This window comes from Oryzomicrobium sp. (assembly GCF_036820405.1).
In the GTDB taxonomy this organism is placed as follows: domain Bacteria; phylum Pseudomonadota; class Gammaproteobacteria; order Burkholderiales; family Rhodocyclaceae; genus Oryzomicrobium.
In genome coordinates, this window is the sequence record NZ_DAISLS010000004.1 from 169,957 (window position 1) to 227,627 (window position 57,671).

The window sequence follows — 57,671 nt, forward strand, 5'->3', positions numbered from 1 at the left end:
AAAGGATAAGGGGCGGCCCGCCCTTGACAGGGGCGGCCTGGCCCCCTACCCTCCTGCCTTTGCGCCGATTTGAGCTCAGCTTGCGGGCGCGTTACAAATACCGCTAAAGCGACGTGCCAACCCGCTCGCCGCCACGCTGAGCGGGTTTTTGCTTTTGGAGCCTCCATGTCCGCGCCCCACGCCGCCTCCCTGTTCGCCCCCGCCCTCCAGCCCGACCGCACCGCCGAGCTGACCGCCCTGATGCAGCAGCGCATCCTGGTGCTCGACGGCGCCATGGGCACCATGATCCAGCGCCACAGCCTGGGCGAGGCCGACTACCGGGGCGAGCGCTTCCGCGACCATCCCAAGGACTTGAAGGGCAACAACGACCTGCTGCTCTTGACCAAGCCCGAGGTGATCCGCGGCATCCACGCCGAGTACCTGGCGGCCGGCGCCGACATCCTGGAAACCAACACCTTCAACGCCACGTCCCTGTCCCAGGCCGACTACGGTCTGGAAGCCATCGTCTACGAGCTGAACGTGGCCGGCGCCCGCCTGGCGCGCCAGGTGGCGGACGAATACACCGCCACCAATCCGGCCAAGCCGCGCTTCGTCGCCGGGGTGGTGGGCCCCACCTCGCGCACCGCCTCGATCTCGCCGGACGTGAACGACCCGGGCTACCGCAACGTCACCTTCGACGAACTGGTGGAAAGCTACACCGAGGCCGTGCGCGGCCTCACCGACGGCGGCGCCGACATCCTGCTGGTGGAGACGGTGTTCGACACCCTCAACGCCAAGGCCGCCCTGTTCGCCATCGAACAGTTCTTCGACAGCGTCGGCCGACGCTGGCCGGTGATGATTTCCGGCACCATCACCGACGCTTCCGGCCGCACCCTGTCGGGCCAGACCGCCGAGGCCTTCTGGAACTCCCTGTCCCATTCCCGGCCCTTGTCCTTCGGCCTCAACTGCGCCCTGGGGGCCAAGGAGCTGCGCCAGTACGTGGAAGAGCTGTCCCGGGTGTGCGACTGCTTCGTCTCGGCCCACCCCAACGCCGGCCTGCCCAACGCCTTCGGCGGCTACGACGAGACCCCGGAACAGCTGGCCGAGGAGATCGCCGACTGGGCCAGGCATGGCTTCGTGAACATCGTCGGCGGCTGCTGCGGCACCAGCCCGGACCACATCGCCGCCATCGCCAAGGCGGTGGGCAGCCTTGCCCCCCGCGCCGTCCCCGCCATCGCGCCCCAGTTGCGCCTGTCCGGTCTGGAGCCGTTCAACGTCGGCCCCGACAGCCTGTACGTGAACGTCGGCGAGCGCACCAACGTCACCGGCTCGAAAGCCTTCGCCCGCATGATCCTGGAAGGCCGTTTCGACGACGCCCTGGCGGTGGCCCGCCAGCAGGTGGAGAACGGCGCCCAGGTGATCGACATCAACATGGACGAGGCCATGCTGGACTCCGTGGCAGCCATGGAGAAATTCCTCAAGCTGATCGCCTCGGAGCCGGATATTTCCCGGGTGCCGATCATGCTCGACTCCTCCAAGTGGGAGGTGATCGAGGCCGGCCTCAAGTGCATCCAGGGCAAGGGCATCGTCAACTCCATCTCCATGAAGGAAGGGGTGGAGAAATTCCTGGAGCAGGCCAAGCTGGCCCGCCGCTACGGGGCCGCCGTCATCGTCATGGCCTTCGACGAGACGGGCCAGGCCGACACCTACGCCCGCAAGATCGAGATCTGCAAGCGGGCCTACGACCTGCTGGTGAGCATTGGCTTCCCGGCCCAGGACATCATCTTCGACCCGAACATCTTCGCCATCGCCACGGGCATCGAAGAACACGACAACTACGCGGTGGATTTCATCAACGCCACCCGCTGGATTCGCCAGAACCTGCCCTACGCGCAGATTTCCGGCGGTGTTTCCAACGTCTCGTTCAGCTTCCGCGGCAACGACCCGGTGCGCGAGGCGATCCACACCGTGTTCCTCTACCACGCCATCCAGGCCGGTATGACCATGGGCATCGTCAACGCCGGCATGCTCGGCGTGTACGACGACCTGGCGCCGGAACTGCGGCAGAAGGTGGAAGACGTGGTCTTGAACCGCCACCCGGGCGCTGGTGAGGCCCTGGTGGAGTTCGCCCAGACGGTGAAGGAAGGCAAGGCCAAGGACACCGGGCCGGACCTGACCTGGCGCACCCTGCCCGTGGAAAAGCGCCTGGAGCACGCCCTGATCAAGGGCATCACCGACTTCGTGGTGGCCGACACCGAGGAAGTGCGCGCCGCCCTGGCCGCTGCCGGCAAGCCGCCCCTGGCGGTGATCGAAGGGCCGCTGATGAACGGCATGAACACCGTGGGCGACTTGTTCGGCGCCGGCAAGATGTTCCTGCCCCAGGTGGTCAAATCCGCCCGGGTGATGAAGCAGGCCGTGGCCCACCTGATCCCCTACATCGAAGAAGAGAAGGCCCGCACCGGCGCCTCCTCCAAGGGCAAGATCGTCATCGCCACGGTCAAGGGCGACGTGCACGACATCGGCAAGAACATCGTCGGCGTGGTGCTCGGCTGCAACGGCTACGAGGTGGTGGACCTGGGCGTCATGGTGCCCGCCGACAAGATCCTGCACGCCGCCAAGGAGCACGGCGCCCAGGCCATCGGCCTGTCCGGCCTGATCACCCCGTCCCTCGAAGAAATGAGCCACGTCGCCGCCGAGATGGAGCGCCAGGGCTTCGCCGTGCCGCTGCTGATCGGCGGCGCCACCACCAGCCGGGCCCACACTGCCATCAAGATCGCCCCCAACTACAGCAAGCCGGTGGTGTACGTGCCGGACGCCTCCCGGGCCGTGGGCGTGGTCACCAGCCTGCTCTCGGAAACCCAGTCCGCCGACTACCAGGCCCAGGTGGCGGCCGAGTACGAAAAGCTGCGCGAACTGCACGGCAAGAAGAAGGGCATCCCCCTGGTGTCCCTGGAGGCCGCCCGGGCCAATCCGATCAAGCTCGACTACGCCCCGGTGGTGCCCAAGAAGCTCGGTGTCACCGCCCTGCGCGACGTGGACCTGGCCACCCTGGCCAAGTACATCGACTGGGGCCCCTTCTTCCAGACCTGGGACCTGGCCGGCGCCTTCCCCAAGATTCTCGACGACGCCGTGGTGGGCGAGACCGCCCGCCAGGTGTACGCCGACGGCCAGGCCATGCTGGAAAAGATCGTCGCCGAGAAGTGGCTCACCGCCCACGCCGTGTTCGGCCTGTTCCCGGCCAATGCGCTGGGGGACGACATCGCCTTCTACGCCGACGAAACCCGCGCAGCGCCGGTGTTTACCTGGCACGGCCTGCGCCAGCAGCAGGAGCGTCCGGACGGCAAGCCGCAGCAGTGTCTGTCCGACTTCGTCGCGCCTCAGGCGAGCGGCATCAAGGACTACGCCGGGGCCTTCGCCGTCACCGCCGGCCTGGGCATCGAGGCCAAGCTGGCCGAGTTCGAGGCCGCCCACGACGACTACCACGCCATCATGCTCAAGTCCCTGGCCGACCGCCTCGCCGAGGCCTGCGCCGAATGGCTGCACGAGCGGGTGCGCAAGGAGTACTGGGGCTACGCCAGCGACGAGGTCCTGTCCAACGAGCAGCTGGTGCGCGAGGAATACAAGGGCATCCGCCCGGCACCCGGCTACCCGGCCTGCCCGGACCACACCGCCAAGGGCGGCCTGTTCGCGCTGCTCGACGCTCCCCGCAATGCCGACATGGGCCTCACCGAGTCCTACGCCATGACCCCGGCAGCAGCCGTTTCCGGCTTCTACCTGGCCCATCCGGACGCCCACTACTTCGCCGTGAGCAAGATCGGCCGCGACCAGCTCGAAGACTGGGCCCGGCGTGCCGGTTTCAGCGTGGACGAAGCTGCCCGCTGGCTGGCCCCGCTCCTCTGAGCGCCGGCGCTCCTTCCCGGTCCTGGCGCGGCGGCCCATGCCGCGCCAGGACGGCCTCCCGTTTTTGCTGCACTGCCAGACAACCGCTTTTCCCCTGGTGACATAATGGTTTTGCCATGGCGCCACCCATGGGGTGCCGCCGGGCTAATTCCACCGGTGGGGGCCATTGCATCGACGCCTGCCGGGTCCAGAAGAACGAGGAGGCTGAAATGAGTCAAAAACTGGCATACGTCACGGGGGGAATGGGCGGCATCGGTACCGCCATCTGCCAGCGGCTGCACAAGGATGGGTTCAAGGTCATCGCCGGCTGCGGTCCGACCCGGGACCCCCGGCAGTGGCTGGAAGAACAGAAGGCTCTCGGCTTCACCTTTTACGCCAGCGCCGGCAACGTCGGCGACTGGGAGTCCACGGTGGAAGCCTTCGCCAAGGTCAAGGCCGAGCACGGGCCGGTGGCGGTGCTGGTGAACAATGCCGGCATCACCAAGGACGGCCAGTTCCGCAAGATGAGCAAGGCCGACTGGGACGCGGTGCTGTCCACCAACCTGGACAGCCTGTTCAACGTCACCAAGCAGGTCATCGACGACATGATCGAGGCCAACTACGGTCGCATCATCAACATCTCGTCGGTGAACGGCCAGAAGGGCCAGTTCGGCCAGGTGAACTACTCCACCGCCAAGGCCGGCATCCACGGCTTCACCATGGCCCTGGCCCAGGAAGTGGCGGGTAAGGGGGTGACGGTGAACACGGTCAGCCCCGGCTACATCGGCACCGACATGGTCCGCGCCATCCGCCCCGAGGTGCTGGAAAAGATCGTCGCCACGGTGCCGGTGAAGCGCCTGGGCGAGCCGACCGAGATCGCCTCCATGGTGGCCTGGCTGGCTTCGGCCGAGGGGGGCTACGCCACCGGTGCCGACTTCTCGGTCAATGGCGGCCTGCACATGGGTTAAGGCTCACCGGGACACGGCATCTTCACCGTTTGCCATCCACCACCGGGCCGGTGGCCGTCCCTTCCGGGGCGGGCCGGCCCGTTCTTTTTGCCCGGTTGCCGCAAAGCCGTCATCAAAATGGCGCGGGCCGCCTACAATAATGGTTTGACGATTCCACCCCACCCGCAGCACACGGACAGCCCATGACTTTCAAGGTATTCATCGACGGCCGCCACGGCACCACCGGTCTCAAGATCGACGAACGGCTGTCGATCCGCCCGGAAATCGAAATCCTCACCATCCCCGAGGCCCAGCGCAAGGACCCGGCGGTCAAGGCCGAGTACATCAACAGCGCCGACGTGGTGTTCCTCTGCCTGCCCGACGCGGCCTCCCGGGAATCCGTGGCCCTGCTCAAGCCGGGCAACACCAAGACCCGCTTCCTCGACGCCTCCACCGCCCACCGCACCCACCCGGACTGGGTGTACGGCCTGCCCGAACTCAACGGCGGCCAGCGCGAGCGCGTCAAGAACGCCCAGAAAGTGGCCGTGCCCGGCTGCCACGCCAGCGGCTTCATCATGCTCATGGCCCCCCTGGTGGCCGCCGGCATCGTGCCCAAGGACTACCCGGTCAGCACCTACTCCATCACCGGCTACAGCGGCGGCGGCAAGGAAATGATCGCCAGCTATGAAGAGCCGGCGACCCTGCCCGAAGCCATGAAGAGCCCGCGCTTCTACGCCCTGGGCCTCACCCACAAGCACCTGCCGGAAATGCAGATGCAGACCGGCCTGGCGCACCAGCCCTTGTTTACGCCCATCGTCGGCAACTTCGCCCAGGGCATGGTGGTGGCGGCGCCCCTGCTGCCGCGCATGCTGCCCAAGGCCGTCACCCCGGCCGACGTCCAGGCCTTCTACAGCGAGTTCTACGCCGGCGAGGTATTCGTCAAGGTGATGCCCCTGGATGCCGCACCGGTGCTCGACAACGGCTTCCTGCCGGCCACCGCCTGCAACGACACCAACCGGGCGGAAATCTTCGTCTTCGGCCACGGCGACCAGATCCTGCTTGCCTCCCGCTTCGACAACCTGGGCAAGGGCGCCTCCGGCGCCGCCATCCAGTGCATGAACATCATGCTCGGGGTGGATGAGACGACCGGGTTGGCGGCGTAAGCGCTCGATCCCGAGCGACAAAAGAAACGGCCGGACTGGCGAACCAGTCCGGCCGTTTCCATTTACGGGGCTGAGACCGTCAGAACTTGTACTGCACGCCGGCGCTGAGCATGCGGGCGTTGGTGTCGGTGGCCTCGTCGTTGCTCTTGGTGATCTTCGGGTACCAGTCGGCGTTCACGCGCAGGCTGACGGCCTGGGTGAGCTTGTACAAGGCGCCGATGCCGAAGGTGGGGTGGGTCTGGTTGTCCTTGCCCTGGTAGGCGTCGTCGGGAGAATCGCTGGTGCGGTTGAGCTTGGTGTGCACGAAGGCGACGCCGGCCTTGCCGGTCAGGGTGAAGGCGTCGTTGAGCGGCAGGTAGCCCTGGGCGGCCAGGACGAAGGCTTCGTTCTTGACGGTCAGCCGGCTGGTTTCGCCGGTGGTGCCGCGCACCAGGTTGTAGCTGGGCTTGCCGAAGTTGACGTAGGACGCTTCGACGCCGACGTAGGTGTTGAAGCGGTAGCCGACGCCCAGGCTGTAGCCGAGCTTGTCGGTGGAATCGCCGGTGATGATGGTGGCGTGCTCGGTGTTCTTGGTGTCCAGGGTGGTGTGCGCCTGGCCCAGGGAGGCGGTGAGGTACAGGCCGGTGCCCTCGGGGGCGGCCAGGGCGGCGGTGGCCATGGTCAGGAGGGCAGCGGCGCAGGCTGTCTTGATCGTATTGTTCATGGTGTCGATGCGTCGGGGTTGGAAAGCAGTGAAGGGGCGACACCGCCGCGCGCAGGGAACGGGCTTTCCCAGCGGCGGGCGTGGTCAGGCGGCGGATTCTCGCCGGCAGGGGCGGTGGCCCTCAACTGCAATAACTTACAACGGGGGCAAGGGGGAAAAGCGGGAGGGGAGGCGTGGGAGAGGCAGGAGGCCGCCTCACGGCGAGACCAGCCCCAGGGCGATGGCCCGGGCCACGGCCTGGCGCCGGTTGGTGACCTGGAGTTTTTCCACGGCGAGGCCGATGTGGTAGACCACGGTCCGTTCGGCGATCTTGAGAATCTGGGCGATTTCCCAGGAGGTCTTGCCCACGGCAGCCCAGTGCAGGCATTCCCGTTCCCGGGTCGTCAGGCTGACCGTGACGTAGGTGCCCTGGCTGTCGGTCAGCTTGCCCCAGGCTTCCTGGACGTAGCAGGCGAGCAACTGGGCAAAGCCCAGGGCGTTGAGGATGTCGCCCCGGCTGCGGGCCGGGGTGCGGTCGTTGGCCAGGCTCAACACGCCGATCTGACGCTGTCCCTGGGTGCTCACCGTCACCCCGCTGCGCAGGCCCGCGTCGGCCGCCTCGGCAAAGATGCGGCGCTGCATCGGATCGTCCAGGGCGTCCACCTCGGGCCACACGATGGGCACAGCCTTGCGCTGGCGGATGGTGTGGGTGATGACCGGATCGTAGGCCAGGTAGTTGTTGGCGTCGTAGCGAGCCTGCCACTCGGCCGGGTAGGCGTTGAGCATGCGGATGGCGGGTTCCGCCGGTTTGGGCGCCAGGTTGAGCACGCCGCAGGCGAAATGGTCGAAGCCTCGGCTTGCCACCAGGGTGCGCAGGCGGGTTTCCAGATCGCCCAGGGTCGGGACGGTCAGCAGCCCCTCCAGCTGCGCGAGCGCCGCAGTGTGATCGTCGTCCATGCTGGCGGGAGGGTCAGATGCAGGAAGCGTCGCCGTAGAGCAGGAAGGGCGCCCGTTCGACCTCCCAGGCCGCCTCGTCCGGCCGCACCAGGGCCTCGAAGTCGGCCGGGGTGGCGGCGGGGGCGTCCACCCATTCCCGCAGCAGCGGGCTGCCGTTGATCAGGTCGATGGCCAAGCGGTCCCGCTCGTATTCGTAGGGGAAATCGCGCCAGATCGGATACTCCGGCTGCAAGCGGCGCAGGGCCTTGAAGGCCAGGGTTTGCAGGCGCCAGGGCTTGAAGACGCCGTGGTCGTAATGGGCCGCGTCTTCGACGTGGATCTGCACGCCGTGGCAGAGCTTGCCGGCGTGCTTGTGGAAGGTGGGTTCGAACCAGCAGTCCCGCAACACGCAGCCCTGCAACCACTCCGGGGCCAGGGCGCGCATCTCGGCGATGATGGCCCGGGCGTCGATGTCCGGGGCGCCGAACAGTTCCAGGGGCCGCGTCGTGCCCCGGCCTTCGGACAGGGTGGTGCCTTCGAGCATGACGGTGCCGGCGTAGGCCCGGGCCATGGAGAGGTTGGGGGCGTTAGGGCTGGGGTTCACCCAACTGCGCTCCCCCAGGGGCCAGCCGTAACCGGGGGCGGCCTCGGGCTGCCAGCCGGCCATGGTGACCACCTGGCAATCCACGTCCAGCTTGAGGGTGGCGATGAACCAGCGGGCCAGCTCGCCCATGGTCAGGCCGTGGCGCATGGGCAGCGGCCCGGCGCCGACGAAGCTCTCCCAACCCTGGCGCAGCAGCAGGCCCTCCACTGGGCGGCCGGCGGGGTTGGGGCGGTCCAGTACCCAGACGCTCTTGCCGTGCTTGGCGGCGGCTTCCAGCACGTAGCGCAGGGTGGTGATGAAGGTGTAGATGCGGCAGCCCAGGTCCTGGAGATCGACCAGCAGCACGTCGAAGCTGTCCATCATGGCGTCCGTGGGCCGGCGCACCTCGTCGTAGAGGCTGAAGACGGGGATGCCGTGCAGGGGGTCCACGTAGTCCGGGGACTCCACCATGTTGTCCTGCTTGTCGCCGCGCAGGCCGTGCTGGGGGCCGAAGGCGGCGGTGATATTGAGATCGGGCAGGGCCGCCAGGGCGTCCAGGGAATGGGTCAGGTCCCGGGTGACGGAGGCCGGGTGGGCGAGGAGGGCGACCCGCTTGCCCGCCAGGGGGCGGCGCAGGGCGGGATCGGCAAGCAGGCGGTCGAGGCCAAACTGGATCATGGGGCTTCCTACAGGTCGGGCAGGGCCAGGACGAAACCGTCCCGGTGATGAAAGTCGGGCTTGCCGGCCGGGTGGGCCAAGGCCCAATAGGACAGGGTGCCGGGGGCACCGTCGGCCAGCTCCACCACGGTGGTCAGGGCTAGGCGCAGGGGGCCGTCGCCCGTGGGCAGGGCCTCGGCCGGCAGGGTCACGGTGAGCGCCAACTCACCGGGAAAGGCACGCCAGTCGCAGACCGGCGCCGGCAGGATGGCGGCGTTGCGCTGCCGGTAGGCGGCGAAGCCGTAGCCGGCCCACTGGCCCGAGGGCGAGAAGTTGTATTCCCGGTAGGCCAGCCCCTCGCCCCGGGTGAGAAAGACCTCGAAGCAGGTGTGGGCCCACAGTCGGTCCGGCTCCACCGGGGATGCGGCGGTGGGCACCCGCAACGCCGCCAGGTCGCCGGTCAGCCGGTAGTCCAGGCGCAGTCCGCCTGCCGGGGCGGCGGCCACGGTCACGGTAATGCCATCGACCGAAGGCGCGGGAAAGTCGGGATGGGGCGCCAGAACGGCGGTGCGGGGTTCGGCGGGCGTGGAGCAGGGGGGCGTGGCGGGAGTGGCGGTCATGGCTGAGGCGGATTCTAGCCCCGTTCCCCGGCCCGGACCCAGACCACCGGTGGTGAAAGCCGCCGGGATCGTCTATGCCTAGAAGAGATTTCCCCTGATCGTTCGAGAAAGGAGCGCGCGATGCGAATCCCGATCCTGATGGCTGCCGCCCTGCTCGGCCTGACCGCCCAGGCGGTACAGGTGACGCAGGCGGCCCCGGCCAAGGCACCGGAGGTGGCCCTGGTGTGCGGCGGCGTGGGCGCCGAGGAATCGGCCCCCATGCTGGCGGACGCCCACAACCACGCCCTGACCATCCTCTTCGCCGGGCCGGGCGGCGCCTACCTGTCCGGGGTCCAGATCCAGATCGGTGGCCCCAAGGGCGCCTTCGCCAGCGACCCCACCTGCGGCCCCATCGGCCAGGTGGACGTCACCCAGGCCGGTCGCTACACGGTCCAGGCCACCTACGCCGGCAAGCGCGAAACCCAGACCGTCAGCCTGACGCCCAAGGGTGGCGGTCGGCTGGTGCTGCGCTGGGCGAACTGAGGGCTGGCGCGGGGCGTCCCACGGCCTGTGCCGCCACCCCGTCCGGCCGGATTAGGCCCGGGGCGGCGCTTCCCCTAAAATCGACGTTTGTGCCGGGCCGGGCGCCCGCCCCGCCCGGCGTCGTCGCATCGTTGCCGCCGCCCCCATGTCCGCCGCCTTCCCCCTCCGTTACGTCGAGCCCGTGTTCCGTCCCCCCAGCGAGGCGGAATCCCTGATCCTGCCCGTCACCGACGGCTGCTCGTGGAACCAGTGCACCTACTGCGAGATGGTATGACGGAATTTGTGGTGTAAATGTAAATTAATCATCAATAGCGATACAAATAGGTTGTTTAGTTTGATGCAGGCATAAAATATTTGCATTTTTTTGAATCGAAAATAAAATGGTTTCGGAAATTGGTGAAATGGTAAAGAAATGGAACAGGTTTTTGCCAGAAGGAACTATGTCTTGCTGCACGACGACGGGTCGATTCACTACCCGTTCTCGAAATTCCTGACAAACGAGTTCACCAATCCGCACACCCGCGAGTTGGTGGCGCAATCTCTTCGAATTTTCTATCGATTCTGCGCTGCTCATCAGATCGAGTTGGTCTTTCGAGCCCAGGAGGGGCGCTGCCTCACCTATGACGAGGCTAAGAAGCTCGCTGAATTGTGCTACCGACCTTTGCCGGAAGTGGAGGCAATGGGAGACAAGAAAGTGCTCTTCCTGGCTAGTGCAAAAGCCGGCAAAGCCCCGAGCGAGTTACCTGGTGCCGTTGAGCCCAATACTGCCCGAAAGCGCCTGCATCACATTGCTAGCTACCTCGACATCTACCGTGAAGTCTTTCTTGAGCCAAACATTCGATCCTTCACTGCTCAGGAGCAACTTAAGCACGAATATGACAAGCTCGGGGAGCAATTGCGCCGAACCATTCGTGGCACGAAGCAGAGCCATCACCTCGCCATCAAGAGCTTGCCCACGGACAAATATCTTTCGATTATTGAGGCCGTTTTTGTACGCCCGCATGACCTGTTTCAAACTGCTGCCGGAAAATCCTCGCGCACTCTCTTGAGGGATCGAGCAATGGTTCTACTTGCTTGCGAAGGCTTGCGTCCCGGAACACTCGGCAACATCGCGGTTACCGACTTCCGGGCGAATGCAGAGATGCTCGCGATCAGGGACAACAGGGCAAAGCGGAGAGAGCGCATTTCCACCAAGACACCCAAACTCAAATTGGGGGCCAGCACGCAAATCAATAGCGCCAGCGAAACGATGATTACGCTCTGGCCGTTCACGGTGCGCGCCGTCAATGACTACATTGAGTCTGAGCGTGACGCAGTGCTCATGAAGCGGTTAACCAATCGCAGCAAAGGGTTTCTCTTTCTGTCTGACAAAGGCGAGCCGATCCAGCATCGCGGAACCATCACCGAAATGTTCAGTAAGCTCGGAAAGCGACTTGCGGCGCTCGGGTTGCTGGATATTGGGGACGATCCCTATTTCCAGAAGCAGGAGCAGTACGACTTTTACGGATATGTACTGCGACACAGCGCTGCAAGCTTCTTTCTGAGCCAGAAGTGCATCGAGTACGCCGAAAAAGCTGGTATCACGCGGCCACATGACTACAAGGACGTACCTGACACGGTCAAAGACCTGATGAAGCTTCGCTTCGGTTGGGTGCCAGGTTCCAACATGCCAGAGCTCTACGCTGCGCGAGCACTATCCGATAACGCCAGCGTGGTCCTGATGGACTTCAACCAACGCTTGGTCGATGAGGCGGCGGCGCTCAAACAACAAAGGGAGTCCGCACGTGTATAGAACAATCGGCAAGACGGTCGTCGAATGGGAGGGGGGCGAACCGTTCATCTTTACGATGACCCAGGAGGTCGGGGCTCGCGACCGTCGGGTGTCCAAAACCATCACGATTGACTTCACTGAACTGAAGAAAGGTTTTACCGAAGAATTTCTGTGCCATCTAAAGGAGCACCTGATGGAGCGATGCAATCGCGTGAAACTTGCTTCGATCCGGACTGAGCAGTTAAACCTACAAAATCTCCTTGCCAAGATTATTGCCCATAGACTCTTTGAAATGAAGGTCACGGTAATCGATGAAGGCTTTCTGTTGTGCCTCGCAGCCGAGAAAAACAACTTCACGGCGCTTCAATTGAAATACCTGAGGACGGCCTTCTCCAATAACCCGCATTCACTGCTTTTCGCGAAAGGATTGGAGGTTAGTGACTTCCCGACGCTCACAAACAAGAAAGGACTTCACGGTCAGACGATCGACAACATTCTCGGTAAGGCACTCACTCGCTCTGCAGCCACCTATATCCTCGATGTTTGTGACGCCGCCTATGCGGATGGGACGATGGAAATCGGCCATTACAGCTTTGTTCACCTCGCCTTTGCAGTGTTTGTTCGCCCCAACTCCTATCGACAAATCCGGGTGGGCGACCTGACCGTCACTACCTCCAGTCAATATTTCATCGATATTGTGACCTCCAAGACCGGTGAGGAGTATCCCAGCAAAGTCACCTTCGGCATCAATGAGCATTTGGGTGTCCTACTGACAAAACAGCGCCAGCATGTCATCGAAAACTACGGGCATCTTGTTGCACAAAAAGACATCAAGAAGCTAGCTCTTTTCCCAGCCAGGAGACTGGCGAAAGGTCATTTGCAATGGCAATCAGAATACGCCAATGAACACTTTGGGATGTTTGAATCAGGAGCCGCATTTGGAAACTCTTACCCCACGGCGATAAAAAAACGGCATTTCAATGGCGACAAATTCACGCTGGGGAGCAATGTTTTGCGCCACACGGTAGGCACGCTGCTTGCGCAGACCGGTGCATCAGCCAAGACCCTTCAAGCAGTCCTGAAACACGCCAGCGATATGGTGTGCAGAGCGTACGTGGATATAGCGTTCAACGGTCTGATGGAAGATTTCTCAGAGGTCATGCGCCCGGCCTTCGCCGAGCACCTTCCTGCCCTCATCAACTTCTGTTCCTGTGACGATCAGGCTCTCCCAGAAAAGCAGATTCAGTCATGGAATCAGGACACAAGAAAACTCGAAATCGCCGGGGAGTGCGGCAGAAGTATTGCTTGCGCCAACGCGCCCATCGTGTGTTACGGATGCGTTCGCTTTATCCCCTGCTGGGATGCCGACCATGGGATCAACCTCCGCGTCGTTGAGAAGGAAATTGAGGACATGAGCAAGCGTGGGAAGCCTTTCCAGCACATGGTGGATCGTGCAAGGAGCGCCAAGAACAAGATCATCCTCGTTATGAACGCCGCCGACCGATACCGCCAGGTCCTTCAGGCAGGAGTCAAGCATGAACAAGCGCCTTGAGCCAATTGCCCTCGATCCGATCCTCATGCGAACTGCGCTGGATAGGTGGCTTGCGGAGTGCGAACGTCGGATGAGCTTGCGCTTCCCAAAAATTGACTTCCTTGAGAACGCTTGGCCACTCCGAACGCTTTACCAGACAGAACAATTGGACTGGTACTTCACCGCACCGATGGCCGACTTCTCTGAAAAGGACATCTGTTACGGCGACGCCCTGCGCTGTCTCGTGGCGGAAATGGTCATTGCCGGAAAACCCAAACAACTTCATGAGCCGGTTGCCGCATTCCGCCAGTTATCCAAGGACTCGCCCCATCGATTCTTTGACCTCGCGCTTGACGACCTGCGCCGCTTGGAGGAGCGTCTGCTAGCGCATGGCAAAGCGAATCCTCAGTCTGCGAACGCTATGCGGGGCCAGTTGATTATGTTGTCGCAATTTATGACCCAACTCTCCCGCAACGGGGTGCTCCCCATGCTCGGATGGAGAGCATATGCTTCGACGATGGCCGAACTCTCCAAGGTCCGCGATGTCCATAGCGCAAAAAAATGCGAAGGCAAGGGTGAACGACTTGACCGTTGCATGGAGGCCTTCAACCAAGCTTTCAACAAAATGGTGGAAGGTGCGCCGGAACTGTCGGCACGGGATCGAGTGGCGCTCAGTGCAGGGGTGATTTTGCTGTGTGCTCCATCTCGTATGAATGAACCCCTTTGCATGAGCATCGACGACCACGTAGCGGTCGAAGACTATGCGCAAAATACAATCGGTGAACTAGATGGGACGCACCGCGCTCACCAGATGCTAATTATTACCATGAAGGGAAGCAAGGGGGCGCAGTGGAGTCCAAAGCCTGTCCTTTCCTTCATGATCGATGCGTTCTATTTCGCCACCGATATCATCAAGAGCCACGGAAAACGTTCGCGTATGCTCGTGGAGTGGTATCAGCAGCACCCAGATATCCTGTATCTGCCGCCAGAATTGGAACACCTGCGAGGCCAGGCCGTTAGCAGGAGAAATCTTGGGCGAATCATCAGACTCGATGCAAATCTGCCGGATGGTGGCTGCATCCAATCAGCGAATAACTACTTCAAGGAACTGCGAGATTGCCAGTTCAAGGCGCCCAACCCAGTCTTTGTGTCGGTGACAGAGGGGCGTGGAGTGGCGCGCTGGAAAAATATCGACTACCTTCCTTGGGTGGACGTTGAGGCCCTGCTCCTCAAGAAAGTTCGAGAGGCTCTGAATCGCTGTCGGCGCGTGACAAGTCGAAATCCCTATCAGGGCGACTTGGCGAAGATGCTGTTTTTATTTGACGATGACGAGTTGCCGGCCTTTTTGCCCAGTACCACGACTTACTATACGATCAAGTCCTGCTTCAAGGTAACTGAGAGCCAAAGAAGAGCACGCCAAAGACTCTCGCTCTTCGAGAAACTCAAGATCACCATGCCGGTCGATGGCGTGATCCGAATCGCTGAGATGGATACTCACGATCCGCGCCGCTGGCTCACGACCATGGCTCTCACTTATGGCGAAAAACTCTCCGACGTACTGATCAATAAGTGGGCCAATCGATCCAAGCTATCCCAACTCAAAGCTTATGACTTCCGATCTGCAGAGGCTATAGCGGCAGCGGCATCGATGCCCAAGGCCGAGAAGCTTACCGAACTCGCTGATTTGTCGAACGGACTGGCTGCCGTGGAGAAGCTGGAGGAACAGTTCAGCCTTCAGACCACTATCGTGACGGCGCACGATGCGGGTGTTGCTGTGACTTCGCTGGATGCTGTCATTCAGGCCGTTGAAGATCGGCCTGTCGCCAGAACCAGTCGCGGAATCATCATTATCTACCCGCAAAAGTACGGCATCTGCCTTCACCAGCACCACGAGAAGCCCTGCCGGAACTACAGCAACGAACTGTCGGCGTCATGTCTTACCTGCGACGAGGCAGTTCAGCAGAAAGGCCATATCCCGACCAACGAAGCTGTGCGGAACGACAACAAGAGGTTGTTCAGCATCATCGTTTACCATTTAGAAAATCTTGCCCTTACCTACAACCGGAACGTCGCAGACGATCCGGCTATGCTCGGTGAGCACATGCTGACGCTGGTGGAGAAAGGGCTAAGTCCCTTGGGGATTGAGCAGCTTGCTAACGAGTTGATCGACAACTTTCAAGAAGCTAATCGCCTACTCAAAGACCGGCGCTTGGCGAATTTGCTAGAGCAAGGCTTCGTCGCCCGTGAGAGCGTCAAGATACTCGACGACACGACCAAGTTGAGCGGTGCGCTCTTCAAGTATCACAACCCAACGCGCCATTCGGAACCACTGATGGAGGTGGCTCTTGGTGAGCACGGTGGGCGGGAGCAGGTGGCCCGCGACGAGCAGGCGCTGGTCAGCAAGTATCCACAGTTCGCACCTACGCCGGATAACATCACGGACGAGCGGCACCTAGTCGCTGCAGATAACGACGAGGAAGACTGACTATGGCAGGACGCCCGGAAATCCTTACAGAAGAACTCGCTCGCAAAATTGCAAAGATGATCGAACTGTTCCCGGACAGCGGGATTCCCGTCACCTGGGAAAGCGTCATCGCCCACTCAAAGAAGCGCTTTGGCCATGGCTTCAATCGGCAGATGCTCGGGCAGAAGGAATGGAATGGCCGCAAGATCATTGCGGAGACGTTTAGCGAGGCCAAGACTGTCCAGCGTCGAATGCAGAACGACGCACGGCCCAAGTATAGGAACGCACAGCGCTCGTTCCTGCTCAATCGAATCACAGAGCTTGAGGCGAAGCTCGTCGCCAAGAGCGATGAGCTGGAGAAGGTCAGGGCGCAGAAAATCGACGAGCTGGATGCCTTTTTGAATACGCCCCGTGACTTGCGCCAAATGATCGAGCGCTTTGCCACGAATATGGTGCAGGTTGATGAACTGACGCAAAAGCGGAATGCCCGGAAACAGGCTGCCAAGCCAACGCCTGCTAATGACGGTGATTGAGTAAATGAACTTAGGACCGTCAAGGAACCGAAGAGTGGTCTACTGAAAATTATTGTTAATTATTGATTGGCAATAATTATTGCCAATCAATAAATTTCTGTCTCCCCATCGAGATTTGCTCGGGCTCCTTGGTTGTTGATCGGAGTCCGATTGTTTAAGGAATAAAGCTATGACGGCTATCAGGCAAGGATGCAGTGAACCACATGTGTCGCCAGCTATCCGGCATATAATTGCGGTAATCCACACCCGAGTGATCCTACAAGCGTGCCGATTTCTATAGATGCCATTCGTTCCGCAACAGGTCTAGTAAAAAGGGCCGCGCCACGGACGTTACAAGAGGCAAAAGCGTCCAATCTGGCCACAGCCTTTCTCTGCCATAGTCATGAAGATGCAGACTTGGTAAAGGGCATTATTAATATGCTCGCCAACGAAGGATGGGATGTGTATGTCGATTGGGAAGATGCCTCCATGCCCGCTACGCCAGACCGCGAGACTGCGCTGCGTATCCAGCAGAAGGTTGTCGAGCTCAAATATTTCATTTTCTTGGCCACGCCTAATTCAGTAAGGTCGCGTTGGTGCCCCTGGGAAATTGGGTATGCGAATGGAAAGAAACATATCGACCAAATTTTGATCATCCCGACCACTGACCGCTCTGGGGTATGGTACGGCAGTGAATATTTACAGCTCTATCGGCGCATTGATCAAGCGGATCAGGGCGGTTTAGGCGTATGGAGCCCCGGCCAGAGCAGAGGTGGGGTCTGGGTCAGAAATCTTTGACGTGGAGACTATATGTCGACCGTGCTTTATGAATTGGCACTCATGGGGTTGCCCTCGGACGATCAAGTTCGAGAGGTGGAACAGCATCTCCTGAAGGGGATCGAACCTTTTGGATTGACCTTGGGTAAAGAGGTGGCTTGGTCCACCCGCGTCACCAGCTTTGAACCATCGCAACGAATTGCCGCAAGCGTTGTATTTTTTGGGGCCGAAGGCGTCTCGGATGAAGGGCTTAAGCCCATCTTGCGGCATGGGATTCCGATTGTGCCTGTCGCCTCAACCTATAGCCGGGTTCATACGGAAATTCCTGAGATATTGCGGTCATTGAACTGCTTGGCCTACCAGGAGGATGGGCCGCAGCGGGTTGCCACGGCTTTACTTGAGTGCACGGGCCTCCTACCACGCCAGCGACGCGTTTTCGTCAGCTATCGCCGCAACGAATCGCGCGAAGCCGCGCTGCAGTTGTTCGATGTCTTGTCAGCACGTCACTTCGATGTTTTCCTGGATACGCATGGTATTGGCCCCGCGGAGGATTTTCAGGCCATGTTGTGGCATCGCTTGTGCGACTCCGACGTGCTGGTGATGCTTGATACGCCGGGTTATTTCGAAAGCCGGTGGACGAGCGCGGAATTTGGCCGTGCCTTAGCCAAGGGCATCTCTGTACTGCGTGTCGGTTGGCCCAACTCGACGGCTTCCGCTCGGATCTCGACAGCAAGCCGCTTAGACCTCGACGTTTCGGACATTGATGCTGGGACCGGGCGGTTGACCGATGACGTGGTGGCCCGTATCTGTTTCCAAATTGAAGCGCTGCGCAGCCAAAGTCATGCGGTCAGGGGGTTGAGCCTGTTTAGTCGCATCAGCCAGGCGATTGAGCAGATCGGCGGCAACGTGTCGGGGGTTGGGCAACATAAGGCCGTGTTCGCTAACCTGGCTGATGGCAAGGCGGTGGTCGTCTGTCCCACCGTGGGTGTACCCACCTCGCTTACTCTCCATGAAGCGGTCGATCGGGCACCGGATTCGTCGGTCGCGGTGGTCTACGACGAAGTCGGGCTGCATCCTGATTGGCTGAACCATCTGTCGTGGCTGGGCACTCATATTCAAGCTGGTCGCTATGTGAAAGCCCATGAGGTCGCTTGGGCCTTGGCGGATTGGGAGGTCTAGATGGCAATGGGTGCGATTTTTCTATCGGCAAGTGTGCCGGTGCCGGGGCGCGGGACCTACTACCAAAGTGCCGATCCCTTCCTGATTCAGTTCGCCGTGCGCGAACTGATCACAGCCGCGCTGGGTCGGCGACTCATCGTCTGGGGCGGCCATCCCGCGATTACACCAATGGTCTGGGCAGCCTGTGAGGATCTGGGTGTGGATTATGGCCGTGCCGTTGTCTTATATCAGAGCACGTTCTTTCAGGACGTCTTTCCGGAAGAGAACAAGCGTTTCGGCAACGTGCAATACATTGACCATGTTCCGGGCGATAGGGACGCAAGCCTTCTCCGGATGCGGCAAGCCATGCTCTCCCGGGATGATCTGTCGGCGGCGGTCTTTATCGGCGGCATGGAAGGGATTGCCGCGGAGCACGATTTGTTTGTCAGATACCATCCCAAAGCGGAGGTTCTATCGGTTGCTGCGCCGGGCGGTGCTGCGCGCGACTTGGCTGCCAAGCTCGGGGTCGGTGTCGAGAAGATGGAGGATGTGGATTTTTCCCGCATGTTCCACGACGCTCTGAGCATTGCGCCCAATGAGCCGAGAACTGCATTTGGCTGAGGGCAGCCTCGTTCAATCAAATCAATAATCCGTCGGTTGTAGCGGCAACCGTTTTCCGGCAAGGGGAGTAACAGATGGCGAAGCGCGTGTTCTTCAGCTTTCATTACCAAGATGTGATCGATTTTCGTGCCAATGTGGTTCGTAATCATTGGGTGACCAAAGACCGAGAAGAGGCCGGTTATTTCGACGCATCCATTTGGGAGGAGGCCCAGAAAAAGGGGGACCTCGCTCTTAAACGCCTAATTAATGGCGGAGTCGAAGGAACGACGGCGACTTGCGTACTGGTAGGCAGCGATACCTATGCGCGACGGTGGGTACGGTACGAAATCATCAAGAGCATTCAACGCGGGAATCGCGTTTTTGCTGTGCATATCAACGGCATCAAAGGCAAAGATGAAAAAGTAAAGACCAACGGCAAGAATCCCTTCGATTACTTGGCATTCCACTACTCTAAAGATGGGACAAGCCTTGAGATTCTTGAGTATTCGGCAGGTAAGTGGATCGAATATGCGGATGCACCGGGGTGGAAATTGGAGACCACGGCGCCAAAAAACCGTTGGGGTACAGCAATCAAGCTATCGGAACTGGGCTACAAGATTTACTCTTGGGTTGATGAGGATGGCTACAACAATTTCGCCAACTGGGTTGGAAACTGAGATTGGGTAGATGGCGGCAGGTTGCGAGGACTGCTGAATATGCACGCCCCTCAAGTCAGCGATTTCCGGGGCTGACTTGAGCCGGTGCTAAGTCAGAACGGGATTTTTTCTTCGTTTTTCTCAGAAACCACCTTGTTTCCTTCAATTCGGAAGGTCTTGCCGGTGGCGTTGGCGAGGAAATTCTTTAAGCGCGCATGGTTGTTGTTTAAGTAACTAGCCCCATGGAGCTGATCATTTTTGGCATAGGCATCAACGATCATTTGAAGTTCTTTATCCGTTAGAACTTCAATTAATTTCTTCATTCGATTGAACCGCTTGGTTGTCTCTCCCCAATCTGGCGACTCAGTAAACGCCCGGACTACGGCAGTTTGTATTCGGTCTTTCGATTTCGCCGCATCAGCGAGCACTGGAACCAAGAGCTCAGCGGTACCCTTGGGGTCGTCTATCGCGCCATTTAAGGCCTGAAGGTGGCTGATGAACCCCTGAGGATCTTTCGTGCCTAGCTTCACTGGAATAACTGGTTTTGCATCCCCAAGAGCAAAGCCGACTTCCTGATCGGTCCATATACTGTCGTGAAAGTCGTCAGTCAGAAAGACGAGCAGAATGTCCATCGTCTGGAGACCTTTCATGATCTCCAACCGCCATTCAGCCATTGGCGTGATAGTGTCGTGTGCAACAAAACAGGTGAACCCGAAAGGCTCAAGGGCATCTGCTAGTTCCCGAGCCGTCGCTTTATATTGGTCTCGATGAGTCACAAACACACGGATCATGTCCGGCTTCCAGATATTCAATGAGTCGGGAGCCAGTTGTGGTCGTCTAGAGATTGGGAATGATTTCTTAAACGACTCGTCGTTATCGTCGTTCAGCTCGAATTGGATGTACGAGAGGAATTCACCCGGAGCATTTCCGGCAACAGCTCTGAGATCAGTGGAAAGCCTATCTACGAGTCGCTTCTGATCCTGAGGGGTAATCGGACCCAGTATCTCCAAGGGAAGGAACAGGATAACGCCGTGCCCGTCCATGCCGCCATTGTAGTTGTCATAATCAACTCCCTCGGCCACAAATACTCTTGCCGAGTCGAGGACAGACTTCAGTTGGGCGTTGCTGCTATCTGTTGCGTAGTTATGACTTAGTCGAATCAAGTAACTAGGGACTTTTCCCGGCAGGTAGAAAGCCATATGTAGAGCAGTAGGTTGAGGGAGACCGCTAGTTTAGCTCCCACTCTGCATACGGTCACAGTGAAAGGTTACAGGCGCACAACCAGCGATGTAAGGCCATGTCCTACTCGCCGCTGCAAATCGTACCTGGACACGAGACATAGGCATACGTCTGGCATATGATGTCAATCGTGTGGCCTTCTTAAACTACTCGAGTACAACGAAGTGCAATGAAGCGGTGTGCAGCACCTACGAAATCGGGCAGGCGGTGCCTCAACAATGCGGTCGACGGAGACTTTTGTGTCGTCCATCGCAATCATGTTTCGCCAGGGGGGCTCCTCGCCGCTGGTATTGGTGCCGCTATAGGGCATGCAATATTGCCTGGAGCGGGAATCCTCTTAGGCCTCGTCGCAGGGCCTGCCGCAAGATCCTTGCTAAAGGATGAAACGATGGCAAAAAAAAGGGTGTTTGTGAGTTTTGACTTCGACAATGATCGAGCCTTAAAGGACTTCATCATTGGTCAGTCGAGGAATAATGACTCACCATTTGAAATTATCGACCACTCTCTGAAGGAAGCAGCGCCGGAGCGGGACTGGGAAAAAAAGGCGGGGGCAGCAATCTCTCGAGCAGAAATTGTCCTCGTCATGGTTGGGGCCAAGACCCATAGGGCTCAGGGCGTGCTAAAAGAGGTTGCAATGGCTCGCAAAGCTGGTGTCAAGATTGTTCAGATCATTGGCTATCGGGATGGTGATTACACGCCGGTACCGGACGCGGGCCGTCTCTATGCCTGGAACTGGGACAACCTCAAGAAGTTGCTCTCTTAAGAATCGGCTGGGGGCTGAAGCTTCGGCAAAATCCCTTTGCCAATAGCTGGGTATATAACAAAAAGCGAGAATAAATATTTATGCAGAACCGACCGAGACCTATATATCCAAAGGTTCAACTTGGAGGGGGGACGCATCAACTAACGGTTTGCGGTGACCTCTATCACTCAAATGTGATCTCGACGAAGCACCGCAAGGATGCGGTACGAAAAGCCGACGAGATTTATTCTAGCCAAGAAGACGATGCACGCGCCCTCGGCGCGATCATGATGCTATTGTCTGATGTCCCAGAAGAGCCTCTGCTGACAGCTAATAAGGCACAGGTGGGGGCTGTACTGGGGCTTTGTGCTTTGGGTTTCATGATCAACCACAAGCAATTTGGTCCAAGAGCAAGGCGAATCGTGGAATCTGGAGAGGGCCAAATGATTCTGCGCCTGAGCGGTGGTATTGCAAATCCTCAATGCGAAATTCAGCTTTTTGATACGCAAGAGGAATATGCCGCTTTCTTGCAACCGATACTCGCATCAGGCAATTTCGCTACTCACAAGAACAGCACGTTGCTTTGACGAGAAAGCGGCAACTGATATTGGCGAATCAGGCGATGGAGACTGTTTGAACACCTGCCGATTGCAACAACGTATAGAGGGGAGCGACGGTAGTGCGGGTGCCCCGTTCAGCTGTATACGTGAAGATTACCCGCTGCTTTGCACGAGTGAAGGCAACGAAAAAGCCCGCAGTGGACTCTGCCGTGTCTTGCTGGAAGCTCCACCAGGCTGAATCATCCAGACCGACGAAGATTACGGTGTGGTATTCCAGCCCCTTGCTCTTGTGTAGGGTCATGAGTGGAAGGGCGTGTGTTCCTTCGTAGGCGTCAAGCGCAGCGCTCCAGTAAGTTGTCTCTGCCGTGCTGGCTTGCAGATGGAGGGCCACGCTGTGTTCGACCTCCGACAGCCAGTCGCCCTGGGCATATGCGGGATTCGCGGCGATGAGTGCGTCGCGCCCCAGGAATCCGACGATGGACTGTATGACTGCATGTACCGCTTCAGCGGTCTGAGGCGGGGTGGGAAAAGTACGACTGAATTGGCGCGCGAAGGCATCAAGGTCCACTGCGAGCTGTCGGTGTCCTCGTTCGTTTTCGGACACGATGCCGCGCAGGGATGACAGCGCCTGGAGTGCATCGCTCCAGGCTGATCTGGCCCTGCCAACCGTGGCCAAGCGCAAGATCAGAACCAACAACTCCGACAACGGCTCGGTAAGCAGTTCCTGGAGCATCTGAGCCCCGAGCTTGGCAGCCTCGTTGCGCAAGGCAATTCCTTGAGCGCGAAAGACCGGTTCGAGAATGGCTGCATATTCTTCGGCTTTCTGGCGAACGAGGATCACGAAGTCGGCCGGTTGGAGGCCTTGCCCCTGCATCTGCGATGTTATGAACTGGGCTAGGTACTGTGCCTCAACTGCAGCCGAGGAGAAGTTCCAGATCGAGCAGCAGGCATCGGAGATTCGGGAGGTGGTTCGTGACTGGGGCTCTGCGGCCCCCGCATCGAGGGCTTGGGCGAGGACATGCTGGATGCGCACCAACTCGGGTGAAGAGCGGTAATTGCTGAGTAGCGGGATTCGCTGTGCGCCAAAGGTTTGCTCGAAGGCAGTGAATGGATCGTCCATGGCCAGTGCCCAGCGCATGATTTGCTGCTTGTTGTCGCCCACAGCGGTCATGATGGCTGGAGTTCCCAGAAAGATCGTCTTGACCAGATCGAACTGCGCCTGGGTAGTGTCCTGGAATTCGTCCATAAAGACGTGGGAATAGGTCAGGGCCAGAGCATGCCGAGCTGCCACATTGACCCGAACCAACAATTCTGCGAGCCGGGTGAGCATCGGAAACGTAAGTGTGCTTCGCACGCCCTGGTGGAGTTGTTCATCCCAGAATCGCTGGCCGATCCATTGACCAGGGGTGCCCGGTGGCCAACCAGCTTCGGGCAACAGGTCGGCCAAGACGTGCCGGCGCTCCAAGGTCTTGCTCGCAATGGCTTGAATCTGTGCCCGATGGAAAGGTAAGTCATCGGCCATGGCTGCACGGCGAATGAAGTCTTCGAGCAGATGACGTGTCGGGAACAGAATTCCGTAGTCGGAGGTGGGACGCCATCGTTCCGGCAGTGCCTGGCCGAAGCGGTCGACAAGACCCTTCGCGAACGCGTCGAAGGTGAGGGAGTCGAAGCGCGCCGCATGCTCGGGATGGCACCGTTGACGTACACGCCTGGCCAGATTCCTTGCCGCATCGCGCTTGAAGCTGATCGCCAGGATGCGCTGAGGCGCCGATGACGCGCCCGTCTGCAGCAGGAAGGCGGCGCGCTGTGCGAGGAGTTCCGTTTTTCCCGCACCGGGGCCAGCCAATACCGCATAGTGTCTCGACGAGCCCACGACAATCGAGGCGTTCCTCTCCAACTCGGTGACACCTACGGGCTGCCAATCCTCGGCGTGGACGCGGCGCGGCGGCAGGGACACGATTAAAGCCCTGACAACTGAACCGAGATGTGACGAAGTACGCGCTGCAGCGGCCCGGGCATGGCATTCCTGAGTGCTTCCGCATCCACATGCGTTAAAGCCCGGAGGTGGGTGGCGGGCTTGCTATGGGTCAGGAAATGGTAGCGGTAAGCTGCCATGTGCGCGCGAAAGGACTCAATGTCCCCGGTGTAGCAGGCCAAGCCAGGTCCTGCGGTGCCCAGCACTACTTCTGCGGCGGCCTCGTTGGTCATCCGCGGTCCGGTTCCTTCGATGGTCGCGGTGTAGGCTGCCGGGAAAGCGGACAGCATCGCTAGATCAAGGTCCAGTGGCCATGAAAAGAAGACGGAAGAAGAGCGTTCCAGGTAACTCAGCCAACCGGACAAGTTGGCTTGGTCAAAGGTGTGCATAGCGTCGAGCTGCTCGTCACTCATGATGGAACCATCGGAGAATTCCATAATCTCCTCGCGAGGAACCCCCAGCGCAAGCAACTGCCGAAAAACATTTTTGACTCGCCCGTAGCCACCGCCTTCGCGGCCTAGGTCGAGATCAAGCAGGGTCGCGTAGGGGATACCAAGGCCGTTCAGTAGGCGCCAGAAGTGCTGCACGTGGCGGCCGCCCAAAGGGACGATGGCGACGAACGATGGATCGACGAGTAGGTTGAGTGCTTCGGCCAATTTCGGAAGCACGATGCGCTCTGAATCGCCCTCTACCAGCAGCGCGAAGCGTGCGAAATACAGCTCCGGAAAGGCCAGCATCGCGTTGCGGACAAATTTGATGGCTTCGACCTCCTCGGTCGGCATCGGGATGGCGCATACCGACGAGCGCCCGCTAGTCGTATCTCGGCGGCAGTACCTGACGTCTTCGGGCGGCACTCGCCCCAGGACCGACGGGGAGTGGCTGGAGATCAGCGCTTGTCCGGCACCTGTATCCACCAGGGTACGGATTTGTCCAATGATCCGGGACAGGTAGTAAGGGGACAGATGATTTTCGGGTTCTTCGACCGCAAATAGCGTGAGTGCCGGGATGCTGAGGTCCTCGGACCGGAAACCCTGGATGGTTCCAGCGACTGCTGCGCGCTCCACGTCGAAGACGGCTGCAGCCAGCGCGAAATAGAAGAGCGACTGCTGTCCGTCACTGAGAACGTCGAGGCCTCGATCTTCACCCGTGGGGCCGCGTCTGAACATGACGCCGATTCGCGTGACGACCTCTTCGAAGCGGCGACTCATCAGACTCAGGGCCGGCTCGCAATCGACGTCGCCATCGTGCAGATTCGACCAGCGCCTGGAAAGCGATGCGCTGAAGGCCTGAATGGCGCGCTCACTGCCAAAGGCGGTGGTGAGTTGCTCGGTAGCAGATTCGACGGCACTTTGTGTGTCAGCCGACCACTCGATCGCTTTGAGCAGGCGCGCCGCCAGTGCGCCGGTGGTCGCTCGAATCTGCGAGCTGGCGTCACGGGTTGCCGGCGTGTAGAACAGTTGGATTAAGCCCCGGTCGGCGGCGGCTACTGGCGTGCATTGGTCATCTCGAACGGCATCGTCCGTGGTGTTGACCCAGCACAACGTCTGGCTGACGGCTCCTTCGGCGGTGCCATCGGCATCCCAGCGTGCTTCCAGTCGCAGCCGGCAGATCGGAACACCGCCTGGGCGGTCGATGCACATGTGCCGAAACACGGGAGCCACGGTTGCCGCTGTCGCCGTGCCCGCAATCAATTCGGGTAGGCACAGTTGAACGTCGATCGTCAGACCCCTGGTGTTCGGTGGCGTGTGTTCCTCTGGCGGGACGTGAAAATCTGCAGGAACAATCGTGCGCTGCGCGCGAGTGATGCCGAACAGGCGCATCAGCGCATGGAGAACCGCTGTTTTTCCCGAAGCGTTGGGCCCCACGATGGCAGTCAGCCCAGAATTGAAACCGATTACCGTAGGTTCAGGCCCAAAACAGCGAAACCCGGTGATCGTAATTTTTTCTACATGCATTTGGCGTTACCTGTATATCTCTTCAGCATTTTGAATTTGACCACATCCATCAGTAGAGGAGATAGCGGCATGCGGGATAAGCCGTATTGACGGTCGCCAAAACGTTACTTGTCGCCGGAAAGGACCGCCCAAACCTCGGGGAAGAGAAAGGCAATCAGGGGATCGTATTGCTCGTCGCGGTCATAGTCCTTGTCGCCCTCGGCGAGCTTCTTCTTGTACTCGATGACCCGCTTTGCCCAATTGCCTTTCTTGTCCTCCCGCTTGAGCAGGTCGCCGCGGTCATAGACCAGCAGAGCGGCACGGAAAGCGCGAATGACGTTCTTGTAGCTGTTGGCGACCGTGTTGGCCGCCGAAATGAAATTCGGATGTTTCCATCCGATGCACTCGCCTTCCCGGGCCGAATACAGCCCGTTGAGCAGACCAAGCACGTCGTAGGTGTATTCCGGCAAGAACACGCCCCTCTTCTTGAATTCCTGCCTCGCCTCGTTCCATTCTGCATCCTGCCAGGAGCGTTTGGAGTTCCGCCACCAGATGAAGAAGCGCTGCTTCAAGGCTTCCTCGCCGGCCTGGTGGGCGAGACCGGCTTTCAGGCCATCGCAATCGCGGAAAAACACCCGCTGCCCTGCTGCGTCGAGTTGCAGGTGCGAAAACGAGACCCTTTCCTCGCACCAGGCGTCGATGACTTCACCATTGACGGCTTGGGGTTCAAGCCAATGGCAATCGAGCATCAGCGCCTTGTCGGCGGCCGAAGCCTTCAATGTCTCTTCGCCGGCAATGAACAGGTTGCGGTTGTTGTTGTGGAAAATATCGTCCTGCGTCATGCGGGCCTCCGCCTGGTCGAAGGACTTGAAGATCCAGCAGAGCAGCCCGCCTTCCTGGCGGTAGAAGTTGCGCCGCTCGGCGATGACATGCAGGAAGGTGGTTGATAGCTGAATCTCGAAGGCGATCCGGATTGTGCCCTTCCAAAGCGCCTGGACATCGGGCTTGCGCCATTTCGTCCGGTCCATTCCGCGCCAAACCTTTTCCGTCTCCACTTCAGAAAACCCGGGGTCGCATCGTAGGCTGTCCGCGATGATTTCCTTGAGCCGGATGTGGGCGCGGCTTTCCTTGGCGGCGTTGTACTTACGCGCCAACATCTCATCCTTGGAGAGTTCGCCGCGGGTGATGGCGGGGCAGTTGCCATTTTCCGTCCGGTGCTTGAAGAAGAAGCGCTTCTCGTCCTTTCTGCGGCAGGAGAGATAAACCCCGACCATGCAGATGGGGCAGGCATACAGGGACTCACCGGAGGCGTTTGCCTCCGCAAGTTCCATCCGCAGCTTTTCGAGGCGGTCGTAGTCGCTGCCGATCACTTTCCTCGCCGGCGAGATGATGCCCGTGTCGAGGTTTATGACCTCATCAATCTCGGGGTCATCAACGCACAGGCAGGGCCCAGTCATCGTTGTGCCGACTCCCGATTCGGTACTTTCAATGGAATCCTCATCCCTTTGCGTTCCACCTATGCGGCCGAGACGGTCTTCTGGCAATCCATGCAATAGATGTTGCCGCCGAATTTCGGCTTGTTGAACCAGCAGAACTTCGCCACGTTGTAGCCCACGGACGCGCCGCAGGCATGGCAAATCAGCTTCTGCTTGGGCTTTTCCTCGGCGGCGGCCGGCTTTGCGCTCTCGGGCGCCGGCGCCTCCACAGCGGCTTCGGCTTTGGGTGCCGCTGAAACGGGCCCTGGTTTCGCCGCCGGCGGTACGGGAGTCTCCTTCGGCAGCCCGAATTTTGCCGTCCAATCGAAGGCAATCGGCTTGTGTAGCCGCGCGATCTCCCGCGCCAAGGCTTCGAGGGTGTCCTGCCCGATGATCTTCGCCATCAGCAGCGGGTTGTTGTTCTGGTCAATCGACTTGTCGATGTATTTGAAGACCTGATCATTCTTGATGATGGCCTCCAAGCCATCGATTTTCGCCTTCGGCCGGCTGATGCGGGCACCCTTCGAGACGAGGACGAGGCTCTTCAGGTCGGGTTTGATGGTGAAACCAAGCCGGGTCGGCAGCTTGACTGTGCCGGAGTCGAAGAGCTTTCTGAGAATCAGGATGTGCTTGGCATTCTGCTCGATGGGGGATGGCACGCCGTAGGGTTTGCTCCCAAAGAAGGCAGCAAATTCGCCGTGCTCGTTGATGGCGATCCCCTCCGAGAAGTGCTTGCTCTCGCAGACCCAGATCTCCATGAAACGGTTGATGAGCAGGTGGTCGATTTGGGCGACCAGGCCGCTGACCTCGATTCTCAGGTCGTGGATGACCATCCAATTCTTGGACTCACCCCAATGGACCCGCATCTCGTAGGCAGCTTCCTCCTCGCCGCGGATGCCGGCCTGGATGTTACGAATTTCCTGTTCGATACGCTTCCTGGTGTCGGTGCCGCAGTCGGGGCGGGACAGTAGGGCTTGCAGCGTCTGAATTGCGGGCTTCTTGTCGTCGGCTTCTTTGATGATCATCGATGGGGTGAAGGGCGTCGCAGAGGCTTGAAAGGGTAGCACGCCAGTACTGCTGATCCAATGCCAATCGAATGGACTGTCAGGTGCGAGAGCACTCGGCAACGTTACCCGTGGCCATACCATGGCTGCAACATGTCGATGATCGCCCCTGAAACGTCACCAAGACCACTATCAAAGATTCTCTTCAAAAGCAGGGGATGCTACCGGGCACTTGGGAAGTGTCGGTGACGCTGATTAGAACTCCGGCAGGTTCCCCAAGTTGTCCCGCTTGGTACTGTTTCTGTCGGTCGTCAGGTAAATCTCTTCAATGAGGTGGACTGGAGCACCAAGCTTCCACTTGCCTTCAGGGGTTTTCGTCCTAGTTTGGAACGTTGCTTTACCGAGTCGGATGAGGTCTGCCACGAACGCTCGCGAAACCGTTCGGTTTGTCCCGATTTTTTCCGGTTTTTCTTCGTTCACGCGCACATATTCAATGTGGCTGCGATCTTCGTTGTACCTGACTGCTGTGATGCAAAAATCTGCCATGGTCATTTCCTTTGAGGTTGGGAATTGCCTTGGTCATAATGGGGTCTACAGTTTTCAAGGGGGGCGTTCATCCCGACTTGCTCCACGCTTGAACTTCCTTGGTCCCCCGGTGACAGGCGCAAGCTTCACCATGTGCTGCCGCCACGAGTTCATGCAGGATGCCGCACTCCGAGGCGCTATGAGGGGCCGAACACTGACCGCGTAAGGCAACCAGTTGGCGTTCCAGGGCCTGCATGCTGGCCAGACGGGCTCTAACCTTGGCAAGTTGCGCGTCAATGAGCAGGTCGATTTCCCCGCAATCAGATTGCGGACTGTCGACGAAGGACAGCAAACGCTGCACGTCAGCCAAGGGAATGTCGAGCGCCCGGCAATGGCGAATGAAAGCGAGGCGTTCCAAATGGGCTTGGGTGTAGGTGCGGTAGCCGTTGTCGCTGCGCGTTGGAGCGCTCAGTAACTGTGCCTTCTCGTAGTAGCGGATGGTTTCGACATCCACCCCGGTCGCCTTGGATAGTTCACCAATACGCATCTCGGTCTCCTGCTTGAAACATGTCTGTATTCTAGGCTTGACCCTGTAGCCACTCCAGGGATTTTAATGGGGGTATCAATACTGGCAACTTGCCACGGGAGACTGCAGATGTCTGCTCAACACGAAGCAAAAAACTTGAACGCGCATCCTGATGAACACAGCTGCGGCTGTAACCACGCCTGCAATGCCTCTGCCAAGCCAGCGGACGGTTCTGGTCCGCAGCAAAGGGCCGCTTTAGGGCAACTTCTTCTACGGGTTCCTGCGATGGACTGCCCGACGGAAGAAGCGCAAATTCGTCGTGCGCTGGAGCAATTTCCCGCTATCCGTCGCTTGTCGTTTGACCTGGCGGCTCGAACCCTGAGCCTCGATGTGCCGACGGATGCATGGTCGGATATTCAAGCAGCCCTCAAGAAGGCCGGTTTCGATTCGGAACTCCCTACGGAAGAACCAAGCGTTGATTCGGCGGCACAGAGCCGTAATCAGTTCGTGCAACCCATCGCGGCTCTCCTGGTCGCCATTGTTGCCGAGGCGGTCGCTTACGTTGCTCCCGAAACCCTTGTCTGGAAGCTGCTGGGTATGGGCATTGCGGGAGTAGCCATCGCGTTGTCGGGGCTTTCCGTCTTCAAGAAGGGACTGGCGGCTATCCTGCGTGGGCAGCTCAATATCAACGCACTGATGTCGGTCGCCGTGGCAGGTGCCTTCGTGATTGGCGAATGGCCGGAAGCGGCGATGGTGATGGCGCTTTACGCGATTGCCGAACTCATTGAAGCCCGTGCAGTGGACCGCGCTCGCAACGCTATCAAGAGCCTCCTCGAGTTATCGCCACAGCAGGCTGAGGTGCGTCAACCGAATGGCTCGTGGCTTCAAATTCTGGCCAAGGAAATCCAGGTGGGCCAGATAGTCCGTGTCCGTCCTGGTGAGCGTTTTGCACTGGACGGCAAAGTTACCTTAGGCAACAGCGCGGTCGACCAGTCCCCGGTGACCGGCGAAAGTATGCCTATTGAGAAGGGACCGGGCGACGAGGTATTTGCTGGCACCATCAACCAAAGCAGCGCACTGGAGTTTGAGGTAACGGCCCCGGCGAGCGATACCGTGCTGGCCCGCATCATTCATGCCGTTGAGGAAGCCCAGGGTTCGCGCGCACCCACGCAGCGGTTTGTTGACCGTTTTGCTGCCATCTACACGCCTGGCGTCTTTGTCCTGGCCGTAGGCGTCGCACTTGTCGGTCCCTTGGCGTTGGGTTGGACCTGGATGGCCAGCCTCTACAAGGCGCTGGTCATGCTGGTGATTGCCTGTCCCTGCGCCCTCGTCATTTCGACCCCGGTTACGGTGGTCAGCGGCTTGGCTGCTGCGGCGCGACGCGGCATCCTGATTAAGGGTGGCGCGTACCTGGAGGAGGCCCGGAAACTCAAGGCGGTGGCGCTGGATAAGACTGGCACGGTCACTGAAGGTCGCCCTAAGCTCGTCGCTCAAGTCATCCTCTCCAAGGCTCTCCCCGAACCCGATGTCTTGAGCATTGCGTTCGCCTTGGCCGGACGCTCTGACCATCCGGTGTCCAAGGCTGTGGCCACTGGGCTGGCACTGCCCGAGCAAATGGACGTGCAAGACTTTGGCGCTGAGGCTGGGCGTGGTGTCTTTGGGACGATCGCCGGACACGATTACGTGCTGGGTAACCATCGCTGGATTCACGACCGTGATCAGTGTTCTCCGGAACTGGAAGCGCTCCTGTTCGAGCATGAGCGTCAGGGACGTACCGTCGCCATATTGGCCAACCGGGAAACAGTCTTGGTCATGTTCGCTGTTGCGGACACCATCAAGGCGAGTTCTCAGGAAGCCATCGGGGAGATGCTGAAGCTTGGCGTGACCCCTGTCATGCTGACCGGAGATAACCCCGCCACTGCATCCAGCATTGCCGCCCAGGCTGGCATTCAAGATGTGCGCGCGAATCTGTTGCCAGAAGAAAAGCTGGATTCCATCCGTGCGCTGGCCAGCGTCGGCGACCCCGTGGCCATGGTGGGGGACGGTATCAACGATGCGCCTGCACTTGCAACGGCGGATATCGGTTTTGCCATGGGCAGCGCTGGCACCCATACCGCCATGGAGGCGGCCGACGTGGTCATCATGAACGACGATCTGCGGCGTGTGCCGGAGACTATCCGCCTGTCCATACAAACGCATTCCGTGCTCTGGCAGAACATCACCCTGGCCCTGGGCATCAAATTCGTTTTCCTGCTGCTGGCCCTCTTCGATCACGCCACGATGTGGATGGCGGTATTTGCCGACATGGGGGCCAGCTTGCTGGTGGTGTTCAACGGGCTGCGGCTTTTACGAGATCGCAAACCCTGACGTAGTCGCGGGGTCCGAACCTAAGCTGAAGTTGGCGCCAGTCAGAAGCTGGCGTTCAACGTCAGAACTAGACTTCATAACTTCTAGTCGCGCTCAAACCTTGTGGCTTGGATGGAGTGCATCGTAGCGAACGAGAAAGGCTCGCCCAGCACTGCGATGCCGATTTCGAGATCCTTCAGTCCTTCATTCTTGAAGTTCATCTCCGGTACAAACCCATACTGCTTGTGCGGAACCCACGTGACGTCGGTGATTTCAATGGCTGTCCCCCATTCGTGGAGCGCTGGCCAAGAAGTCGTTTTGTAGTTTCCGCCAACGAGATAGACGGGACCACCTCGTGCGAGCTGGTATCGCCCCGTGGAAAGGTCGGCTGCATGTGAGGCAACGCAGATCGATGCGTGAAGATAGTGCATCGCGGCAAGGAGGGCTTTATGGGGCCGGTCAGCTAGCTTCTCTGGGTCGGCCAAGCCGTGCATAAGATCGTTGCGGAGCGAATTGATCAATTTCCAATCTGCTTTCCGGCCCGCTTCAGCCGATTCCGGGTCGATGCTATCCAAAACGAACGCGCGGACACCGACTAGAGATGTTCTCTTTCTTGTGAACTGATGTCCGCATGACTCACAGGAACCTTTCACCTCTTCCGTACCTGGCGGTAGCCCTGCCGCTTTAGCAAGCGGTGGCTCCATCGATTCAAGGCCAATGTAGGCTTCCTGGAATGCGGTAGTGTCGTCCAGGTTTCCAATCGCCTCTCGATATTGCAGAGCGGCCCTTCGAAGTCTATGCCCAGATTCCAAGCCATCCCAGTGCGCCAGGAGGTGTTTTGCCTTTGCAACGGTTTGCTGCGTAATTGGCTTACTCCAATGCTTCAGCGGCAGTCGCTTAAACATTAGGAATTCGCATTCATCAACCTTCTCCGCCCCTAAGCGTGCCACTTGTAGCGGTTCAGTAGTCTGGAATGTCGATCCGTGTACCAGAGCGATCGCTGAGAGGAAATCCTCTAGTAGCGAGAGACCTCGTCGGGCAGCGGCGACAAGGTCGAAGTTAGGCTCAGCCTCAAATTCAATTGCCAAGATAGATCCACCGGTTTGAAGCTGCACGGCGGTTTCTGATTGAGCACTTCGGATAGAGATATTGCACGGCGTTTTCTGGATTGACAGTCCCTTCAGGGTTTGCGCCACCATATCCACTGATAGAGGCTGATACCCAAGTACGCGATAAAGGCACGTACTCGTGGAGCTAGCCTTCTGCTTTCCGGGTTTCTGAGCGGACTTCTTATGAGAATTTTTATTGGACATCACGTGAACTCCATCGAATTTTTTTGCCTGCGACCCTGCAAGACACCAACCTTAGTTCTCTAACACGATTATTTATTTCAGTGATTGAAATAACTCTTTCATGTCCTTGAACTCACCACCAACCCGATCAAGGGAGAATTGATACATCAATGAATTCTCCGCGAACTTCTGGCGCTCGACATCCATTTCGACGGTATTTCCGTCAACCGCGGCCTGAGAGGGGACATGGTACTTAAGGCTGACGGGTGGCGACTGCCAAGAAGAATTTCCCTTCAAATGCCCTGGCGAAGAAGTGTTCAACTGAAGAGGAGGGGATTGATCGGCACTGGCGGCCTCGGTAATTTCAATATCCATCGCTTTGTAGTCTGGCGTGTCAGCGTTGGCGATATTGGACGCAAGAATCTGCTGCCTATAGGCCCTTATTCCGAGCATTTTCTGTTGAAAATCTCTGTTTTTGTTGTTTGAACCGTTCTCGTTCGCTGGTAAATGAGATGAATGGGTAGTGCCAAGAGTCAATTTTCCGGCGGGGTCGAAATTGTCACTTGAGGCAGTATTGGCAGCCGCCGAACGTGAGACGGCGTTTTCAAGGATGCTTGAAAACGCCGTTGAGCTTGGAATTTCACCTGTCCCGGACACACGAGGCGCAGTAGTTCCGATAAGTTCCACCTGTCTCGCCGGGAACAGCGATGAAGGCTCAGGCATCGGACCTCGTTGGATGAAATACGGCGGTGGTGGCGATCGGCCGTGGAAAAGCATCGCCCACGCTGTGCACTGCAGGCCTTGCCTCGGCTGTCAGCGAACGAATGGGCGGTGCAGTGACCATCGTCTAATTCAGGATGAAACGAACACTCTGGCCGGACATGTCGCCGAGTTTGACCAAGGCGACAGCTTTTGTGCCGGCTTGGATCTTGAAGGTCCCCTGGGCACGCAACTGGTTACCTCCGGCTGGCAGCAATTTGACTTCGATCTTGTCTGATGCGGACAGGAGCGTTACGGTAGCTGACGCATTCCGGGTGTCGACAGGCTGATTGTGATCAGTCACGTAGAGGGTGAGGGAATCAACCTTCGCCACCAGCTCGTAGTTGATGTCTTTGACGACCGATACGACGCCATCGTGCTGGGGCTTGGCATCATGGGTATGCGCCTGGCCCGGCTTTTCGTTGTGGGCATGGCCCTTATGATCGTCCGCAGCGGATGCCAGATTGACGAAGCAAGCGAATAGAAAAGCGGAAAGTACCGTGGAAGGTTTCATGGGAGCTCCATGTCAGTTGGTAAATTGGTTAATGAAAATTAGGGTTGTCGCCGTGCTCGGATGTGCTGTCGGCGATGGTGCAGCCTTGCGGTTGGCGCGCACAGGGTTTGGTTTCGCACTGCAACGTCGTGTGGACTACCCTGAAGCGGTTGGCCAACACCGTCTGTAAGGCGGGCTTCAAAGCGTCTTCGGGGGAGTAAGTCTGGTCATAGACCACATGCGCGGTCAGGCTGGTCTTGCCGGTCGTCAGCGCCCAGACGTGCAGGTCATGGACGCCGAGTACGCCTGGCACAGCCAGCATGGCCTGCTCCACCTCTTCTAAGTCGATGCCTTCGGGCACGCCTTCGAGCAGGATATTCAGACTGTCCTTCAGCAAGATCCAGGTGCGTGGCAAAACCCAGAGGCCAATGGCGACAGCCACAAGCGGATCTACCCAGGACCAGCCGGTTAGCTGAATCACCACCGCGCCCACGATCACGCCAATCGACCCCAGAAGGTCGCTCCACACTTCGAGATAGGCACCCTTTACGTTGAGGCTATCTGACTGTCCTCTGCTCAGCAGGCGGATGCTGATCAGATTGACGATGAGGCCGATACTGGCGATCACGAGCATCCCAACCGAATGGATTTCGGGCGGGGAGGTGAATCGCCGGTAAGCCTCAACCAGGATGTAGAGCGCCACGGCAAACAGCAGCATGGCATTGAAGGCAGCTGCCAGAATCTCAAAGCGGTGGTAGCCATAGGTTCGTCGGCGATCGGCCGGGCGCCGGGCAATGCGGATGGCCGCCAATGCGATGGCGAGCGCGGCAGCATCGGTCAACATGTGCGCGGCATCCGAGATGAGAGCTAAGCTGCCGGTCAGTACGCCGCCAATGACTTCGGCAACCAGGAAACTGCCGGTCAGCGCCAGAGCAAAGCGCAGGGCACGCTCGTTCTCGGTGCTCGGGAGCGCGTGGGTGTGGCTCGCACTCATGCGGCCCCTCCTTGATCATCGTGGCGTCGCTTCCATTTCTGCTTCGTCATCTGTAGACGACGCCGAAGATTTTCCGAAAATTTGGGTGCCTTGCCGCGCCTACCTTCCCGCCAGCAAACCCATCCGTAAAGTGCCAGAAGGGTGAGCATCATCCCTAAGGTGACCATGAGTAGTCGAAACTCAAGGTGGCTGTGGATCATGTGCTTAAGCATGAAATGTCGGCACCAAGCTCATGGCTGCTGCGCCTTGCCGCAATTCGGACAAAACTTCGTCCCCGGGGCGAGGTTCGCATTGCAGGCCGCACAATTGCCGGGTACCAAGGCTGTGCCGCATTGGGCGCAGTAGCGACCCCCAGGGGGTGTCGCGGAGCCGCACTTCGGGCATGAGGGGCCACCAGCAGCGCTATTGGTGGGTGGCGCTGAATTTGAGGGATAACTGTTCCCCCATCCATGATGGCCGCTGTTCCGGTCACCGCCATGATGACCTCCGCCATGCGAACCAGCGGCTCCTCGCAAGAGTTTTTCAAAGAATCCCATATCAACCTCCGTAGGTGAGTGGATTAAAGAGTGACCGACAGCTTTTGCCGCATCTGGCGCCATACCCCCGGTCACACCTGGAAAACGCTATGCCTCGCTTGGCTTGGGCACCGGGTCGGTGGTGAAGTCCTCCTCATCGGCATCCTTGCCGTGGGCGAGGCGATAGAGAATGGGCAAGACGAGCAAAGTGAGTGCAGTCGAAGACAGGATCCCGCCGATCACCACCGTCGCCAGCGGCCGTTGGACTTCAGCACCGGTGCCGGTCGCGATGGCCATCGGTACGAAACCGAGAGAGGCCACCAGTGCTGTCATCAATACCGGACGCAGGCGGGTGAGCGCGCCTTCCCGGATGGCGGCATCGAGCGGCCGGCCTTCCTCACGCAGGTTGCGGATGAAAGAGATCATGACCAAGCCGTTCAACACCGCGACGCCCGAGAGGGCGATAAAGCCAACTGCCGCGGAGATCGACAATGGAATACCTCGCAGCCATAGTGCGATAAAGCCGCCAGTCAGCGCGAAGGGAATGCCGCTGAAGACGAGTAAGCCGTCCTTGACGTTACCGAACATGGCGAAAAGCAGCGTGAAGACCAGCAATAGCGCGACGGGAACAACGATCTGCAGCCGCCGGGTGGCCGACTCCAACTGCTCGAACGTCCCGCCCCAGGCAGTCCAATAGCCGGCAGGCGCCTTCACCTCCTCCAAACGACGCTGCGCCTCCGCCACGAAGGAGCCGATATCGCGGCCTCGCACATTGGCGCTGACTACAACCCGGCGCTTGCCGTTTTCGCGACTAACCTGGTTCGGTCCGGGGGCCAGTTGGAGGCTGGCAACCTCGCCCAAGGGAATGTAGGTCGTGCGGCCCTCGCTTTTTCCGTTCGTACGCGGCAACGCGATCGGCAGGCGTTGTAAGGCATCGAGATCGGCACGCAAGGTTTCGGGCAAACGCACCACGATGTCGAAACGACGGTCGCCTTCGAACATCGTGCCCGCCTCCCGTCCCCCGATCGCCGTGGAGATGGTTTCCTGCACATCGCCGACGTTGAGGCCGTAACGGGCGGTCTTGTCACGATCGATGTCCACCGTGAGCATGGGCAGACCCGTGGTTTGCTCGATCTTGACTTCTGAAGCGCCGGGGATCTTTTCCAGGATGGCGGCGATGCGAGCGGCAGTGTCGTTCATGACATTCATGTCATCGCCAAAGACCTTCACCGCCACGTCGCTACGCACGCCGGAGATCAATTCGTTGAAGCGCAACTGGATAGGCTGGGAGAACTCGTAATTGTTGCCCGGCAAACTGCCAACCACTTCCTGCACAGCGGCCAGCAACTCGTCCCGGGATTTCTTGGGCTCCGGCCATTGATCCTGCGGCTTCAGCATGATGTAGCCGTCGGAGATATTCGGCGGCATCGGATCGGAGGCAATTTCGGCGGTCCCGGTGCGAGCAAAGACGCGATCGATTTCCGGGAAATCCGTCTTCAGCCGTTTTTCCAGTTGCTGCTGCATCGTGATCGACTGCGACAGACTGGTGCCAGGGATGCGCAGGGCCTGGATAGCGAAATCCCCTTCGTTCAGGCTGGGAACGAATTCACTCCCCATGCGCGTCGCCAACAAACCGGACAAGAGGATCATGACGGTCGCGAAGACGAGTACGACCGGCTGGTTGGACATGACACGATCCAGCGTGGGTTCGTACCAGCGCTTGGCAGCCAACATCAGCCTGTTCTCCTTCTCGGCAACCGGGGCACTCATGAAGAGCGCAACGGCTGCTGGAATGAAGGTCACCGACAGGATCATGGCGCCAACCAGGGCCGTTACGACGGTAAATGCCATCGGATGGAACATCTTTCCTTCCACACCGGTCAGGGCGAAGATGGGCAGATAGACAATCATGATGATGAGTTGGCCGAAGAGCAGTGCCCGGCGGGCCTCCTGTGAGGCGGCGAAGACTTCGTGGAAGCGTTCTGTCCGGGTTAGTGCCCGCCCATGGTGGGCTTGGGCGTGGGCCAGACGGCGCACGCAGTTCTCGACGATGACGACCGCGCCGTCGATGATGATCCCGAAGTCGAGGGCGCCCAGGCTCATCAGGTTGGCGCTGACCTGGTAGGTCACCATGCCGGTGAAGGTGAACAGCATGGAGAGGGGAATCACCATGGCAGTGATGACCGCCGCCCGTAGATTGCCCAGGAACAAGAAGAGAATGGCGATGACCAGGATCGCCCCTTCGAGGAGGTTCTTCTTGACCGTGTTGATGGCCTTATCCACCAGTACGGTCCGGTCGTAGACCGTCACAGCATGAATGCCCTCCGGCAGGCTTCGGTTGATCTCGACCATCTTCGCGTCAACTGCCCGGGAGACGGTTCGGCTGTTCTGGCCGATCAACATGAAGACGGTACCCAGCACCACCTCGCGGCCATTGTCGGTGGCAGCGCCGGTACGCAATTCGCGGCCGATGCTGACTTCCGCTACGTCGCGGATACGGATGGGCACGCCCTGGACATTGCCGAGAATGACATTGCGGATGTCTTCCATTGAATGCACTTGGCCTGGGGCGCGAACCAGGTATTGCTCACCGCGCTTCTCGATGTAGCCGGCACCGACATTGTTGTTGTTGCGGTCGATGGCGGTCACCAGTTCCTGCAAGGTCAGGCCATAGGACGCGAGCTTTTCCGGGCTGGGCGCCACTTGGTATTCCTTGGCGTAGCCGCCGATGGAATTGATCTCGGTGACCCCGGGTACATTGCGCAACTGGGGCTTGATGATCCAGTCCTGGATTTCGCGCAGATCGGTCGGCGTGTAGGGCGTGCCGTCGGGCTTCTTGGCGCCTTCCTTGGCTTCGACGGTCCACAAGTAGATTTCCCCAAGTCCGGTCGAGATCGGCCCCATCGCTGGAGCAATTCCGGTCGGCAGCTTTTCACGGGCCTCCTGGATGCGCTGATTGACGAGTTGGCGGGCAAAGTAAATGTCCGTGCCATCCTTGAAAATCACCGTCACCTGGGAGAGCCCGTAGCGCGAGAGCGAGCGGGTCTGTTCCAGATTCGGGAGGCCCGCCATCACCGTTTCCACGGGATAGGTGACCCGCTGCTCCACCTCGAGTGGGGAATAGCCGGGCGCAGCGGTATTGATCTGGACCTGGACGTTGGTAATGTCGGGCACGGCATCGATGGGCAGCCGCTGGTAGTTGTAAATGCCCAGCCCGGCCATGCCGAGGACTGTGAGCAGTACCAGCCAGCGATGCTCGATGGCCAGTCGGATGATGCGTTCAAACATGATCGGCTCCCTCGCTTAGTGGCTGTGCTCGGCACTGCCCTTGCCCAGCTCCGACTTGACGACGAAGCTGCCGGCGGCTGCGTAGGACATGCCCGGTTTCAGGCCACGGGCCACTTCGACGATCTTTCCGTCGGATCGCCCCAGAGTGACCGGTTGAGCGACAAAGCCGCCGGGTACTCGGGTGAAGATCACGGGCTTGTCATTCACGGTCTGGATGGCATCGGCTGCCACGGCGACCGGGACATCTGCTTCACCCGACTGCACCTCAACATTGACGAAGAGCCCGGGACGCCATGCCATCTGCGGATTGGGGAGTGTCACTCGTGCTCGGGCAGTACGGGTTTCCTGGCCAAGGAGCGCGCCGACATAGGAGACCTTGCCTTCTGCCTTCGAGTCGAAGGCAGTGGCCTTGACGATGGCCGGTTCGCCGACCCGAACCGTGTTCAAATCCTTGGCGGGCACGATGATCTCGGCCCAGACCGAGGACAGGTCGGACACGGTAAAGATGCTGGCGTCTTCTTTCACGGCCTCGCCCAGGGCAATATGTTTTTCCACCACCATGCCGTCGAAAGGAGCACGGATTTCATAGCGGTTGAGGGCTCCTGTCGCTTGCGGGGTAGCGCCGAGGGCAACAAGTTTTTGCTGGGCGTTAGCCGTTGCGATTTCGGCTTCCTGCAGGGCCTGTTTCGCTTGGAGGTAGTCCTGCTCGGCGGAAATCTTTTCCTCCCAAAGCTTCTTTTCGCGTTCATAAGTCGACTTCGCGAGGGCAAGGCGCTTCTGGGCAGAAAGCAATTCACTGCGCTGTTCAGACAGACCCGTGCTGGCAATGACAGCCAGAATCTGGCCCTTCTTCACCGTTTGCCCCAGGTTGGCCGGGACGCTTTCCACCACGCCGGCCAGCCGAGGGACGACGTGGGCCGTCCGATCTTCATTGAAGCGAATCTCTCCCGGCAACTGCACGGCGGTTCGAATGCGGGCCGGCGCGGCTTTCTGAATGGTGATAGCGGCAGCTTGAACCTGCGCATCACTCAGTTCCACCTTGCCTTCTTCCTGGGCAAAGGTGAAGAGATAGGGGGAATTCGCCGTCTGCGCCGCGATGGTCGCGTCGAAGACATGCGGCTCTTCAATCGCCACGACGCTCTTCAGATAGTCCTTTTCCACGGCAAAGGCGATTTCCTGCTTGTCCCCACTGGGCCGAGCGAGCGAAACGGAAACCTTGGCGGCGCTGGGTGATACCGGCTTGCCCTGCTGGAAGAGCCAGACCCGGAAGCGGGGTTCGCCGCCTTCTTCTGCCAGCAGGATTTCGAGGCCGAAGCCGTCTTCGGCAAAAAGCTTCCCGCCGTGAGGGCCGGTTTGCGGCCCCTCTTCATGATGTTCGGCATCACCGTGCTCCTTGGCGTGTTCATGGCCATCGGCTGCTTGCCCGCCATGGTGCTCGGTATCAGCGTGTCCCTGTGACTCGGCATGGCTGCCGTGGCCATGGCCGTCGCCGGCAGGTTGGGATGGCCCCGTGCCGAGGATCGCGGCGCCGATCGCCAAACCTGCGACCAGGATGATGGCGATGGCGATGCTCTGCTTCTTGTTGAGTTGGGAGCGGAGTTTGTTCAGATTTGTTTTCATGATGAATTCCTAGAGTTGTCCACCGCCGATTGGGGATGACGCAGCTACGGCGCCAAGCACGCGGTCGATGTCGGCCGCTGCCCGATGGGCGTCGGCCAGCGCTCGCAGGTATTGGGACCGTGCCTGGAAAAAGGTGCGCTGCGCATCCAGCACCTCTAGGAAGCTGAATTTGCCCAGCTCGTACCCCTTGCTGGCTGCCTCATAGGCACTCTGGGCACCCGGCAGAATTTCCTTCTGCAAGGTCCCGACTTCCAGGCTGAGCGCCTTGAGCCGTTCGTGGGCCTGGGCGATTTCGGTGGAGAGGCGGACTTCCGTCGCGGCCAGTTCGTCCCGTGCCTTGTCGGCACGGCGCAAGGCTTCCAGCAGATTGCCCTGGTTACGATCAAACAGTGGGAGTGGAATCGACAAGCCCACAACGGCTTGGTCACGCCCCAACTCTTCGGCACGTTTGGCGCCTAGACTCACCGTTACGTTAGGTATCCGGCGCGTCCGCTCGACCTCCGCTAGCGCAGAGCGGCGATCGACTTCGAGGCGAGCACGAGCGAGGGCGGGGGACGCCGCCAGACGATTGGTAATCTCTTCCGACGTTGGTACGGCAGGCAATGTCTCGGCTCGTCCATCGGCCCGCTCAAAACGCGGTGACGGATTACCCCAGGTCGCGGCCAGGCGTTTGCGTGCGCTCGCCAATTCCGCTTGTGCCTGATTGAACTCCACCCGAACGGATCCTTCCGCCACCCGGGCTTTGGTTTCCTCCACCGGCGAAACCTTGCCTGCCATGACACGCCGTGACGCAGCCTGGGTCGCACGCTGGGCGAGGTCAAGCAACGCTTCGGCCAGCCGGACGCGCTCTTGCGCGACAAGCACGTCAAAGAAGGCTGCCACGGTCGCCGCACGGATTTCCAGGCGTTGGGTGGCCAGATCGGCGGCGGCTACGTCACGTCCGCGTTCAGCCGACTCGATACGGGCGGCCCGCTTGCCGCCCAGTTCGATGGCCTGATTGATCTGCAAGGTCGTCGTGCGGGTGGCCTTGTTCTGGGTGTCCTCGACCAGGGTCGCAATTTCGGGGTTGGGGCGTACGCCGGCCTGGATGACGGCTCCCTCGACGGCCTGCAATTCGCGCGCGGCAGCAGCCAACGTAGGGTTGGCCGATAGGGCGAGATCGATCGCGGCGGCCAGGCCCAGCGGCCCGGTCGACTCGAGTTTGCCGGTCTGTGGATTCGGCAGGAGGGCAGCCGAATTGACGTTGCCCGGCGCCATCGAGGACTGCGCCAGTGCAGGGGAAACCAAGGGGTTGAAAATGGTGGCTGCCAACCCCAGCAGCCCGATCAGGGATGTGCGTGGTCTACGCATCGAATTCTCCTAAATGAACAGGACAATCCGGCGAGACCGAAAAGGCGGCTACGTCAGCCGCAGAAAAAAGGGGGATGTCTCGCCGGGCTTACGCGGCGAGCTGTCTATCAGGGCGCTCGGGCCCCTCAGGGATATGCGATGCGAAGTAACGCGGGCTGATGCCGTTGAACACCACAATTGGAGCTACGACCAAAGCTTCCAGACTGCTGAGAAAGCAGTTGTGGCCATTTAGATGGGAACTACAATCATTGTCGGCGCTCGGGTTGATCTTGCCCGACTCGTTCTTACCCTGATCTCCAAGCCCTTTGTGCTGGTGATCATGGTGGCCGAAGTGCTGCGCGGCTTGGCCTGTCTCGTGTTGGCAATACACACCCACCCCAGCCCAAGCGAACTGGAAGGGTAATATGACCACGAGAAGGAACACGAGCAGCTTTTTCACCCGAGTAAGTTTATCAGAGGTTAGTGGAGGAATGCCAAGCCCCGTCTGCGTCGGATAGGCAGAATGGTAAACGGGGCTGGGATTCTCATTAGGCTATTGGAGCATTGGCCGGTTTTCGCACCGCAGCGGCTTCAGTTAGGCAGTGGCGGCCATTCTCCCCGAATATCGCCTTGTCCCCAATAGGCCGGTGCCGATGGGTTGTCGGCTGGCTCACTGACCATTAGTCGGAGCTGTTCGATCTGTTCAGTCGAAACATTCGGGATTGTCGCAACATCCTCTCGGTCATAGTCGCCCAGCACCGTGAGAATGTTGTTCTCGGCATCGTGGCGCAGAGTGGTTTTGTAAAGCGGGATACTGTCTGCCTTCATACGTGTGCCGTCAGCGTCAAATTGCTCGAGTGAAAGATATGCTCTCTGGTGAGCGTCGAACACGCGTAGCCACCAAGCGCCGAGTTGCAACGTCCTGTCGCCAGTCGATCCGAGACGGACGTTCGCCGAGAGCATGTTCCGGCTGAAATCGCCGCTCCAGCCGAGTGCCGCCATGGGATCGCCGCCCGCATCCAGCAGTGCCGCGGCCTGTCTGGCCAGCGGGTAGCAATCGTCGGAATCCTCTGGCTCGATGATGTCGACTGGCGTAGAGAAGGGCAAGCCTTCGCGATCATGATCTCTGGGGCTCTCGACTAAGGCTGTGGCAACGTATAAACCATCCGACAATGTGGCACTTCTACAGCTGTCGATCAGCAATGGCTTTCCATTCCAGGATTCCAGCGTCTTTCCGAAGGCCCAGACACTTTCGCCCACGGTCCGGTAATAGCGCCAGCTAGTGGTATCGGTCTCGCTTTTCGCTACCGCAAACGGCGTCGCCCAGACCCGTGCCTCGCCATCATTGGCGACCAGGTGCTGCCAGTTGCCGGCGCCAAACAGTTGCGCCACGAGTTCCTGGGCGATATGGCGCTTCACAGGGAGGCCAAGTGACACCATCGCCGACATCATGGCCGTTGCCCAGTTGGCTGGGAACGGAACCAGCAGGAACCCGTAAGGTTCAGTGCGACTATCCTGATCGAGTTCAAAGTTGATGGAAGCAAATCCCGGTAGTGATCGGAGCCTGGCTACCATCCGTTCGTTCTCGCCGCGGGTACGGATGCCTTTCAAGGCACTGTGGACGCGTTCGCGATGTCTGGGCTGGTAGGGCTCAAAATACATCCGCCGGATTTCGGCAAACGTCTTGTCGTGCACCCGTAAGCGGATTCCATCAGGAAGCCGGTCAATTGCGGAGGGGAAGATGCGCTCGCGGTCGCAGATACCTAGAACGGCGGCCAGTCCGTCAACGAAGGTACGTGCGGCTTGGACCGAAAAACCTGAAAGGTCACTGTCCACTTCGCCGGCGACAACAGTGTGCCAATCAGCGGAATCTTCTTTCTCAAGCAGCCGCTTGGCGGCTAAGTAGTCCACTCCCTCAAAGCGGTTGAGCAGTTCCTTACGCACGGCATCTTCGTCGGGAATTGGCATGCCAAGCTTGGCAAGATATCGGCCAATGCGGCGGGCGCCGAAGCTATAAAAATTGCTGGAATCTTCGGGGAAGGAAGAGGTGCTATCAGTCATCATTTTCTCCAAGTCCGAGCGCCATGAATCCTGGTGTGCGCATTCCAGAGCAACGCTCGATGGAAAAATGATGGTGTAGCAGAGGAAGTGTCCTGATTCGCCCTATCGCAATTGCGACGCGCACTGGCTGGTGTCGGACAACCGTTATATATAGTATCCGATTAGACGTACAACGCAAGTGCAGTTGCTTATGATGTATAGCGACAACCTGATAACGATTGCCCACTCAAGCTTCCTCACAGGCAGCCTAAAATGGGCATGGGAGCATGCATTGTTGGAAACCACCCACTGACATCTGATCAGCTAGAAGATGTCTTGTGTCTGAACATGCCTAAATCCGATGAGAGATAACCCTGCCTTCTCAGTCAATCCAGCTAAGCGGCTCGCCGTGCGGATCCGCCCCGGTGGCGTGATCGTCATACCGCGCCCGATCCTCGCTGCGCTCGGCGGAAATGCGGCTGAGATATCGGTCGAGGTCAAGGCCAATCGACTGTCGCTAGAAAAGCGTAAATCGCCGGCAGATGTTCGGTTGGCGAGGTTCAAGGCCAGGCTTGCTGACCGGTTGCACAAACCCTCTCTGGTCGGGCGCCGTAGAGCTTTAGGAGAATTGGCCGCACAAGCTCAGGAATTGGATAGTCACCCTGATAGTGGGGAGTGATTTGGGCATGCAGATGCCTCCGGCGCCGCATCCATTGCAGTCAGGATGCTGAAGCCCAAGACGCCACAAGGCAGGCTGGCCACCGCCGCTAATGACTTGTTGGTCGTGTAGAAGGTGGTATTAAACTTCCGGTACAAAAAGTTTTGCACGTTGACGTGCGCGATCACCAGTTGGTGTTTGCCGGGGTTCCGTTCGCGCTGGAAGGCGGCATCATCATCTCAAGAGCACGACCAGACCACGTCACGATTAGGCTCGGCGCTACCTGAATGGGCGCCACAAGAAGATAGCGACCAAACGACAGATTTAGTGTTTGGCCGATCAGTATGTTTTATGGATTGCCGACGAGCGTCGCCGCGGAGCAGATATTTGCTGCGCAAGCGAGCCCAATGAGAAAAGGTATGGAATTGAGGCTCCTGGTAAGACATCAAAGGACGTCATGCTGATGTTTCATCGCCCTTGCCAAAATGTAAGAAAATGGCACCATAGCTATGGTTTAGAGCCAATTAAATTACATATTTAAAGTGCAATGTAATAAATTTACTGGTTTATTTATCATAACACCATGTATTTACGCTATTTGTTAGATTGTTGTATTGCATTTTTATAGCCATACTACGAGTACACCGCCCCGCAGAAGCGCTTCCGCGCCCGGGACGAGGACGAGGTGATCGACGGCATCCGCCGCCTGGGCGAGCTGTACGGCGACCGGCTGCGCCGCGTCTTCCTCGCCGACGGCGACGCCCTGGTGCTGCCCACCCGGCGCCTGCTCGCCTACCTGGAGGCGATCCGCGCCCACCTGCCCGGGGTGCGCCGGGTGTCCAGCTACTGTCTGCCGCGCAACCTGCGCAAAAAGAGCGTGGACGAGCTGCGCGCCCTGCGCGAGGCTGGCCTGTCCCTGGCCTACGTGGGCGCCGAATCCGGCGACGACACGGTGCTGGCCCGGGTGAACAAGGGCGAGACCTTCGACACCACCCGGGAGGCCCTGGACAAGCTCGGCGCGGCTGGCATCACCCGCTCGGTGATGCTGCTCAACGGCCTGGGCGGCCCGGCCTTCTGGCAGCAGCACGCCGACAATTCGGCCCGGCTGATCAACGCCACCCAGCCCGAATTCCTGGCCACCCTGGTGGTGAGCTTTCCCCAGGGCGAGGAGCGCTTCCGTGCCGGCTTTCCGGAATGGCAGCCCCTGGATCTGCCAGGTCTGCTGGCGGAAATGGAGCGCCTGCTGGCAGGGCTGGAACTCAAACGTACCGTCTTCCGCAGCGATCATGCGTCCAACTGGCTTGTATTGAAGGGCAACCTGCCGGTGGACAAGGCGCGGCTGCTCGCCCAGGTGCGCAGCGCCCTGGCCACGCCGGAAACGGCGCCGCTACGCCCCGCCTGGGCCCGGGGGCTGTGACGATGGGTGCCCCCGCGACCGGCAACGTCGCCGACGCCGACCCGGCCACCCGCGCCGCACCGCTGCGCACCCTGGCCGACCGGGTGCGCCAGGTGGCCCTGTTCGAGGTCTTCGGCCTGGTGCTCATCACCCCGGGCTTTTCCTGGGCCAGCGGTACGCCGCTGCTCGACTCGGTGGGCCTGCTCGCCGTGCTCGCCCTGGTGGCGGCCCTGTGGAACGGCCTCTATTGCACCGCCTTCGACCGGCTCGAATGGCGCCTGGCCCGGCGCCAAGCGGACCGGCGCCCGACGGTGTGGCGCCTCGTCCATGCCCTGGGCTTCGAAGGCGGCCTGCTCGTCCTTACCCTGCCGATCATCGTCGCCTGGACCGGCCTCGCCTGGTGGCCCGCCCTGGTGGCCGACATCGGCCTGGCCCTCACCTACACGGCCTACGCCTACCTGTTCAACCTGGCCTACGACCGGGTCTTCCCCATTCCTGCGCCCCGGGCCGCCGCCACGGCGACGCCAGGGCTTCTGGCGGACACTAACGCCGCGCCGGCTACCTCCGCTTCGGACGACACTCCATGACCGCCTCCCTCCCCGTGCCCCCCGCCGCCGCGCTGGGCGCCATCGGCACCTTGCACGCCGCTGCCGACCTGTCCCGCCTCAACACCCTGGCCCTGCCGGCCACGGCCGCCCAATTGCTGACGGTGACTGCGCCGGCCCAGTTGCAGGCCCTGCACCGCGCCCTGGCCGCCGATCCCGTCTTGGCCGCCCTGCCCCGCTTCGTCCTCGGCGGCGGCAGCAACCTGGTGCTCACCGGCGACTTCCCCGGCCTGGTGCTGAAAATGGCCATCCCCGGCCGCGAACTGGTGGGCGAGGACGCCGACGCCTGGTACGTGGCCGGCGGCGCCGGCGAGAACTGGCACGACTTCGTGCTGTGGACCCTGCAAGCCGGCTACCCGGGCCTGGAAAACCTGGCCCTCATCCCCGGCACCGTGGGGGCCGCCCCCATCCAGAACATCGGCGCCTACGGCCTGGAAGTGGCCGAGCGCCTGCACCGGGTCGAAGCCGTCGATCTGGAAACCGGCGAGGAACGCACCTTCACCCGGGACGATTGCCGCTTCGCCTACCGGGACAGCCTGTTCAAGCAGCAGGGCTGGCACCTCACCGGGCGCATCGCCATCACCCGGGTCGTGTTCCGCCTGCCCAAGGCCTGGCAGCCCATCGTCCGCTACGCCGACCTGGCACGCTGGCTCGAAGAACGGGGCCAATCCACCCCTACGCCTACCCAGGTGGCCGAAGCCGTCATGGCCATCCGCCGCGCCAAGCTGCCCGACCCGCTGGCGGTGCCCAACGCCGGCAGCTTCTTCCACAACCCGGTGGTGGACGCCGCCACCGCCGAGCGCCTGGCCGCCGCCCACCCGGGCCTACCCCGCTACCCCCAGCCCGACGGCCACATCAAGCTCGCCGCCGGCTGGCTGATCGAGCAATCCGGCTGGAAAGGCAAACACCTCGGCCCCGCCGGCATGTACGAAAAACAGGCCCTGGTGCTGGTGAATCTGGGCGGGGCGAAGGGTGAAGACGTGGTGGCGGTGATGCGGGCCGTGCAGGTGGATGTGGCGGCGAAGTTTGGGGTGGAATTGACGCCGGAGCCGATTTTTCTTTGAGTCTCAGGGAGTGGGGCTTGATAAGCTATGAGGCGGCACTTCTCCTCGGGCGGAGTTTGTTGTTTTAGCACTAGCTTCTACGCCTGACGGACGGGGGGCTTGTTTTTCTGCCACTACTTCAAAGTTGTCAAACGAAAAACTGTTTATCAGGTTGATGTCCTGTTAAATATCTGGCTAGGTTTCATCTGTTGCAGAATGAAATTCATCGTAGATTTCCTTCAGTGTTTTACCATTGAATGTCCAATGGGGTGAAGGTTGAATGGCGTAGTCATCCGCAAGGCCAAGTATTTTGCGTGTGGCAGCTGTCAGTGAACATACGGCATCGTTGAAGTTCACCTTCTTCTCTGTAATGACAGTGGCTTCATATTGCCCGTCCTTGGATACTAAGACTGATCCATTCGGGATGCCTAGTTCATGAAAGTCCATTCTTGGGCGTCGTGAGTCCTTTAAATTCTGTGCCGATTGTTTGTCTGCCGGTGTTACATCAGAACCAATAGTTTGCTCGACCTGGCTGGTGATGTCTTCAACTTTCAAGAGCTTCAGAATGGCTATCACTCGCTCAGGCTCAATTCTGAAGAACTCACGGTTAGGATTGATTCGACCTGTTCCGAAGGCAAAATGAAGCGCCTTTTCTACTTCTGATGCATCTTTTACTTGGCATGCGAACGCGCAATCGAACGGTACAGGCACTCCTGTTCCATAGAGTTGCTTCATCCGCTCCTCAACTTCAAATTGAGTAGTCATGCCAATTTTTACTAGGCCTGGCATTGCTGGATTTGTCAAAACATAGACAATTTGGGAGTTTGGTTCAGCCATTTGAATTGGGGAATTTTGGTGTTCCAGTTTTTCGAGAAAGGGGCGCTGTGATAAAGTCTAATTATTTGAAACTGGTTATGCTATTTTATCGCCTGATATTTATATGATGAGGGAGTAGATATCTATGTGCGTTCCTGAGCAGTTTGCTTTGTGCCCCCAGCAACATGCATATATGTAAGCCCGTGATTTACCATCTCTAGTAATTTTAATGCAATTTTCACCAATATGATTCCCCTTTTGAGGAACATGGGCTTTGGCTTGAAATGGTATTCCTGCCGAGGTTGATAGATTGGCTGGTCCAGCGTTTTTTAAGTGTTGAAATGCTTCCATAAAAGTTCTCGGATGTTCTATTTGGCCATCATGTGGTTGTATTGTTGGTCTAACCATCGGGTTCTTCAGTAAGAGAAATGATGTAAAGTTGTAAACACCTTATAAGCTAATGCAGGTGTTATGCTAATTGGATTATACGCTAGTCATTTAAGTAATGCTTGTGAGGCTTGAAACTTTCCCTCGGGGCTCGGGGAAATTATCTCTACAGACCTCTAGTTCGCACTACGGCCTCTCAGCTAAACAGGCCGCCAGCCCTTCCACCAATCCCTCCACCATCGCCCCCTGCCTCCCCCGATCCTGCAACAGTAACTCCTCCTCCCGATTCTTCAACATCCCCGCCTCGAACAGCGCCGCCGGCATTGGGCTGTGGGAGATGACGTAGAGGGTGTCGTAGAAGCGCACGCCGTTTTCCTCGTCGGCCCAGGGGCGAGGCGTGCCGGCGGGGGTGGTGCCGTGGTGGGTGGCGGGGACGAAACCGCGCTGGCGCAGGGCGCGGCCCATGGCCGAGGCGCAGGCCAGGCTCTTGGCCAGCTGCGGGTTGCGGTGGGAGACGAAGAAGACGAAGCCTCGGTATTCGTCGGAGTAGTCGAGGTGCCGGCCTTCCCAGGTCCAGGGGATGAGCTTGGAGGGCTGCACCGAATCGTGGTGGATCGAGAGCAGGAAGGCGCTGCCTGCGGCGGCATCGACCCGGGCTTGCAGGCTGTTGCCGTTACCGTTTCTGCTGTTGCCAACACTAGCGCCGCCGTCGTTGGGCACGTCGATCAGGCCGTCGAAATTGACCGGCTGCACGGCGATGCCCCGGCTTTCCAGGGCGGGGCGCAGTACCTGGGCCAGGTTCAGGTTGAAGTCGAATTCGCTGGTGCCCCGGGCGCTGGTGGCGCCGGAGGCGGATAGGGAGTGGCCCACGTCCACCGCCACCCGCAGCGGCTGAGTAGCTGGAGCGGCCGGGGTGGGCGCAGCGGGGAGTGGGGCTGCGGCAGCGGAGGATGTGGCCGGGGCGGCAGATAGGGCTCGATCCGGCGGTTGCCCGGCGCAGCCCGCCAGGCCCAGCAGCGCGGCGCCCAGAAACGCCAGGGCTACAATAGGCCCCCGAACAAGACCGCCTTGCGGTCGGCCCGTCGCGTTGGCAGTGGTCTCGCCCGACGCCGCCTCAAGGCTTGCGCCTACGGTAATGCCCGGTCCCGCCGTCTGCCGTGCCGTCCCCATCCGTTTCACGCCTCCGTCCCGCCACCGACACCCCATGTCCGCCACCGCTCCGCTCCGTTACGTCGTCACCCCCATCGACCCCGCCGGCCACTACTTCGAGGTCAGTTGCACCCTACCCGACCCCAAGCTCCAGGGCCAGCGCTTTAGGCTGCCGGCATGGATTCCCGGCAGCTATATGATTCGGGAATTTGCACGCAATGTGGTCGAAATATCCGCATCGTCGGGCAACGTGCCAGTCAGGCTGACCAAGATCGACAAGCACACCTGGCGCGCCGGCCGGGTGCCCGCCGGCCAACCCCTCACTGTCACCGCCCGCATCTACGCCTGGGATCTGTCGGTGCGCGCCGCCCACCTGGACGAGACCCACGGCTTCTTCAACGGCACCAGCCTGTTCCTGCTTCCCGAGGGCCATGCCGACCGGCCCTGCCAGGTGGAACTGCGCCGGCCGGCGGGGAATGCCTACGCCGCCTGGCGGGTGGCGACCACCTTGCCCCGGGCGAAAAAGGCGGCGAACGGCGCCGAACCCTACGGCTTCGGCGTCTATGAAGCGGCCAACTACGACGAACTGGTGGATCACCCGGTGGAAATGGGCACCTTCACCCTGGCCACCTTCACCGCCGGCGGCGCGCCCCACGACATCGCCATTACCGGCCGCCACGCCATGAGCGCGGCGGACCTGGACCGCCTGTGCGCCGACCTCGCCCGCGTCTGCCAGTGGCAGATCGACCTGTTCGGCGGTGCCCCCGGCAGCGCCGCTCCGGTGGAGCGCTACCTGTTCCTGGTGATGGCCGTGGGCGACGGCTACGGCGGGCTGGAGCACCGGGCTTCCACTGCCCTGATCGCCAGCCGCGACGACCTGCCCCACGGCGTGCCCGCGACTGGCGCCCTGCCCGAGGGCTACCTGCGCTTTCTCGGCCTGTGCAGCCACGAGTACTTCCACACCTGGAACGTCAAGCGCATCAAGCCCGCCGCCCTCACCCCCTACGACCTGGCGGTGGAGAACTACACCCGCCTGCTGTGGGCCTTCGAGGGCTTCACCAGCTACTACGACGACCTGGCCCTGGTGCGCAGCGGCCTCATCGACCAGGCCGCCTACCTGGCCCTGGCGGCCAAGAACCTCACCCAGGTGCAGAAGGGCCCGGGACGGTTGCGCCAGAGCGTGGCCGAATCGTCCTTCGATGCCTGGATCAAGTACTACCGCCCCGACGAAAACAGCGCCAACGCGGTGGTCAGCTACTACGCCAAGGGTGCCGCCATCGCCCTGGGGCTGGACCTCAAGCTGCGCCAGACGAGCGGCGGCGCCGCCAGCCTGGACGACGTGATGCGCCTGCTGTGGCGTCGCCACGGCCAGACCGGGGTCGGCGTGGCCGAGGACGGCATCTTCGCCGCCGTGGCCGAGGTGGGCGGCACGGGCGTGGCCCGCTGGCTGCGCGCCCGGGTCGAGGCGGCCGAAGAACTGGATTTGGCGCCCCTCTTCAAGGGCATGGGCGTGGAATTGACCTGGGATGCGCCGGCCAAGGCCCCCATCCTGGGGATCAAGCTGGAGAGCGGCGCTGCGACGGGCGAAGCCAAAATCGCCGCCGTCTACGCCGACGGCCCGGCCCACGCCGTCGGCCTGTCCGCCGGCGACACCCTGGTGGCCTGGAACGGCCTGCGCGTCACCGGCGCCAACCTGGACAAGCACCTGGCCCGCCACCGGGCCGGCGACACGGTGGCCCTGCACCTGTTCCGCCGCGACGAGTTGTTGGAAAAAACTATTACCCTGGCCGCCCCGGCCGCCGACACCGCCCAGCTCAAACCGGCCCGCCGCGCCGCGCCCTTGGCCCACCTGCGCCGTGCCGACTGGCTGGGCGCTACCCCCCCTACTGCCGAGACCGCCGCATGAGCACGCCCTGCCCTCCGTCCCTGATCGCCTTCGCCGACCCCCTGCCCGCCCCCACCACCGACCGGCCCGCGCCGGAGCGGGTGGTGGGCCCGGCCCCGGCACCCCTGCGCACCACCCGGGAGGCCTACAGCGCCGAGGACGGCGCCATCTCCATGGGCGAATGGTGCTGCGAGCCCGGGGCGTGGAAGATCGCCTTCCACGCCGGGCGGCACGAGTTCTTCCACGTGCTGGAAGGCCGGCTGCGCCTGCTCGACGAGGCCGGCCATGCCAAGGAATTCGGCCCCGGCGACGCCTGCATCATCCCCGCCGGCTTCCGCGGCGAGTTCCACGTGCTGGAGCCGGTGCGCAAGCGCTACGTGATGATCGACCGGCCGGCGGACTGACGCCGCTGCCGGACGCCGCTTAACCCGCGCTCCGGGCCATCGGCCGGAAAGCAAGGCGGGGCGCGGACTTTCACGATGGCATGGTGGAGCGCCGCGCCCCGCCTAGCTCTCCGCGATGCCTGCCTGGAAACGCCCTACTGGCGCGGGGTTTGGCGTGGCGGAATTTACGCTCCCAGCCCCAGGCCGCCCGGCGCGGCCGGGGGCAGCCTGCGCCCCGCGCCCATCCCGCGCTACGGCGCCATCGCACCGCAGCTGCCGTGCATGAGCCGCACACCGGCCCCGCCTCGGCGGCTGCGTATTGCTGGCGTGCATTTGCTGGCGCATTGCCCACGCATTGACAGCGTTTTCCCCCGGGGAGTAAGGTTCGTCCCTCAGCGCCGATTTGATTTCAGCTTGCGGGCGCTCAATAAATACGGCTAAAGCGGGACGCGAAGAAACCCAGTCCTGGCTTGGCCGACTGGGTTTTTTGCTTTACAGGACACCATGAGCACCACGACACCCCCAACCCCTGCCGCCCCGGCCGCCACGGCGCCGGGCTCGGTGGGCGTGGTCGCGCCGCAAAAGGCGGTGTTCGACGCGCCGATCACCCTCTCGTCCGGGGTCACCTTGCCCGGCTTCGAACTGGTCTATGAGACCTACGGCACCCTCAACGCCACGGCCTCCAACGCCGTGCTGGTCTGCCACGCCCTGTCTGGCAGCCACCACGTCGCCGGCGTCTATGCCGACGACCCGAAGAGCCTGGGCTGGTGGGACAACCTGGTGGGCCCGGGCAAGCCCCTCGACACCGACAAGTTCTTCGTCGTCGGGGTGAACAACCTGGGGGGCTGCTACGGCTCCACCGGCCCGATGAGCACCAACCCGGCCACCGGCAAGCCCTACGGCGCCGATTTCCCGGTGGTGACGGTGGAGGACTGGGTCGAGGCCCAGGCGCTCCTGGCCGACCGGCTGGGTGTCCGCACCTGGGCGGTCATCGTCGGCGGCAGCCTCGGCGGCATGCAGGCCCTGCACTGGACCGTGGCCCACCCGGAGCGGGTGCGCCACGCCCTGGTGATCGCCTCGGCGCCCCAGCTTTCGGCCCAGAACATCGCCTTCAACGAGGTGGCCCGCCAGGCCATCCTCACCGATCCGGATTTCCACGGCGGCCACTACTACGAGCACGGCGTGGTGCCGGTGCGCGGCCTGCGCCTGGCGCGCATGGTGGGGCACATCACCTACCTGTCCGACGATCAGATGGGCGAGAAATTCGGCCGGGAGATGAAGAACGGCGGCGAACTGGGCTACAACTACGACGCCGAATTCCAGATCGAATCCTACCTGCGCTACCAGGGCGACAAGTTCACCCGCTACTTCGACGCCAACACCTACCTGATCACCACCAAGGCCCTCGACTACTTCGACCCGGCGCGCAACTGCGGCGGCGACCTGCGCGCCGCCTTGGCCCCGGCCAAGGCCGGCTTTCTGGTGGTGTCGTTCACCACCGACTGGCGCTTCTCGCCGGAGCGCAGCCGGGAGATCGTCTACGCCCTGGTGCACAACGACCGGGACGTGACCTACGCCGAGGTGGAGTGCAACTTCGGCCACGATTCCTTCCTCCTCGACGACCCCCAGTACCACGACGTGGTGCGGGCCTACCTCGACAACATCGCGGTGTGAGGCGGCCATGACGACGACCCAGAACCAATCCCCCCATTCACGCCCCGCCGATACCGCCGCGGCAGACCCCTACGCCCTGGCCGGCGGTTTCCGCTTCGACTTCGACGTGATCACCGCCTGGGTGGCCGAAGGCGCCCGGGTGCTCGACCTGGGCTGCGGCGACGGCAGCCTGCTCAAGCACCTTGGCGCGGCACGCCGGGTGCGCGGCTACGGCGTGGAGATCGCCCCGGCCCAGGTGACCGCCTGCGTCCGCAACGGCATCAACGTCATCCAGACCGACCTGGAGCGCGGCCTGGCCGGCTTCGAGGACGACTTCTTCGACCACGTCATCATGTCCCTGTCGTTGCAGACGGTGCACCACACCGAGCAGATGCTGCGCGAGATACTGCGCGTCGGCCGGGAGGCGGTGGTGTCGATCCCCAACTTCGGCTACCACCAGAACCGGGCGGCCATCGCCGCCGGGCGCATGCCGGTGTCCGACTACCTGCCCTACCAGTGGTACGACTCGCCCAACGTACGCTTCTTCACCATCGCCGACTTCGAGGCCCTGTGCGACAAGCTGGGCATCGCCGTGCGCGAGCGGCGCGCCTTCGCCGCCGGCCAGCCGGTGGCCGACGATCCCAACCTCAACGCCGACGTGGCCCTGTACCGCCTGGGCCGCCTCAACTGGGCGGTGTGACGCGGTAGGCGCCGCGGCCGTCGTTGGCGGCGGACGTGAAAAAGCCGGCCTTTCCAGGCCGGCTTTTTCGTTGGTGCAGTTTCGCCGTTGCTACCGAAGCTGCCGACGCACGGCTCAGGCCACCTTGAGGGAGCGCTTGGTTTCGCGCATCGAGCCGGTGTCCCGGGCACGGGTGTGCCAGGACAGCGCCTCTTCAAGGATGTGCGGGGTGTGGCCGCCGCGCAGGCAGGCCCGCTCGAAGTAGTCGGACAGGGGCTCGCGGAAGTCCGGATGCACGCAGTTGGCGATGATGGTGCGGGCCCGTTCCCGGGGCGCCAGGCCGCGCAGGTCGGCCAGGCCTTGCTCGGTGACCAGGATGTCCACGTCGTGCTCGGTGTGGTCCACGTGGCTGACCATGGGCACCAGGCTGGACAGCTCGCCGTTCTTGGCCACCGACTTGGTGGCGAAGATCGACAGGTAGCCGTTGCGGGCGAAGTCGCCGGAGCCGCCGATGCCGTTCATCATGTGGGTGCCATAGACGTGGGTGGAGTTCACGTTGCCGTAGATGTCGGCTTCCAGGGCGGTGTTGAGGCAGATCAGGCCGAGGCGGCGCACCACCTCGGGGTGGTTGCTGACTTCCTGGGGGCGCAGCACCAGCTTGTCGCGGTAGCGCTCCTGGTTGGCGAACACCTCCTTGCCCCGTTCGGCGGACAGGGTGATCGACGAGCCCGAGGCGAAGTCCAGCTTGCCGGCGTCGAACAGGTCGAAGGTGGAATCCTGGAGCACCTCCGAGTACATGGTCAGGCCGTAGAAGGGGCTGTCGGCAAAGCCGGCCAGGACAGCGTTGGCGATGGTGCCGATGCCGGCCTGGAGCGGTTGCAGCGACGGCGTCAGGCGGCCGTGGCTGACCTCGTGGGCGAAGAAGTCGATCAGGTGGGCGGCGATGGCGGCGGTCTCTTCGTCCGCCGGCTGGATGTTGGCCGGGCTGTCGGCCTTGTCGCTGATGACGATGGCGACGATCTTCTCCGGCGGGATGGCGATGGCCGGGGTGCCGATGCGGTCCGACACCCAGGTCAGGGGCAGCGGGTCCCGGTTGGGGCGGCGGCCGGGAATCCAGATGTCGTGCAGGCCTTCCAGGGCCAGGGGCTGGCTGACGTTGATCTCGACGATCACCTTCTCGGCCAGGATGGCGAAGCTGGCGGAGTTGCCCACCGAGGTGGTGGGCACGATGGCGCCGTCCTCGGTGATGGCGGCGGCTTCGACGATGGCCAGGTCGATCGGGCCGATCTGGCCGGTGCGCAGCAGCTCGACGGTTTCCGAGAGGTGCTGGTCCACGAACATCACCTCGCCCCGGTTGATCGCGCCGCGCAGGGTGGCGTCGGACTGGAAGGGGATGCGCCGGGCCAGGGCGCCGGCTTCGGTGAGAATCTTGTCCAGGTCGTTGCCCAGGGAGGCGCCGGTGATCAGGTCGATCTTCAGCGGCGTGTGGCGGGCCCGCTCGGCGATGGCCACCGGCACCACCTTGGCGTCGCCGGAGCGGGTGAAGCCGCTCATGCCCACGGTCATGCCGTCCTTGACCCAGGCGGCGGCGGCCTCCGGGGTGGTGATCCGCTCGCGCAGGCGCGGCAGGCGGATGCGGGCATTCAGGACGTCCTCGGCAAGGGTCGGGGGCAGGGCTTGGGGCATTACGGTTTCCTCCATCGTGGCCCGGGGGGTCAGGGGTTCAAACTAAACGTAATCCATAATTACAACATAAGCTAAGTGTCTAAGAAAACAGGTCTTATATATTACTTAATAGTAAATCGCTTGGCCCGGGCGGCGTTTTGCCGCGCCCGGCGGAAACCCTTGCCAGGCAAGGGTTTCGGCGTGGCGCGGTGCAGCCGGCGCGACGATGCGCCCTTCCCCTGCCCGGCCCGATGTGCGACCCTTCCGGGCGGTCCGGCGCCGTTATGCGGCTGCGGCCGCCGCGCGGTGCGGCCTTAATGTGGCTCCGGCTGTGGCCCCGGCGCGCGCCCGGCATTGGCTGTCGGCGCGGCGTGAATTTCCGCCGCCCACGGCCTGCTGTCCGCCCTTGTTTCTGGCCTGCCCGGTTCCGCTCGCTCCCGATAACTTCAATAACCCGCTCCCCGTGATCCGCCCTGCCCTGCCGTCCCGCGCCCGCTGCCCCGATGCGTCCTCCCCCGTGGGGGCGCGCTGATGGTCGGCCGTCACCACATCGGCCGCGCCTGGCGGCTCCTCGCCATCCTCATCCTCGGCTTCGCTTCCGGGTTGCCCCTGGCCCTCACCGGCCAGGCCATGCAGGCCTGGCTGACGGTGGATGGGGTCGATCTGGCCACCATCGGCTTCTTCGGCCTGGTGGGCATTCCCTACACCTTCAAGTTTCTCTGGGCGCCCCTGATGGACCGCTTCGAGCTGCCCTGGCTGGGGCGGCGGCGCGGCTGGCTGGCCCTGACCCAGTTCGCCCTGGGCGGGCTGCTGTGGTGGATGGCGACCCTGTCGCCGAGCGCCACGCCCCAGCTGTTCGCCCTGGCGGCGGTACTGGTGGCCTTTCTCTCGGCGTCCCAGGACGTGGTGGTGGACGCCTACCGCACCGACCTGCTGCCGGAAGAGGAGCGGGGCCTGGGGGCCTCGGTGCACGTCTTCGCCTACCGGCTGGCGATGATCCTGTCCGGCGGCATCGCCCTCATATGGGCCGGCCAGTGGCAGTCCTGGCCCCGGGTGTACGGGGTGATGGGCACCATCCTGATGGTCTGCGGCGCCCTGTCCCTGACCCTGTTGCCCCGGGTGGCGGGCGTCTCCAAGCCCCTGGATTCGGACCCGCGCCGCGAGCTGCTGGGCTTTGCCGCCATGATCGCCGGGGTGGTGGCGGGCTACGCCGTGGCGCGCCAGGCCCTGGTGCTGGCGGGCCTGGACCCGAACGACGC

Annotated in this window: 48 protein-coding genes and 1 pseudogene (2 of these 49 only partly in view); 25 read left to right on the top strand and 24 right to left on the bottom strand. The window is 60.9% G+C overall.

All coding sequences use genetic code 11. The features are described from left to right. The 4 genes from bamE to argC form a co-directional block, all read left to right on the top strand. Window positions 1–9, top strand: partial view of an outer membrane protein assembly factor BamE domain-containing protein gene (gene bamE, locus V7Z98_RS05005; RefSeq protein ID WP_293260757.1) — the 3' portion only. The gene continues 492 nt to the left of window position 1, outside the view; the window shows 9 of its 501 coding nt (coding positions 493–501); the start codon falls outside the window, past its left edge; the stop codon is at window positions 7–9. A gap of 156 nt (window positions 10–165) precedes the next feature. Then, window positions 166–3,879 carry a methionine synthase gene (gene metH / locus V7Z98_RS05010; RefSeq protein WP_334157204.1) on the top strand — a complete coding sequence of 1,238 codons (3,714 nt, stop codon included), beginning with the start codon at window positions 166–168 and terminating at the stop codon, window positions 3,877–3,879. Between the two features lie 209 nt (window positions 3,880–4,088). After that, window positions 4,089–4,826: an acetoacetyl-CoA reductase gene (phbB, locus tag V7Z98_RS05015; protein ID WP_293260751.1), complete on the top strand. Its 738-nt coding sequence runs from the start codon at window positions 4,089–4,091 to the stop codon at window positions 4,824–4,826. A 182-nt stretch (window positions 4,827–5,008) separates the two neighbouring features. Beyond that, the gene (argC, locus tag V7Z98_RS05020) at window positions 5,009–5,968 is read left to right on the top strand and encodes an N-acetyl-gamma-glutamyl-phosphate reductase (protein ID WP_334157205.1); all 960 of its coding nucleotides are present in this window, start codon (window positions 5,009–5,011) and stop codon (window positions 5,966–5,968) included. 79 nt (window positions 5,969–6,047) lie between these two features. Here argC and V7Z98_RS05025 read toward each other — a convergent pair whose 3' ends face one another. The 4 genes from V7Z98_RS05025 to V7Z98_RS05040 form a co-directional block, all read right to left on the bottom strand. Then, complete coding sequence (locus tag V7Z98_RS05025; protein WP_334157206.1) at window positions 6,048–6,671, bottom strand: outer membrane beta-barrel protein; 624 nt, start codon at window positions 6,669–6,671, stop codon at window positions 6,048–6,050. Between the two features lie 195 nt (window positions 6,672–6,866). Next, on the bottom strand, window positions 6,867–7,607 hold the full coding sequence (locus V7Z98_RS05030) for a LuxR family transcriptional regulator (protein ID WP_334157207.1): 741 nt from the start codon (window positions 7,605–7,607) through the stop codon (window positions 6,867–6,869). A 13-nt stretch (window positions 7,608–7,620) separates the two neighbouring features. Further along, window positions 7,621–8,847, bottom strand: a complete 1,227-nt coding sequence (locus tag V7Z98_RS05035) for an exo-beta-N-acetylmuramidase NamZ family protein (RefSeq protein ID WP_334157208.1) — start codon at window positions 8,845–8,847, stop codon at window positions 7,621–7,623. 8 nt (window positions 8,848–8,855) lie between these two features. Further along, window positions 8,856–9,446, bottom strand: a complete 591-nt coding sequence (locus V7Z98_RS05040) for a DOMON-like domain-containing protein (protein ID WP_334157209.1) — start codon at window positions 9,444–9,446, stop codon at window positions 8,856–8,858. Window positions 9,447–9,566: 120 nt separating this feature from the next. Here V7Z98_RS05040 and V7Z98_RS05045 point away from each other — a divergent pair, with 120 nt between their 5' ends. From V7Z98_RS05045 to V7Z98_RS05090, 10 genes are all read left to right on the top strand, one after another. After that, the gene (locus V7Z98_RS05045) at window positions 9,567–9,968 is read left to right on the top strand and encodes a hypothetical protein (RefSeq protein ID WP_334157210.1); all 402 of its coding nucleotides are present in this window, start codon (window positions 9,567–9,569) and stop codon (window positions 9,966–9,968) included. A gap of 145 nt (window positions 9,969–10,113) precedes the next feature. Continuing rightward, entirely contained in the window at window positions 10,114–10,242 is a 129-nt protein-coding gene (locus tag V7Z98_RS05050; RefSeq protein ID WP_334157211.1) for a hypothetical protein, read from the top strand. A 171-nt stretch (window positions 10,243–10,413) separates the two neighbouring features. Beyond that, window positions 10,414–11,760, top strand: coding sequence for a hypothetical protein (locus V7Z98_RS05055; RefSeq protein ID WP_334157212.1), 1,347 nt, complete (start codon window positions 10,414–10,416; stop codon window positions 11,758–11,760). Next, on the top strand, window positions 11,753–13,291 hold the full coding sequence (locus V7Z98_RS05060; RefSeq protein WP_334157213.1) for a tyrosine-type recombinase/integrase: 1,539 nt from the start codon (window positions 11,753–11,755) through the stop codon (window positions 13,289–13,291). Before V7Z98_RS05055 ends, V7Z98_RS05060 begins: the two co-directional genes overlap by 8 nt. Next, the gene (locus V7Z98_RS05065; RefSeq protein ID WP_334157214.1) at window positions 13,275–15,755 is read left to right on the top strand and encodes a hypothetical protein; all 2,481 of its coding nucleotides are present in this window, start codon (window positions 13,275–13,277) and stop codon (window positions 15,753–15,755) included. Before V7Z98_RS05060 ends, V7Z98_RS05065 begins: the two co-directional genes overlap by 17 nt. Window positions 15,756–15,811: 56 nt before the next feature. After that, a complete protein-coding gene (locus V7Z98_RS05070) occupies window positions 15,812–16,267 on the top strand; it encodes a hypothetical protein (RefSeq protein ID WP_334157215.1) in 456 nt (151 codons plus the stop codon). 264 nt (window positions 16,268–16,531) lie between these two features. Then, window positions 16,532–17,044 carry a toll/interleukin-1 receptor domain-containing protein gene (locus V7Z98_RS05075; protein WP_334157216.1) on the top strand — a complete coding sequence of 171 codons (513 nt, stop codon included), beginning with the start codon at window positions 16,532–16,534 and terminating at the stop codon, window positions 17,042–17,044. A gap of 12 nt (window positions 17,045–17,056) precedes the next feature. Further along, window positions 17,057–18,202 carry a toll/interleukin-1 receptor domain-containing protein gene (locus tag V7Z98_RS05080; protein WP_334157217.1) on the top strand — a complete coding sequence of 382 codons (1,146 nt, stop codon included), beginning with the start codon at window positions 17,057–17,059 and terminating at the stop codon, window positions 18,200–18,202. Continuing rightward, window positions 18,203–18,802: an SLOG domain-containing protein gene (locus tag V7Z98_RS05085; protein ID WP_334157218.1), complete on the top strand. Its 600-nt coding sequence runs from the start codon at window positions 18,203–18,205 to the stop codon at window positions 18,800–18,802. A gap of 74 nt (window positions 18,803–18,876) precedes the next feature. Continuing rightward, a complete protein-coding gene (locus tag V7Z98_RS05090; RefSeq protein WP_334157219.1) occupies window positions 18,877–19,458 on the top strand; it encodes a TIR domain-containing protein in 582 nt (193 codons plus the stop codon). Between the two features lie 92 nt (window positions 19,459–19,550). Here the strand turns inward: V7Z98_RS05090 and V7Z98_RS05095 are convergent, their stop codons facing one another. Further along, window positions 19,551–20,636, bottom strand: coding sequence for a toll/interleukin-1 receptor domain-containing protein (locus V7Z98_RS05095; protein ID WP_334157220.1), 1,086 nt, complete (start codon window positions 20,634–20,636; stop codon window positions 19,551–19,553). A 428-nt stretch (window positions 20,637–21,064) separates the two neighbouring features. Here V7Z98_RS05095 and V7Z98_RS05100 point away from each other — a divergent pair, with 428 nt between their 5' ends. Together V7Z98_RS05100 and V7Z98_RS05105 are read left to right on the top strand one after the other, a co-directional pair. After that, window positions 21,065–21,439 (top strand): TIR domain-containing protein, encoded by a 375-nt coding sequence (locus tag V7Z98_RS05100; protein WP_334157221.1) that lies wholly within the window; start codon window positions 21,065–21,067, stop codon window positions 21,437–21,439. 173 nt (window positions 21,440–21,612) lie between these two features. Continuing rightward, complete coding sequence (locus tag V7Z98_RS05105) at window positions 21,613–22,005, top strand: hypothetical protein (protein WP_334157222.1); 393 nt, start codon at window positions 21,613–21,615, stop codon at window positions 22,003–22,005. Window positions 22,006–22,033: 28 nt separating this feature from the next. On the opposite strand, the gene V7Z98_RS05110 is transcribed toward V7Z98_RS05105, so the two are convergent. The 6 genes from V7Z98_RS05110 to cadR form a co-directional block, all read right to left on the bottom strand. After that, complete coding sequence (locus tag V7Z98_RS05110) at window positions 22,034–23,935, bottom strand: ATP-dependent helicase (protein ID WP_334157223.1); 1,902 nt, start codon at window positions 23,933–23,935, stop codon at window positions 22,034–22,036. 2 nt (window positions 23,936–23,937) lie between these two features. Further along, window positions 23,938–25,908, bottom strand: coding sequence for an ATP-dependent nuclease (locus V7Z98_RS05115; protein ID WP_334157224.1), 1,971 nt, complete (start codon window positions 25,906–25,908; stop codon window positions 23,938–23,940). Window positions 25,909–26,012: 104 nt separating this feature from the next. Then, window positions 26,013–27,344 carry a DUF6035 family protein gene (locus V7Z98_RS05120; protein WP_334157225.1) on the bottom strand — a complete coding sequence of 444 codons (1,332 nt, stop codon included), beginning with the start codon at window positions 27,342–27,344 and terminating at the stop codon, window positions 26,013–26,015. Between the two features lie 59 nt (window positions 27,345–27,403). Continuing rightward, the gene (locus tag V7Z98_RS05125) at window positions 27,404–28,387 is read right to left on the bottom strand and encodes a nuclease-related domain-containing protein (protein ID WP_334157226.1); all 984 of its coding nucleotides are present in this window, start codon (window positions 28,385–28,387) and stop codon (window positions 27,404–27,406) included. A 234-nt stretch (window positions 28,388–28,621) separates the two neighbouring features. Beyond that, window positions 28,622–28,912, bottom strand: a complete 291-nt coding sequence (locus V7Z98_RS05130; RefSeq protein ID WP_079434317.1) for a DUF3892 domain-containing protein — start codon at window positions 28,910–28,912, stop codon at window positions 28,622–28,624. Between the two features lie 67 nt (window positions 28,913–28,979). Next, window positions 28,980–29,438, bottom strand: coding sequence for a Cd(II)/Pb(II)-responsive transcriptional regulator (cadR, locus tag V7Z98_RS05135; protein ID WP_079434316.1), 459 nt, complete (start codon window positions 29,436–29,438; stop codon window positions 28,980–28,982). A gap of 108 nt (window positions 29,439–29,546) precedes the next feature. On the opposite strand from cadR, the gene V7Z98_RS05140 reads away from it, so the two are divergent. Further along, window positions 29,547–31,784 carry a heavy metal translocating P-type ATPase gene (locus V7Z98_RS05140; protein WP_334157227.1) on the top strand — a complete coding sequence of 746 codons (2,238 nt, stop codon included), beginning with the start codon at window positions 29,547–29,549 and terminating at the stop codon, window positions 31,782–31,784. An 83-nt stretch (window positions 31,785–31,867) separates the two neighbouring features. On the opposite strand, the gene V7Z98_RS05145 is transcribed toward V7Z98_RS05140, so the two are convergent. The 10 genes from V7Z98_RS05145 to V7Z98_RS05185 form a co-directional block, all read right to left on the bottom strand. Further along, a complete protein-coding gene (locus tag V7Z98_RS05145; protein WP_334157228.1) occupies window positions 31,868–32,962 on the bottom strand; it encodes a hypothetical protein in 1,095 nt (364 codons plus the stop codon). Between the two features lie 186 nt (window positions 32,963–33,148). Beyond that, window positions 33,149–33,778 (bottom strand): flagellar basal body rod protein FlgB, encoded by a 630-nt coding sequence (gene flgB, locus V7Z98_RS05150; protein WP_334157229.1) that lies wholly within the window; start codon window positions 33,776–33,778, stop codon window positions 33,149–33,151. A 124-nt stretch (window positions 33,779–33,902) separates the two neighbouring features. Further along, complete coding sequence (locus tag V7Z98_RS05155; RefSeq protein WP_079434312.1) at window positions 33,903–34,328, bottom strand: hypothetical protein; 426 nt, start codon at window positions 34,326–34,328, stop codon at window positions 33,903–33,905. 28 nt (window positions 34,329–34,356) lie between these two features. Further along, window positions 34,357–35,301: a cation diffusion facilitator family transporter gene (locus tag V7Z98_RS05160; RefSeq protein ID WP_334157230.1), complete on the bottom strand. Its 945-nt coding sequence runs from the start codon at window positions 35,299–35,301 to the stop codon at window positions 34,357–34,359. Window positions 35,302–35,531: 230 nt separating this feature from the next. Continuing rightward, window positions 35,532–35,900 carry a zinc ribbon domain-containing protein gene (locus V7Z98_RS17850; RefSeq protein ID WP_442951813.1) on the bottom strand — a complete coding sequence of 123 codons (369 nt, stop codon included), beginning with the start codon at window positions 35,898–35,900 and terminating at the stop codon, window positions 35,532–35,534. Window positions 35,901–35,924: 24 nt separating this feature from the next. Next, a complete protein-coding gene (locus V7Z98_RS05165; RefSeq protein ID WP_334157231.1) occupies window positions 35,925–39,104 on the bottom strand; it encodes a CusA/CzcA family heavy metal efflux RND transporter in 3,180 nt (1,059 codons plus the stop codon). A gap of 15 nt (window positions 39,105–39,119) precedes the next feature. Then, complete coding sequence (locus V7Z98_RS05170) at window positions 39,120–40,724, bottom strand: efflux RND transporter periplasmic adaptor subunit (RefSeq protein ID WP_334157232.1); 1,605 nt, start codon at window positions 40,722–40,724, stop codon at window positions 39,120–39,122. A 9-nt stretch (window positions 40,725–40,733) separates the two neighbouring features. After that, entirely contained in the window at window positions 40,734–42,074 is a 1,341-nt protein-coding gene (locus V7Z98_RS05175; protein WP_054622006.1) for a TolC family protein, read from the bottom strand. Window positions 42,075–42,162: 88 nt separating this feature from the next. Then, a complete protein-coding gene (locus tag V7Z98_RS05180) occupies window positions 42,163–42,513 on the bottom strand; it encodes a hypothetical protein (protein WP_334157233.1) in 351 nt (116 codons plus the stop codon). A 131-nt stretch (window positions 42,514–42,644) separates the two neighbouring features. Next, window positions 42,645–44,114 (bottom strand): hypothetical protein, encoded by a 1,470-nt coding sequence (locus V7Z98_RS05185; protein WP_334157234.1) that lies wholly within the window; start codon window positions 44,112–44,114, stop codon window positions 42,645–42,647. 1,298 nt (window positions 44,115–45,412) lie between these two features. Between V7Z98_RS05185 and V7Z98_RS05190 the strand changes: the two are divergent. From V7Z98_RS05190 to murB, 3 genes and pseudogenes are all read left to right on the top strand, one after another. After that, window positions 45,413–46,168 (top strand): annotated as a pseudogene (locus tag V7Z98_RS05190) (radical SAM protein); the annotation flags it as partial. A gap of 2 nt (window positions 46,169–46,170) precedes the next feature. Then, window positions 46,171–46,734, top strand: a complete 564-nt coding sequence (locus tag V7Z98_RS05195) for a PACE efflux transporter (protein WP_334157235.1) — start codon at window positions 46,171–46,173, stop codon at window positions 46,732–46,734. Next, window positions 46,731–47,816, top strand: a complete 1,086-nt coding sequence (gene murB / locus V7Z98_RS05200; RefSeq protein WP_334157236.1) for a UDP-N-acetylmuramate dehydrogenase — start codon at window positions 46,731–46,733, stop codon at window positions 47,814–47,816. Before V7Z98_RS05195 ends, murB begins: the two co-directional genes overlap by 4 nt. A 174-nt stretch (window positions 47,817–47,990) precedes the next feature. Here murB and V7Z98_RS05205 read toward each other — a convergent pair whose 3' ends face one another. Both V7Z98_RS05205 and V7Z98_RS05210 read right to left on the bottom strand, forming a co-directional pair. Next, window positions 47,991–48,632: a GIY-YIG nuclease family protein gene (locus V7Z98_RS05205; protein WP_334157237.1), complete on the bottom strand. Its 642-nt coding sequence runs from the start codon at window positions 48,630–48,632 to the stop codon at window positions 47,991–47,993. Between the two features lie 552 nt (window positions 48,633–49,184). Next, window positions 49,185–49,868 (bottom strand): N-acetylmuramoyl-L-alanine amidase family protein, encoded by a 684-nt coding sequence (locus V7Z98_RS05210; RefSeq protein WP_334157238.1) that lies wholly within the window; start codon window positions 49,866–49,868, stop codon window positions 49,185–49,187. Window positions 49,869–50,202: 334 nt separating this feature from the next. Here V7Z98_RS05210 and V7Z98_RS05215 point away from each other — a divergent pair, with 334 nt between their 5' ends. The 4 genes from V7Z98_RS05215 (at window position 50,203) to metW (ending at window position 54,768) form a co-directional block, all read left to right on the top strand. After that, window positions 50,203–52,053, top strand: coding sequence for a M61 family metallopeptidase (locus V7Z98_RS05215; RefSeq protein ID WP_334157239.1), 1,851 nt, complete (start codon window positions 50,203–50,205; stop codon window positions 52,051–52,053). Then, on the top strand, window positions 52,050–52,436 hold the full coding sequence (locus tag V7Z98_RS05220) for a cupin domain-containing protein (protein ID WP_293260712.1): 387 nt from the start codon (window positions 52,050–52,052) through the stop codon (window positions 52,434–52,436). Before V7Z98_RS05215 ends, V7Z98_RS05220 begins: the two co-directional genes overlap by 4 nt. 483 nt (window positions 52,437–52,919) lie before the next feature. After that, window positions 52,920–54,089 (top strand): homoserine O-succinyltransferase MetX, encoded by a 1,170-nt coding sequence (gene metX / locus V7Z98_RS05225; protein WP_334157240.1) that lies wholly within the window; start codon window positions 52,920–52,922, stop codon window positions 54,087–54,089. A 7-nt stretch (window positions 54,090–54,096) separates the two neighbouring features. Further along, the gene (gene metW, locus V7Z98_RS05230; protein WP_293260706.1) at window positions 54,097–54,768 is read left to right on the top strand and encodes a methionine biosynthesis protein MetW; all 672 of its coding nucleotides are present in this window, start codon (window positions 54,097–54,099) and stop codon (window positions 54,766–54,768) included. Window positions 54,769–54,882: 114 nt separating this feature from the next. Here the strand turns inward: metW and V7Z98_RS05235 are convergent, their stop codons facing one another. After that, window positions 54,883–56,433: an acetyl-CoA hydrolase/transferase family protein gene (locus tag V7Z98_RS05235; RefSeq protein WP_334157241.1), complete on the bottom strand. Its 1,551-nt coding sequence runs from the start codon at window positions 56,431–56,433 to the stop codon at window positions 54,883–54,885. A gap of 510 nt (window positions 56,434–56,943) precedes the next feature. Here V7Z98_RS05235 and V7Z98_RS05240 point away from each other — a divergent pair. Next, window positions 56,944–57,671 carry the 5' end (the start) of an AmpG family muropeptide MFS transporter gene (locus V7Z98_RS05240; RefSeq protein ID WP_334157242.1) on the top strand. 796 nt of this gene lie beyond the right edge of the window, so 728 of the gene's 1,524 nt are visible here — the first part of the coding sequence; the start codon lies at window positions 56,944–56,946; its stop codon lies off the right edge, out of view.

Bases quoted from the DNA above. Each gene is read 5' to 3' on its own strand.
- metH (WP_334157204.1), top strand. From the start codon at position 166: ATGTCCGCGCCCCACGCCGCCTCCCTGTTCGCCCCCGCCCTCCAGCCC.
- phbB (WP_293260751.1), top strand. From the start codon at position 4,089: ATGAGTCAAAAACTGGCATACGTCACGGGGGGAATGGGCGGCATCGGT.
- argC (WP_334157205.1), top strand. From the start codon at position 5,009: ATGACTTTCAAGGTATTCATCGACGGCCGCCACGGCACCACCGGTCTC.
- V7Z98_RS05025 (WP_334157206.1), bottom strand. From the start codon at position 6,671: ATGAACAATACGATCAAGACAGCCTGCGCCGCTGCCCTCCTGACCATG.
- V7Z98_RS05030 (WP_334157207.1), bottom strand. From the start codon at position 7,607: ATGGACGACGATCACACTGCGGCGCTCGCGCAGCTGGAGGGGCTGCTG.
- V7Z98_RS05035 (WP_334157208.1), bottom strand. From the start codon at position 8,847: ATGATCCAGTTTGGCCTCGACCGCCTGCTTGCCGATCCCGCCCTGCGC.
- V7Z98_RS05040 (WP_334157209.1), bottom strand. From the start codon at position 9,446: ATGACCGCCACTCCCGCCACGCCCCCCTGCTCCACGCCCGCCGAACCC.
- V7Z98_RS05045 (WP_334157210.1), top strand. From the start codon at position 9,567: ATGCGAATCCCGATCCTGATGGCTGCCGCCCTGCTCGGCCTGACCGCC.
- V7Z98_RS05050 (WP_334157211.1), top strand. From the start codon at position 10,114: ATGTCCGCCGCCTTCCCCCTCCGTTACGTCGAGCCCGTGTTCCGTCCC.
- V7Z98_RS05065 (WP_334157214.1), top strand. From the start codon at position 13,275: ATGAACAAGCGCCTTGAGCCAATTGCCCTCGATCCGATCCTCATGCGA.
- V7Z98_RS05070 (WP_334157215.1), top strand. From the start codon at position 15,812: ATGATCGAACTGTTCCCGGACAGCGGGATTCCCGTCACCTGGGAAAGC.
- V7Z98_RS05080 (WP_334157217.1), top strand. From the start codon at position 17,057: ATGTCGACCGTGCTTTATGAATTGGCACTCATGGGGTTGCCCTCGGAC.
- V7Z98_RS05085 (WP_334157218.1), top strand. From the start codon at position 18,203: ATGGCAATGGGTGCGATTTTTCTATCGGCAAGTGTGCCGGTGCCGGGG.
- V7Z98_RS05090 (WP_334157219.1), top strand. From the start codon at position 18,877: ATGGCGAAGCGCGTGTTCTTCAGCTTTCATTACCAAGATGTGATCGAT.
- V7Z98_RS05095 (WP_334157220.1), bottom strand. From the start codon at position 20,636: ATGGCTTTCTACCTGCCGGGAAAAGTCCCTAGTTACTTGATTCGACTA.
- V7Z98_RS05100 (WP_334157221.1), top strand. From the start codon at position 21,065: ATGGCAAAAAAAAGGGTGTTTGTGAGTTTTGACTTCGACAATGATCGA.
- V7Z98_RS05115 (WP_334157224.1), bottom strand. From the start codon at position 25,908: ATGCATGTAGAAAAAATTACGATCACCGGGTTTCGCTGTTTTGGGCCT.
- V7Z98_RS05120 (WP_334157225.1), bottom strand. From the start codon at position 27,344: ATGACTGGGCCCTGCCTGTGCGTTGATGACCCCGAGATTGATGAGGTC.
- V7Z98_RS05125 (WP_334157226.1), bottom strand. From the start codon at position 28,387: ATGATCATCAAAGAAGCCGACGACAAGAAGCCCGCAATTCAGACGCTG.
- V7Z98_RS05130 (WP_079434317.1), bottom strand. From the start codon at position 28,912: ATGGCAGATTTTTGCATCACAGCAGTCAGGTACAACGAAGATCGCAGC.
- cadR (WP_079434316.1), bottom strand. From the start codon at position 29,438: ATGCGTATTGGTGAACTATCCAAGGCGACCGGGGTGGATGTCGAAACC.
- V7Z98_RS05140 (WP_334157227.1), top strand. From the start codon at position 29,547: ATGTCTGCTCAACACGAAGCAAAAAACTTGAACGCGCATCCTGATGAA.
- V7Z98_RS05145 (WP_334157228.1), bottom strand. From the start codon at position 32,962: ATGGTGGCGCAAACCCTGAAGGGACTGTCAATCCAGAAAACGCCGTGC.
- flgB (WP_334157229.1), bottom strand. From the start codon at position 33,778: ATGCCTGAGCCTTCATCGCTGTTCCCGGCGAGACAGGTGGAACTTATC.
- V7Z98_RS05155 (WP_079434312.1), bottom strand. From the start codon at position 34,328: ATGAAACCTTCCACGGTACTTTCCGCTTTTCTATTCGCTTGCTTCGTC.
- V7Z98_RS05160 (WP_334157230.1), bottom strand. From the start codon at position 35,301: ATGAGTGCGAGCCACACCCACGCGCTCCCGAGCACCGAGAACGAGCGT.
- V7Z98_RS17850 (WP_442951813.1), bottom strand. From the start codon at position 35,900: ATGGCGCCAGATGCGGCAAAAGCTGTCGGTCACTCTTTAATCCACTCA.
- V7Z98_RS05165 (WP_334157231.1), bottom strand. From the start codon at position 39,104: ATGTTTGAACGCATCATCCGACTGGCCATCGAGCATCGCTGGCTGGTA.
- V7Z98_RS05170 (WP_334157232.1), bottom strand. From the start codon at position 40,724: ATGAAAACAAATCTGAACAAACTCCGCTCCCAACTCAACAAGAAGCAG.
- V7Z98_RS05175 (WP_054622006.1), bottom strand. From the start codon at position 42,074: ATGCGTAGACCACGCACATCCCTGATCGGGCTGCTGGGGTTGGCAGCC.
- V7Z98_RS05185 (WP_334157234.1), bottom strand. From the start codon at position 44,114: ATGACTGATAGCACCTCTTCCTTCCCCGAAGATTCCAGCAATTTTTAT.
- V7Z98_RS05195 (WP_334157235.1), top strand. From the start codon at position 46,171: ATGGGTGCCCCCGCGACCGGCAACGTCGCCGACGCCGACCCGGCCACC.
- murB (WP_334157236.1), top strand. From the start codon at position 46,731: ATGACCGCCTCCCTCCCCGTGCCCCCCGCCGCCGCGCTGGGCGCCATC.
- V7Z98_RS05205 (WP_334157237.1), bottom strand. From the start codon at position 48,632: ATGGCTGAACCAAACTCCCAAATTGTCTATGTTTTGACAAATCCAGCA.
- V7Z98_RS05215 (WP_334157239.1), top strand. From the start codon at position 50,203: ATGTCCGCCACCGCTCCGCTCCGTTACGTCGTCACCCCCATCGACCCC.
- V7Z98_RS05220 (WP_293260712.1), top strand. From the start codon at position 52,050: ATGAGCACGCCCTGCCCTCCGTCCCTGATCGCCTTCGCCGACCCCCTG.
- metX (WP_334157240.1), top strand. From the start codon at position 52,920: ATGAGCACCACGACACCCCCAACCCCTGCCGCCCCGGCCGCCACGGCG.
- metW (WP_293260706.1), top strand. From the start codon at position 54,097: ATGACGACGACCCAGAACCAATCCCCCCATTCACGCCCCGCCGATACC.
- V7Z98_RS05235 (WP_334157241.1), bottom strand. From the start codon at position 56,433: ATGCCCCAAGCCCTGCCCCCGACCCTTGCCGAGGACGTCCTGAATGCC.